This is a genomic window from Flavobacterium qiangtangense (assembly GCF_042658345.1).
In the GTDB taxonomy this organism is placed as follows: domain Bacteria; phylum Bacteroidota; class Bacteroidia; order Flavobacteriales; family Flavobacteriaceae; genus Flavobacterium; species Flavobacterium qiangtangense.
Window position 1 is genome coordinate 1 of sequence record NZ_JBHSQB010000005.1, and the last position, 56101, is coordinate 56101.

Sequence of the window (56101 nt, forward strand, 5' to 3'; positions counted from 1 at the left end):
GATGGGGATTTTTTTTGCAGTAAACAGAAATGATCTCGATTGTGAATGCATTGAATCAAGATACTTTAAAAGATATCCAGCCTTGATAAATTAAAAAGCCACGCAGATTATGTTCTGCGTGGCTTTTGCTTGTATCGCGATAAGAAAATATTATGTATTCACTTCCAAATCCTCAATATAATCTCTATATTCATAAAAAAAACGTTCTAAAGCGTCCATGTTCTCGTAGAAAAATTCAAAGATTTCTGGCCAAGTATTTCGGTTCATTAAGCTGATTCCGGTTTTTTCGACCCAAATTTTGCTTATTACTTTTCCAGTTTCCAGATGGAAGTTTCGCTCAAAAATAGCTTCCGGAATAAATTCATCCAGTAAAATCTGCTTCAGAGATTCAATCTTCTCGAAGTAGATTTTTCTTTTTTCTTCATCTCTCGGCTCAATGTCAATCATCACTTGGGCCTTTTTGTTATCGACATAAAACTTAAAAGAGAAATCCTTGATTTTGGTATCATACAAAAGCCATTTCCGTGGATATTCTTCTGCGAATTTTACCCAAAAATCTTTTTTTATGAAAAGGGCTTCCGATTTGCTATACATTTTTTGAACGTTTATTGTTTTGAAAGAATCTATTTTTAGAATATCTTTAAGAATCCAATAAAATAAATTTAATGAATTTCCAAGAGTTTTTAAAATACATCCCAAAAATACAAAAAGAACCGCTAATCGGCGAGGAAGCACACGAAAAAATGATGCCCGCCGAAAGAATTGCTATATTCAAAGATTTAGATTTAAATACTGTCAATGCTAGAAAATCGTGCGTGATGATGCTTTTTTATCCGAAAAATAACGAACCACGTTTGATTTTAATTTTACGGAATTCATACAAAGGTGTGCATTCATCACAAATTGGGTTTCCGGGTGGAAAAGTGGAAGATTTTGATATTTCGTTAGAAGACACGGCGTTGAGAGAAACCTTTGAAGAAATTGGAATTGAAAGAGAAAAAATAAATGTAGTTCGTCCTTTCACTGAGATTTACATTCCGCCGAGCAACTTTAAAGTATATCCATTTTTAGGATATTCTACAGAAGAATTGGCTTTTATTCCTGACGACAGGGAAGTTTTTGGATTAATCGAACTACCGCTTTCAGTCCTTCTAGACGATGATAATTTAGTGTCAAAAACATTGAGCACATCTTATATGGAAGAAGTTGGCGTTCCGGCTTTTAAATTTGAAGAACATTACATCTGGGGTGCTACTTCGCAGATGCTCAATGAACTTAAAGAAGTGATAAAAAGAGTGCTTTAATTGCGGGTATTTTGTATGTTTGCGCTCTGTAAAAAACGAAACATTGTTATGGGATTATTTAAAAGAAATCCTTTTGGTCATATACTTTTCCTAAAAAAGTGGTTAATTCGCGTTTTTGCGGTCTTGACTCACAGGCGTTATCGTGGCTTTAACGAACTGAAAATTGACGGTTCAGAAATCATCCGAGATTTACCAAATACCAACGTACTTTTTATTTCAAATCACCAAACTTATTTTGCCGATGTAGTGGCAATGTTTCACGTTTTCAACGCCAGCTTAAAAGGTCGCGAAGACAATATAAAAAACATTGGTTACATCTGGAATCCAAAGTTGAACATATATTATGTCGCCGCAAAAGAAACGATGAAAGAAGGTTGGCTTCCAAGAATTTTGTCTTATGCCGGAGCAATTACAGTTGAAAGAACCTGGCGTGCAAAGGGTCAAGACGTGCAAAGAGAAGTAAATCCGAATGATACCGAAAATATTAAAATTGCACTCCAAGACGGCTGGGTAATTACTTTTCCGCAAGGAACCACAAAGTCGTTTAAACCTGTCAGAAAAGGAACAGCGCATATTATTAAACAACACAAACCAATCGTTGTTCCCATTGTCATCGACGGCTTCAGACGTTCTTTCGACAAAAAAGGATTGCGCTTAAAGAAAAAAGGAATTTTGCAATCTTTCATCATAAAAGAACCTTTAAAAATCGATTATGAAAACGATACGATTGAAGAAATTGTTGAAAAAGTAGAATACGCCATAGAACAGCATCCGTCATTTTTAAAAGTGTTGCCACCAGAAATTCAAGAAGAAGTTTTAAAAACAGAAGAAGAATTAAACCAAAAAAGACGTTGGGAATATTAAACCAAAAAGCCTGCAATTGCGGGCTTTTTTTATAAATCGATTTTCTTTAATTCTTGATAATTTCTCTGAAGTTTTTTCATTAAAAAGCCATAAAGCAATTTGTAAAAAAGCCAAACAAGCGTAATTAAAATTGCCAAGATAAACAAGCTTCCGCCAATAAAACCTAGCGCCATTGCGGTTCCGCCGTGTTCAATTTTATCTCGCATCGGCGCAATTTCTGGATTGCAAAAATAGGCCAGCAAAATTCCTGTTATGAAACTTAAAAAGACCACAATCAAGTTGTACCAAACATACGTATTTACCGCTTTTCTAGTTTTTAATATGTTTTTCATCAAAGTTCTGGTAGAATCTGTTGTTGAAATTACCACATAATTTTTGTAAAACTGATAAATGAAAAAGATGATTATCGCAGAATTCACGTACCCAAATATTTTCATGTAAAGCAAAATATTTCCTGCTTCAAGATTTTTGAAATAATCATCAGAATTGGAAATCAAATTTATCCCAATCCAAAACAAAAACTCAATAATCCCAATAATCATAATCCATTTCACCACCGATGACGAATTTTCGTGAATCATCTTATAAATCTCATTTTCAGAAACTTGCCTAAAAGAATTTTCATTCTTTTTCCAGTCTTTCTTTAATAAATCTAACTCTTCCATATATTTTTTTCCTCCTTTTACGGATTTAATATTTTTCTCAATTTGCCTTTGATTCGGTTCATTTTCACCCTCGCATTCACCTCGCTAATTCCCAAAGTTTCCGAAATCTCCTCATAGTCCTTATCTTCCAGATACATAAAAATCAATGCCTTTTCAATGTCATTTAGTTGATAAACAGCTTTATACATTAATTTTAACTGTTCCTCTTCCTCATAATTATAATCTTCTTGCTTGATAAAATGCTTCGTGTTGTCAAATTCCATCGTAGAAATTGACCTCGTACTTTTTCGGTATAAAGTAATCGCCGTATTCAGCGCCACGCGGTACGCCCAAGTAGTAAATTTTGAATCGCCCCTAAATTTCGGGAACGCCTTCCAAAGCTGAATCGTGATTTCCTGAAACAAATCCTTGTGCGCGTCCTCGCCAGAAGTATACAATCTGCATATCTTATGGATAATGTTCTGATTTTCTTTCAGTTGCTTGACAAAAGATTGTTCTAAATCTTGATTCATAAATGATTAGTAACCCAAAAATTGAATTTGTTACAAGTTTACTCTAAATTTTTTCAGAAGCCAAGCGTCAGGCGTTTTTTAAACGAAATTCCTGCTGGTGGCACTCGCTTTGCGCCAGCTTTTTAGGCTGGCACAAGAGCTCAAACAGAGCCACCATCAGGGCTATTTTTCAAACTTTTAGGCTTCTTTTAAACTCCGTCCCAACATTGTCCTCAAAAAAACTTCGTATATTGCAGTAAACAAATTAACAAACCAAAACGCCTTAAATGACCTTATATTCCTTAAATGTTAATGAATAACTTTACGTTAACAAGAAACAGAAAACTATAAATCACACAAAGCCTTAACGAAACTTAATGTCTTAATGGTTCAAAGAAGCCAAAATTTTTAAATCGCTAAATCATTAAATTTTTCAATAAAAATAAATGAACATTCCAAAATCAAATCTTCCAAGAGTCATCATAATCGGAGGCGGTTTCGCAGGAATTGCCTTGGCCAAAAAATTAAAAAACAAGCCTGTTCAAGTCGTGCTTTTGGACAAACATAATTACCATACCTTTCAACCGCTTTTGTACCAAGTCGCAACCGGCGGATTAGAAGCGGGTTCCATCGCATATCCCATTAGAAAAGTGATTCACGAACATAACGATTTTTATTTCCGTCTTTGCCACGTAAACGAAATCGACACTAAAAACAATAAAATCATTGCAGATATCGGCGAACTTTCCTTTGATTATCTGGTCATCGCCACAGGTTCAAAAACCAATTATTTCGGCAACAAAGAAATCGAAAGAAACAGCATCGCGATGAAAACTATTCCGCAATCGCTGAACATTCGAAGTCTTATTCTGGAAAATTTCGAACAAGCACTTTTAACCAATGACGTTGCTGAAAGAAATTCGCTTATCAATTTTGTTTTAGTCGGTGGCGGACCAACAGGAGTGGAACTTGCCGGAGCATTGGCCGAAATGAAAAACGCAATTCTCCAAAAAGATTATCCCGATTTAGATGTAAGCAAAATGCAGATAAATTTGGTGCAAAGCGGTGACCGAATTTTAAATACGATGTCTGAAAAATCATCAGAATCGGCCGAAAAATACTTGAAAAAATTAGGCGTAAATGTTTTAAAAAACGTCCGAGTAACTAGTTATGACGGAAGAACAATCTCCACAAATACCGATTTAGTTCTTGAAACCGCCACATTAATTTGGACCGCCGGAGTTCAAGGCGCGATGGTAAACGGTTTGCCGGCTTCAGCGTTGGTAGAAAAAGTGGAAAGAATTAAAGTCAATGAATTCAACCAAGTTCTGGGTTTTGAAAATATTTTTGCCCTTGGCGATATCGCTTCCATGTTAACCGAAGAATATCCGCAAGGTCATCCGCAAGTCGCACAGCCAGCCATTCAACAAGGAAAATTATTAGGAGAAAATTTGGCAAAACTTCTCAAAAAAGAAAAAATGAAACCTTTTGAATACAATGATAAAGGTTCGATGGCCACAATCGGAAGAAATAAAGCCGTTGTCGATTTGCCAAAATACCATTTTCACGGCGTTTTTGCTTGGTTCGTCTGGATGTTTGTGCACCTTTTCTCCTTAATCGGATTTAAAAATAAAGCAGTTGTTTTCCTGAATTGGGTTTACAATTATATCCGTTTTGACCGCGAAGGAAGACTGATTATCAGACCTTACAAAAAGAAAAGTTTTACAAGTTTTACTTTTGATGAGTTTTGATATGGTAATTAGCCAAAAGGCAAAAGTGAAATCTTCGATTAACTTTTGCCTTTTTCAATTTAAGAACGTTGTGATTACTAATTGTTAGACAGTTACCGAAGTTTTAGTCCTTTTTCAACTCAAAATTCACCATCCATTCAATCCCAAACTTATCTCTAAACATTCCAAAATAAGAACCCCACGGACTGTCGTTCATTGGAACTTCAATGCTTCCTCCAGCGGAAAGTCCTTGAAACAAATGGTCTGCTTCTTCACGACTTTTGGCACTAATAGATATTTTCGACCTGCTTTCGTTTTCATTAACGCGCCCCATGAATTCAGGGACGTCATTCCCCATCAAAGTGTTTTCGCCAATAGACAGTGCAATGTGCATCACTTTCTCAGCTTCCTTTTCAGAAACTTGAAAGTCATCACTTGACAAGTCTTTAAAGCGGATAATCGTCGAAAAATCGCCACCAAATACCGACTTGTAAAATTGGAATGCTTCTTCGGCATTTCCATTGAAATTAATGTGTGGATTTATGATTGCCATAGTTTTGGTTTTTTAATTTTAAATAAAGATATTCAAAATTTTGGATGCAATCCACTGAGGTAAACTATTTTATTTATTGGATTTCCGTTTTGTCTTTATAATATCCAATCATCAATCCCACAAATTTACTATAACCTTCCAAGCCATCTTTTTGCTGATTTGCTTTCAAGAAATGGTCATAAAAATAATGGAAAAAAGTGTCAATCGGAGTTTGGTAACCGTCCCAAAAATCTTTTGATTCTTGAAAGTTTTTTAAAATTCCGGGATGAATTAATGGCAATAATTCTCGGCTTTTTCCTTCTTCAAATTTCTCGATACTTCCCAAGCAATATTTTAAAGCATACGAATATCCGGAATATTTAAAGTAGATATCATCGTTGTTTATCGAAGCCAAATAACCAATGAAATTAGCTTCGCTTTCAGAAGCATAGCCAATTTGGTGCGCCATTTCGTGGCAAACTGTCGTTGGGAAATTATATTTTGGAATTTTATAATTTACTTGTGCTTCATTCGTAAACGGATTCAAATAACCGCCAAATCCCATGTAAGTCAATGGCAAACTGACTAACGATTTTTTAATACTCGGATTTTCGTATTTGAAAGAGGAATATTGATTTCCTAATTGATCATAACCATTTTGAGTTTTATCATAAATCGTTTCAATGTCATACGGATTTATAATTTTCAAGCTGTCATTTTTTGCAATCTGGCTATGAATTTCATTGACTTTTAGAATTATCTTCTTCGTAAAAACAATCAATTCTTCCTTTGTATATTCTTTGTCCAAATTCATTTTTTCATACAACGGAATTCTGTGATAATTCAATCCCCAAAGAAAATTAAAACAGAAATAAAACACAGAAACAAAGCTTAAAACAGTCAAAAATTTTGATTTCCAATCTATTTTCCAAGATTTCCAAGAGAAAATCGTTTTTCTATTTTTGAAAATATAACGAATTAGAAATACGATTAAAATCGAATAAATTACATCGCCAATTGAAAAATTTAAGCTTCCAAAAATGATTCTGGAGATTTTTGAAATCCATAAATACAATCCGTTGCTGTAATATTCTTCAATAAATTCGGGGAAAGCCGAGAGAATTTTTATGACAATTATCTGAACGAGTAGAAATACGCTCAAGATAACTTTTGACTTTTTCATTGTTGCATCTTTTGTTTGAGTAAATATAATCAGAAACAAATTAAAGTCTATTTTTAGGACAAAATTTACATAAAAATTAATAGTTGCAAAGTCTGATTGTGCCATAATTAATCGTAAAATTGTACTGGATTTCTGCGTTTGAAATCCAATAGCTTACTTTGAGATATGAAAAAGAAAGACGAGAAGACGACAATTTTTTTCTGTAACGGAAAAAAATGCAGTAAGTATAATAAAGAGCCAAAAGACTATTTGAAAAGCCAAGTTATCGAATTTGGACTCGAAGACAAAGTCTGTTTTTCAAAAATGGATTGCCAAAAAATGTGCAAAAAAGCGCCTGTTCTTTGCATCGAGCCAAAAGACGTCTGGAAAAAAGAAGTTACGGTAAAAAAAGCCAAGAAAATATTTGAAAAACACATCCTTTAAAATCTTCTTTTCCGGCTTTTCAGGATATAACTTTGTAACTTTGCCACACTAAAAATTGAAACATAAAAATAATGAGTCAAGAAATAAGAAACCTTGAGCCAAAAGAACTTTGGAACAAATTCGCAGATTTAAATGCCGTGCCTCGTCCTTCAAAAAAAGAAGAAAGAGTGATTGCATTTATGAAAGATTTCGGAAAAAAATTAGGCTTTGAAACGATCGAAGACGAAGTTGGAAACGTGATCATCAAAAAACCGGCAACTGCTGGAATGGAAAACCGCAAAACCATCGTGATGCAATCGCATTTAGATATGGTTCACCAAAAAAATAACGATACTGATTTTGATTTCGACACGCAAGGAATCGAAATGTATGTTGACGGTGATTGGGTTCGTGCAAAAGGAACGACGCTTGGCGCTGATAACGGACTTGGAGTTGCCACGATTATGGCGATTTTAGAATCAAAAACAATTCCGCATCCTGCAATCGAAGCGTTGTTTACAATCGACGAAGAAACAGGAATGACAGGAGCAATGGGTTTAAAAGGAGGTTTGCTTGATGGTGAAATTCTTTTGAATTTGGATACTGAAGAAGACGATGAAATTGATATTGGTTGTGCCGGAGGAATTGACGTAACCGCGACTGCAGAATACGATGAAGAAGAAACTCCAGAAGGTTCTGTGGGTTATAAAATCACGGTAAAAGGCTTGAAAGGCGGCCATTCAGGAATGGATATTCACAAAGGTTTAGGCAACGCAAACAAGATTATGAACCGTCTGTTATTCGATGGATTTGACAATTTTGGACTGCAAATTTCTGAAATCAAAGGCGGAAGCTTGCGTAATGCAATTCCTCGTGAAAGTGTTGCAAAAGTAATTATTGCGTCAATTTATGACGAAGCTTTTGTTTTTGATATGCAAGAAATTGTAAATGAAATCAAGACGGAATTCAAAACAACGGAACCAAATCTTGAAATTGTTTTCGAAAAATTAGAGGAAACTCCAGCGAAAGTAATGCCGACAATCGCACAGTTTTATTTTGTAAGAGCAATGTACACCGCTCATAACGGCGTTTACAGGATGAGCGCTGACTTTGATGATTTGGTAGAAACTTCAAATAATATTGCAAAAGTAGTTTTGGGCGAAGGAAAACTTTCTGTTCAATGTTTGACGCGTTCTTCTGTGGAAACTTCAAAATTAGATTTGGCTAATGCGCTTCGTTCAGCATTTGAATTGATGGGTTGCGAAGTTGAATTTTCAGGTTCGTATCCAGGTTGGACGCCAAATGCAAAATCTGAAATTTTAGACGTTTTGACTGGTTTGTATGAAAAACAGAATAACGGAGAAAAACCAGCAGTTGTGGCTTGTCACGCTGGATTGGAATGTGGAATCTTAGGAACAAATTATCCTGATATGGATATGATTTCTTTTGGACCGACAATCAAAGGCGCGCACAGTCCAGATGAAAGAGCGAGTATTTCTTCTGCTCAAAAATACTGGAAATTCGTGTTGGAGATTTTAGAAAATATTCCGAGTAAGAACTAGAATACCACAAATTTTTAAACCGCAGATTCGCAGATTCGCAGATTTTTATCCGTGGATCTGCGGTTTTATTTTGGAACTAATTCAGATTATCAGAAGTTTTAATTTGAAATTAGGCCAAAAAAAAATCCCGAAATACATCGGGATTTTTTATAAAAGAAAAATAGTTGACTATCTTCTTCTGTCTTTAATTTTAGCTTTTTTACCAGTAAGTTCTCTGAAGTAGAAAATTCTTGCTCTACGAACTTTACCTGTTTTGTTGATTTCAACTTTTTGTAAAGCTGGCATATTCACTGGGAAGATACGCTCAACTCCAACAGCACCAGACATTTTACGGATTGTAAAAGTTTCTGTCGCTCCAGAACCTCTTCTTTGGATTACAACTCCTTTGAAGAACTGAGTTCTAGTTTTTTCACCCTCTTTAATTTCGTAGTAAACTGTGATTGTGTCTCCAGCTCCGAAAGTTGGGAAATCTTTTCTTGTTACAAATTCGTCATTAACGAATTTCATCAAATCTGCCATTTTGTTCGATTTAAATAGTTTAATTAGAGCAACATACGCGGTTTTCGCCAGAGGTTGGTCCAAAGTGGGTGCAAAGGTATAAAAAGTTATGAATTATGAGTTATGAATTAAAAGTTTTTTCTTTGAAGAAAGTAAAAAAGAGGCAAGATGAAAGAGGCAAGATTTTTGTAAATCGAAATTAACGGCTTATTTGTCATGTCTTCCTTCTTTTTTCTTTCTTCTATTTTCTAAAAAAAAAATTATTTGTCCAGCAAATCCGGTCTGCGATTTTTTGTATGTTCAAACGCCATATCTTCTCGCCATTGCTCAATTTTCTTGGCGTGACCGCTCAATAAAACTTCTGGAACTTTCCATCCTTTATAATCTGCCGGCCTTGTATAAATTGGAGGAGAAAGCAAATTGTCTTGAAAACTATCGGTCAATGCCGAAGTTTCATCGCTCAAAACCCCAGGAATCAGTCGAATTAAAGCATCTGATAAAACGATGGCGCCTAATTCTCCGCCGGACAAAACGTAATCTCCTATAGAAATTTCCTTTGTAATAAAATGGTCGCGAACGCGCTGGTCAACGCCTTTATAATGACCGCAAAGAATAATGATGTTTTCAAGTGACGACATTTGGTTGGCCATTCCTTGGTTCAATGTTTCTCCGTCAGGCGTCATATAAATGATTTCATCATACGAACGCTCACTTTTCAAAAATGCAATACAATCGTCAATTGGCTGAATATTCATTACCATTCCGGCGCCTCCGCCAAATTGATAATCGTCCACACTTTTCTGTTTGTTAGTCGTATAATCTCTTAAATTATGAAAATGAACTTCCACAAAGCCTTTGTCAATGGCTCTTTTCATAATAGAAGCTTCGAAAGGACTTTTTAATAATTCAGGAAGTAATGTGATGATATCGATTCTCATTTTTGGTCAGCAATTTTATGACGCAAATTTAAATGAAAAAATGCGATAAAATTTTGATAATCTGCTTGTCGTATCACTATTTTGTTATTTTTGTTATCTAATTTGTAAGAATTTTAATTTATGGAAACCAAACAGACCGTAAAATTTGGAGAAGGAAAAATAAGCGGAATCATTTCAATTTTTTTGGGTTTGATGTCTTTTTTGGGTGTTTTTTGTTTCAAATACCCAGAATGGCTGACCACGCCAGAGTTTAGAGAAATTTATACGGGCGAGTCGATGAAAATTTTGCTTACCGCGATCATTATTGCTTCCTTGTTTTTTGCGGTAGTCAGTTTTATGCTGAGCAAGAAAAAGAAGTTTGCATTAATCGGCATCGTATTTTGCATTGCCACAATTTTTCTAGGCGGTTTTGATGTGGACCCGCGAGCTGTAGGGGAAGTGAAATACCATTTGGGATTAGACTGGCTTTTGCTCGATTTGTTTCTGATGGCCGTTATTTTTGTTCCGATTGAAATGGTTTTCCCAAAACGGAAAGAGCAGAAAACCTTCCACGAAGAATGGCGAACGGATTTGGTTTATTTCGTTGTAAGTCATTTATTGGTTCAATTCTTTGGGGTAATTACACAAAAACCAGCCACTTTATTTTTCGGATGGATAGGTTTGTCGGGACTTCACGAAACGGTTCAAAGCTTGCCATTTATAGTTGAACTTTTATTTGCTTTTTTTATAACCGACTTATTTCAATATTGGACTCATCGTTTTTTCCACAATCATTCTTTTTTATGGCGTTTTCATTCGATCCATCATTCAACTGAAAATATGGATTGGTTGGCGGGTTCTAGAACGCATTTTGTAGATATTTTTGTGACAAGGTCAATGGCGTTCGTGCCTTTATATATCTTCGGATTTTCGACGATTACCTTCAATGTATATGTAATTTTCATGGCAATTCATGCTGTGTTGATACATTCAAATACTAGAATTAATTTCGGATTCATAAAATATATTTTTGCCACGCCACAATATCATCATTGGCACCATTGCAAAAATCCGAATCATTACGGAAAAAATTTCGCTACGATTTTTCCATTTATTGATAAAATCTTCGGAACCTATTATCTTCCAAAAAATGAATGGCCAGAAGATACAGGATTATTAGAAGCAGATTACCCAAAAGGTTATTTGAAACAAGCGATTTATCCGTTTACGAAAAGTCCGTTTGATAATGATTTAAAGATGGAAGAATACTCAAAAAGATAGAAATTATGAAGAAATTTTTAATGGTATTGTTTGTGATTAGTGGTCAGATATTGTTTTCTCAAGTAAAAAAGAAAAGCGTTCCTCCCGCGATAAAAAAGGAAGTATTATTACCTCCAAAAATTGTTAGGCCGGAAGATAGACCCGTCAGTAAAATCGTTTCTATTATAAGAAAGAATGAAATACCGATGGCTTTTAAGTTTGAAGTGAATAAAGACACGATTATTTTGCCAAAGGGGGAATTTGCAGAAGTCATTGAAATTAGCAACAGTTATACTTTTTCAGAAGAATTAGACGTGACAATTATTTCAAAAAGTGCTGTTGATACATTGAAGTTTGAATTTAACGATGGTTCGAAACCGGAAAGAATTCCTTATTCCTATTATGATAGTAGAAAATGGTGTGATGGAATTCTCACTAAAGAGACAATAAAAGCAACTGACAAAGAAACTAAATCTGTAGTAAGTTTTCGAGTAGTTTTGGATAAATCGAAAAAGAAAATCCTATATCTGCTTAATATTTCAAACGGCCGAAAATATTTGCCAACAGCTTATGAACCGCCAGCACCTTCAATTGGTTTTTAGTGATTTAAGATTTTAGAAATAATAAATCTAAAATCTTAAATTCAAAATTATAATTTTTAAGCACCAAATTGTTTTAAATGGTGGTCCAAGTGTTTCCAATGCAAATGTCCCCATTCGGCATCATTTAATTCTCCAAAATAAGGATGTTTTCTGTTTTTTATCGATGTTGGCCCTTCGTTTTCAAATTTTGAAATCATCAGTAATAAATTTGCTTTTGACTCTTCAAAATCAGGATGTCCTTTTACTACAAATTCCTTTGCAGTTGGCAAATCTCGTCTCAAAGGAGCGTCTCCGGTAAAGCTCTTTTTCATAAATTTTGCGAAGAAAGAAGTCAGAAATCCAGCTTTGATTTCCATTTCACCAAACGCTACTTTTATCGGCATTTGGCAATGAACAAGCATTTGGCTCACGTTCATCGTTCCCCATTCATTATGTGTAATCGGCGTCAAAGTGTTGATTCGCTCGATGATTTTTTTGTTTTCTTCTGGTTGAAAAATACTGTTCATAAGGTCAGGTCGTTAAAATTCTATAAACAGATAATTGGTTTTTCTGTGAAGCAAATTTAAGCAAATACTAAGTCTGTTTGTTTCACATAGGTCAGTATTTTGTATTTATTTTCACATTTTAATTCGTAATTTTGTGCTTTAAAAATAAAACAATTAAGATGGAAAACGGAATATACGCAAAATTCAACACTCCAAAAGGTGCAATTTTAGTGAAATTGACTCACGATAAAACGCCAGGAACTGTTGGAAACTTTGTTGCTTTAGCAGAAGGAAATTTAGAAAACAAATCAAGACCACAAGGAAAACCGTTTTATGACGGATTAAAATTTCACCGTGTAATTCCTGATTTCATGATTCAAGGTGGTTGCCCACAAGGAACAGGAACAGGCGGTCCTGGTTACCAATTTGACGATGAATTTCACCCAGAATTAAAGCACAACCGTCCGGGAGTTTTGTCTATGGCAAATTCTGGTCCGGGTTCAAACGGTTCTCAATTTTTCATCACGCACATTCCAACAGATTGGTTAGATAACAAGCACACTGTTTTTGGTCATGTTGTTGAAGGTCAGGATGTTGTTGATGCTGTTGCTCAAGGTGATGAAATCCAAAGCATTGAAATCATCCGTGAAGGTGAAGAAGCAAAAGCTTGGAATGCAGTGGAAGCTTTCAGAACTTTTGAAGGTTCTCGCGCAAAACGTGAAGCAAAAGTAAAAGAAGAAGCAGAAGCTAAAATGGAAAAATTGGCTGCTGGTTTTGATAAAACTGAAAGCGGACTTCGTTATAAAATGATTCAAAAAGGAAACGGTAAAAAAGCAGAAAACGGTAAAACAGTTTCTGTTCATTATACCGGACAATTGGAAGACGGAAAAGTTTTTGATTCTTCGTATCCAAGAAAAAAACCAATCGAATTTCCATTAGGAAAAGGAAATGTAATCGAAGGTTGGGATGAAGGAATCGCGTTGTTGCAAGTGGGTGACAAAGCGCGTTTCGTAATTCCATCACACTTGGGTTATGGTTCTCGTGGCGCTGGAGGAGCAATTCCACCAAACGCTACTTTGATTTTCGATGTAGAATTAATGGATGTGAAATAATCACTTTCTTATAAATTTTAAAAGCACTCTATTTCAGGGTGCTTTTTTATTGGGAATAGCTTTTGCTTTTGTATTTTTGTCCCAATAAATAAATCTGATGCGCTATTTAATTTTTCTTTTTTTATTGATTTCTGTTTCGGCTAAAGCTCAAATCCCGACGCATTGCGGTTATGATTTTACATCTTATTTTGTTTTAAATGTTCACGAATCTGGTAAAACGGAAGCTGTTCATGGCTTAAAAGTTTCTGTGATAAACGCTTTAGGAATGGAAATTATAAATTCTAAAAATGAATTTAGTTGGGTGGATGCTGAAAAGCCAATGCTATTTACTTCCAATTATAAAGTTGATGATAACGGAAAGAAAATTACGCCAGAATCAGTTGTTTCAAAAGAACGCTGGTATTTTCCGTTTGCAAAAGACAATTATTTACTTTCTATAAAAAGCACTTTTCCGGCGGATGAATATAGCGTGAAAATCGAAGATATCGACGGAGATTTGAACGGAGGAAATTTCAAAACGCAAATTGTGAAACTCGCTCCTTATAATATGTATGTTTTGTGTTCTAGCAAAGCCCGAGAAGTTCAATTCGGACCAAAAGCCAATCGACCGATTGACGTGGTTTTAGAGAAAAGATAATTATTTCCATTTGATATTGCAACCCAAACTTGGCTTCTGAAGTTCAGGCATTGTTCGGTTGTAAACCAAAGCGTCGATGGCATTTCTCAAATCGCTTCCGCTTAACGGAATGTTGTTTCCTGGTCGCGAATCATCTAATTGACCTCGATAAAATAATTTTTCTTGGGAATCAAAAAGACAAAAATCAGGAGTGCAAGCAGCGTCAAATTCTTTAGCAACTTCTTGAGTTTCGTCAAATAAATAAGGGAAGTCAAAACTATTTTTAAAAGCAAATTCAGTCATCATTTCTGGACTGTCTTGCGGATATTTTTCAATATCGTTACTGCTGATCGCAATAATTCCAATTCCTTGCACTTTATAATCTCCTGAAATCATTAAAATTTCTGGCAAAGCGTGAATTACAAACGGGCAATGATTGCATATAAAAATGACCAAAGTTCCCTTACTTCCTTTTAAATCTTGAAAGGAATAATGGAAATTTGAATTGGTGTCTTTTAAGCGAAATTGTGGCGCATTTGTTCCAAGTGGCAACATATTTGAAGGCGTTTTGACATAATTACCAGATAATTGCTTTTAATTTTTAAATATAATCAGAATTTCTCGAACTTTGAATTTATAAGTAATAAACTATAAAAATGGAATCTGAAAACAACTTAACTTGGGCGGAATTTGAAAGAGTCGAAATGCGAATCGGAACAATCCTGGAAGCAAATGATTTTCCCGAAGCTAGAAAGCCGGCGTATCAATTGACAATCGATTTTGGTTCTGAAATCGGAATAAGAAAAACTTCAGCACAAATTACGAAACGTTATGAAAAATCAAATTTGATTGGAAGGCAAATTGTTTCTGTCGTAAATTTTCCTAAAAAACAAATCGGCAAATTCATGAGCGAATGTCTGGTTTTAGGCGCAGTAGGTGAGGAAGGCGATGTGATTTTACTTTCTACGGATTTTAAAGTAGAAAATGGATTAAGAGTTGGGTAACTTATATTCCTCGACCTTTTTTATATCAGATTTTTTGAAGTTTTTCTCTATAAAATTGTAACCTAAATCGTAAGTAGTTGTTTTTTCTATGGACTTAAATTTAAAATAGCGTCCGTCAGAAGTTATCTTAATTGTTTGATTGGCTTCATTTTTTTGTCTGTAATTTTCAAAAGACAGATTATAAGTTTCTTTAAATTTTGTTTCTGTCTTAGCACTTTTCCATAATTCTGTCCAAAGGTAAAAACCTTCAGATTCTAATAGCTGTAATTTTTTTTCACCTAAAGAAAAATCTAATAATTTTACTTTAGGTAATTCTTCCTTTTCAGTAACTTTTAAAAGTTTATGGCTATCAAAAATATTTGCAATTGGTACATAAGCCCAAAGTAATTCTTTTGGAGCTTGTCTCGCATGATCAAAAATTGATTCGATAATTTTCCCTTCTTTTAAAAATGTTGTTGTAATTGTTTGGCTGTCAGTAATTGCTTCGCTGTAATGGCTTTTTAAAGATTTAACATTTGCTTTCTCAAATTTCTTGAAAATAAAAGCGGTATATTTTTGTTCAACTTTCCCCTTATAAAATCCGATTGATTTTACGTATGCTTCTCCATAAAATAGCACGTTTCCGTCTCTGTCTAATGAAACATTTAAAATAGGACAAGTTCCATAACAACCAGTACTTGAATAAATGATTTTGTCGAAATCCCCAAAGGAATCTTTGTGTTTTATGCGTTTTAGTTTGTTAGAATTACCGTCTTCTTCGACTATAAATAAAGTGTCATTTTTTATTTCTTTAATTGTCCAGAATTCTTGCCATTTACCATTCTCGCTATTTTTTATGAATAGTTTATTTTTGTCAAGTTTGTAATGCTTGAAATTGCCTAAATATTTGACTGTTTTTCCTCTTGGTGAAGTATCTCTTTTAAAGTCAAAAAGTCCTGTAAAGAAATCTATACTATCTTTTGAAAATGAATAGCCATAAGAAATTCCGACTGGCGGAACGATAATAAACTCGCTACTATCATTTGGGGTAAATGGAAGAGGTTCCCAATCTCCAATCAACGAATCGTTTAAAGGATTGTTGTTTTCAAGTTTTAAATTCTGGTTGCAACTTATTAAAGTGAAAACAACAAGTAAAGGAATTAATAAATTCTTCATATTAAAGCGATTAGTAGGTATAAATATAATAAAAAAGCCTGAAAATCTTTCGACTCTCAGGCTTTTATGCGTATTGCTTAAAGCTTAAAACTTACAGCAAAATATTAAATATCGTCAAAATCAATATCCGTAAAACTTGCTGTTCCCACAGATGCTACTGCCAATTCTGTTTCTGGTTTTTCTGAATAAAATTCTTTCTTAAAATCTTTTTGGTGTCTTTCAGAGATTACTTCTTCGCCTTTATGGTTTAAAACATACGAAGTCATTTCTTCTAAAATTTCTGAAAATGCACTAAAATCTTCTTTGTAAAGGTAGATTTTATGTTTTTTAAAGTGAAAAGATCCATCTTCTTCGGTGAATTTTTTGCTTTCAGTGATCGTGATATAGTAGTCGTCAGCCTTTGTAGCTCTAACATCGAAGAAATAAGTTCTTCTTCCCGCTCTTAATACTTTAGAAAAAATTTCTTCTTTTTCTAACATGTCATTTTCTCTCATAATCCTTCTTTCAATTTTAAGTGTGTGTGTTATTGTGGAAACCAAAAATCTAAAAAATAGCTGAATTAAACAACATTTTACTGTATTTCTTTTTCAGAAAGTTGTTTTAAATAAAGCTCTTTGTAATATCCTTCTTGGTTTACTAATTGATTATGAGAACCTTGTTGTATGATTTTTCCGTCTTCAAGAATGATGATTTTGTCAGCATTTTTTGCAGAAGAAACTCTGTGGCTAACCAAAATTGTCGTCTTGTCTTTGCAGAATTCTAAGAGATTATTCAAGATAGCTTCTTCCGTTTCAGTATCAACTGCTGAAAGACAGTCATCTAAAAGCAAAATCTTTGAATCTTTAATAATCGCTCTGGCAATGGAAACGCGCTGTTTTTGTCCGCCAGAAAGCGTGATTCCTCTTTCGCCGATAACCGTTTCATATTGATTGTTGAAGCCCATAATGTTATTGTGTACCACCGCTTTTTTGGCAGCTTCCATAACTTCTTCCTTGGTTGCATTTTCTTTCCCGAATTTGATATTGTTCAAAATTGAATCAGAAAATAAGAAAGCATCTTGTGGCACAAAAGCAATGCTGTTTCTCACATCGTGCAGATTTACGTCCTTAATATTATGGTCGTCGATGGTGACAACTCCGTCTTTAATGTCATAAAGTCGGCTGATCAAACTTAAGATTGTTGATTTTCCAGAACCTGTTTTTCCGAGAATTGCTAAAGTTTCTCCTTTATTAATAGTGAAACTTACATTATTTAAAGCTGTAATATTGGTGTCTTCGTAAGTAAAACTAACGTGATTAAACGTAATTTTTCCGTCGATGAAAGAACTTTCGTCTGTTTTATTTTTGATTTCTGGCTGAATTTTCAAAAACTCGTTGATTCTTTTTTGGGAAGCTTCGGCCTCTTGAATCATTGATGAAACCCAACCAAGGGAAGCAACAGGCCAAGTCAACATATTTACGTATAAAATAAATTCAGCGATAACTCCAATGCTGGCGATTGAGCCATTGATGTACATCATTCCTCCAACATAAATCACGACAAGATTACTTAAGCCGATCAATAAAATCATCAGCGGACCAAATAATGCGTTGGTTTTAGCCAAATCCATGCTTTTATCACGGCTTTCTTCAGACAATTGCGAGAATTCTTTATGCGATTTATTTTCTAAACTGTATGCTTTGATAACTCTGATTCCGGAGAAAACTTCTTGTGAATAACTTGAAAGTTGCGAAAGATTAGCTTGAAAAATTCCACTTCTCACATTGATTTCGTTACTTAGTTTGAAAATTAGGTAAGATAAAATCGGTAATGGAAGTACGGTATATAAGGTAAGCTTCGGAGAAATAATCGACATTTGAACGATTACGACTGCAAAACGGATGAATGTATTTAAGGAATACATCACCGCTGGGCCAACGTACATTCTGACCCTCCCAACATCTTCACTGATTCTATTCATCAAATCTCCGGTTCGATTTCTTTTGTAGAAATTCTGCGAAAGATTTTCATATTGGCGGAAGACTTCGTTTTTCAAATCAAATTCCACATAACGCGACATTACGATCAAAGTTTGGCGCATCACGAAGGTTAAAATGGCAGAAATTAAAGCGGTAATTCCAACCCAAATAATGTTTTCAGTGATTAATTGTCTTATTGAATCGTTAGAAAGAGCAGGGTTTTTAAGAGCAGTTATCGATTCTCCCACAAGTTTTGGCGTGTATAGCGAGAAAATTTGTGCAACAATGGTGGCAACAATTCCTAATAAAAAATGGTATTTATATTTGGTGAAATATTTGTTTAAATATTTAAGTTCTTTCATTGTATTCTGAAAAATTTAAGAAATAATATTATGTTATTGTTAATTTGATTCTAAAAATGCTTTTTTATTTAAACTGCCAAAAGCGACTTTTGATTATTGAATTGCTAATTAAAGTTAATTTGATTGCAAAGTTTTGATTTATATCTTAAATTTGCGCTATCTTTTTGATAAAATCATAATTAACCACTAATCAAAGATACTATGGTAACAGAAGTAGTAAAAGCAAGTGAGCTTCACAAAATCGACCCAGTTTTTGGACAATTATCATTTGACAACCACGAACAAATCGTATTTTGTAATGACAAAGATACTGGTTTGAAAGCAATAATTGGCATTCATAACACAGTTTTAGGACCAGCTTTGGGTGGAACAAGAATGTGGAAATATACTAACGAGTGGGAAGCTTTAAACGATGTTTTAAGACTTTCTCGCGGAATGACTTTTAAATCAGCGATTTCTGGATTAAACCTTGGCGGTGGAAAAGCAGTTATCATTGGTGATGCAAAAGTGGATAAAACTCCAGAATTGATTACTAAATTTGGTGAATACATCAATTCATTAAGCGGAAAATATATTACAGCAGAAGATGTTGGTACTACAACTCCAGATATGGATTTGATTAGAGATGTAACTCCTTATGTAACAGGAATTTCTGAAGCAAGAGGTGGTTCTGGAAATCCTTCTCCTGTAACAGCTTATGGTGTTTACATGGGAATGAAAGCAGCTGCAAAATACCAATTTGGTACAGATAACTTGAGTGGTAAAAAAGTTTTAGTTCAAGGAACTGGAAATGTTGGAGAAACTTTGATCAAACATTTGACTGCAGAAGGTGCTTTGGTTCAAATGACAGACATCAACGAAGCAAGATTACACGAAATCAATGCAAAATATGGTGCTCAAATTTTTACTGGAGATATCTATGCTGCTGACGTTGACATCTACGCGCCTTGTGCGCTTGGAGCTACAATCAACGACGAAACTGTAAATAAAATTCAAGCAAAAGTAATTGCTGGTGCTGCAAACAACCAATTGGCTGTTGAAGAAATCCACGGAAAAATCTTAAAAGATAGAGGTATTGCTTACGCTCCAGATTTCTTGATTAACGCTGGTGGAATTATCAATGTTTATGCTGAAATCGTTGGTTATGACAGCGCTGAAGCTCTAAGAAGAACAGAAAATATCTATAACACGACTTTAGAAATTTTCTCTTTTGCTGAACAAAACAATATTACAACGCATCAAGCGGCGTTGTCAATCGCTCAAAAACGTATTGACGACAGAAAAAAAGAAAACGCTAAATAATAATTTAGATTTTCAATATTATTCTTATTTTTGCAAAGCGAAAGAAAACCTCTTTCGCTTTGTTAATTTTTAAAAGTTCTTATAGGTGTTAAATAGAAGACATATCCGTGTGAAAGTAATGCAGTCGGTTTACGCAATGCATCAAAACAATTCTGATAATCTTGAAAAAGAAGAGAAATTCTTGTTTTATAGTATCGAAAATATTCAAGATTTATATCTTCTAATGTTGTCTTCTCTGATCGAAATCCAAAAAAGAGAGGAAGATTTTTTAGATAAATCAAGCAAAAAACATCTTGTTACCGCAGAAGAACGCAACCCAAACAACAAATTCATCAATAATTCAGTCTTAAAACTTTTGGTAGAAAGTAATGCAATGAGCATCGCTTTAGAAAACCGAAAAATAAACGATTGGCACCTGAATGATGAGTACATCAGAATTTTATTGGAAGAAATTAAAGCGAGCGAATTATATGCAAATTATATGAGCAATCGCGAGAATAATTTTGAGGAAGACAAACAATTCGTAGTTTCAATTTTTACGGATTTAATTGCTCCAAACGAAAAATTATACGAATATCTTGAAGATAATAAATTAACTTGGATTGATGATATTCCGTTGGTTAATACTTTAATTAATAAGCAATTAAAAGCGATTAAAGCTACAGACGAAGATTTTTCAATTCCAAGGGTTTACAAAGATTCTGAAGATAAAGACTTTACAAAAGATTTGTTCAGAAAAGTGGTTTTGAACGAAGCTGCATTGGCTAAAGAATTTATCGATAAAACCCCAAATTGGGATTCAGATAGAATTGCAGAAATCGATACCATCATTTTGAAAATGGCGATTTGCGAATTCTTGAAATTTCCGTCAATTCCTGTTAAAGTAACTATTAACGAATATTTAGAAATTGCAAAAGAATATTCAACACCAAAAAGTAGTATTTTTATCAACGGAATTTTAGATAATCTTGTCAAAGATTTCAAAGAAGCAAATAAATTAAATAAGACCGGAAGAGGTTTAATGTAACTAAATACTAATTATTATGATCAAAAAAACAGTTGGTTTATTGGCGATTGCATCGTTGGTAATGACGATTTCTTGTAAAGAAAGCGCTTCTTCAAAAGTAGCCGCTTCAAATGGTGAAACTGCAAATGTGGAAGCTACAAATGTTGAGGCAACTCCTGCAAATGAAGCTGTAAACGCGGGTCAAGCAACAGGAGAAATTCCAGTTATGACTTTTACAGAAAAAGAATTTGACTTTGGTACAATTAAAGAAGGCGATAAAGTAGAGCACGTTTTTACTTTTACAAATACTGGAAAAGCTGATTTGGTGATTGTTGATGCAAAAGGAAGCTGTGGATGTACAGTTCCAGTTTTCAAAAAAGAGCCAATTAAACCAGGAGAAACAAGCGAAATGAAAGTAACGTTTGATTCAAACGGAAAACCAGGAGCACAACAAAAATCTGTGAATATCACGGCAAACACAGCTTCAGGAAACGAATTATTAACAATCAGAGCTCAAGTAACGCCAAAAGCTGGTGGAATTGGAGTAACAAAATAATATAATGGAACAATACGGTAATATTTTCTTATTTGGAGCAATGTTCGTGGTGATGTATTTCTTCATGATTCGTCCACAACAGAAAAGAGCTAAGGCTGAAAAACAGTTTGAAACTGAATTAAAAGTTGGTGACAAAGTAATTACAAAAAGCGGTCTTCACGGAAAAATTGCTGAATTAGCTGAGAGAACAATTGTTCTTGAAACGATGTCAGGAAAATTAAAAATGGAGCGTTCTGCAATTTCTTTAGAACTAAGCAAGCAGTTGAATATGCCTGTAGTTGCTAAATAATCTTGATTAAATTCAATGAAAATGCCTCAAGAAATTGAGGCATTTTTTTTATCTGTATTTATCGTTCAAGCCAACTCCGGTTAAAATCATTGGTTTTATTTTTTCAAATCTTGTGACTTTTGTTTTTTCTTGTTTTGCAGTTTCAATGTATTCAAGAAATTCTTTTTGCTTGTAAGGAGAAAAACTTTCAAAAGCATTTTTCAAATCAGAATCAGAATTGAATTGTTTTTCTAAGAAATCAGATTTTGGCATTTCTTTCTTTTGAGGTTTTATCGCAAGACCTTTCTTTTCGTTTTCAATTGCTTCAAGAATATATTTCAAGACCAATTTTTCATCAATTTCTTTCTTTGAAGTAAATCGCCATTGCCTTAAACCGCGGGTATTTTCTTCATTCGCATTGATTAAAACTTTGGAATCATCTTTAAGGAAAACGCCATTGTAAAACCAAATCGTGAAGAAATTCTTGAAACCGCCGATTGCCAAGATATTTTTATTATTTAAAGTGTAAACTGGAGCGCCCCATTTTTGGGTTTCAATAAGTTCGGTCTTTACAATAATAGATTTTAAGAAATCTAATTCTTCGTCCCAATTGTGAACTTTATCCCAAGTATGTTTTTCTTTCATAATTAAAAATAAAAACCGCAAATCTGCATTTAAATTTAGAAATAAATCTGCAAATCTGCGGTAATTTTATGTAGAAAATACTATTTTTTTAAAGCAGTCAATTCGGCAATCTTCACGATAACTTCCACTGCTTTTTGCATACTTTCAACAGGAACATATTCATATTTTCCGTGGAAATTGTGGCCTCCGGCAAAGATATTTGGGCAAGGCAATCCCATATATGATAATTGGCAACCGTCAGTTCCGCCACGAATTGGCTTGATTAATGGCGTGATTCCAAGTTGTTTCATCGCTTCCTCTGCAATGTCAACAATGTGCATCACAGGTTCCACTTTTTCTTTCATATTATAATACTGATCATTGATTTCAGCAACTGCAATATCTTCTCCAAATTGTTTCGCGAATTTTTTATTGATTTTCTTCGTAATTTTTTCAATCAACTTTTTTCTCTTCTCGAATTTTTTCTTGTCGTGATCACGAATGATTAGTTCCAAAACAGTTTCTTCGATCGAACCATTTAAATGATGAACGTGGAAAAATCCGTCATAACCTTTCGTTCTTTCCGGAACTTCGTCTTTTGGTAATTTCGAGATAAATTTATTGGCAATCAACATTGAATTGATCATTTTTCCTTTTGCATAACCTGGATGAACGCTTTTCCCTTTAAAAGTGATTTTCGCTCCGGCTGCGTTGAAATTCTCGTATTCTAATTCACCAATTTGGCTTCCGTCCATTGTGTAAGCCCAATCAGCACCAAATTTGGCTACGTCAAATTTATGCGCGCCACGACCAATTTCTTCATCAGGTGTAAACCCGATTCTAATTTTTCCGTGTTTGATTTCAGGATTCGCAATTAAAAATTCCATCGCTGTAACGATTTCCGTGATTCCCGCTTTGTCGTCAGCGCCAAGAAGCGTTGTTCCGTCAGTGGTGATGATCGTTTGACCTTTGTATTGCAATAAATCTTCGAAATATTTTGGAGAAAGAACGATATTTTGAGCTGCGTTCAAAATAATATCGCCACCGTCATAATTTTTTACAATCTGTGGTTTGATGTTAGCGCCAGTAAAATCAGGCGTTGTGTCAAAGTGAGAAACAAATCCAATCGTTGGAACTTCGTGATCCACATTGCTCGGAAGCGTTGCCATGATATACGCATTTTCATCGATTGTCACATCGTCCAAACCGATTTGCTTTAATTCTTCTACCAATTTATTGGCCAAATCCCATTGTTTTTCAGTACTTGGTGTTGTATTTGAACTTGCGTCAGATTCTGTGTCAATCGTTACGTAACCGATGAAACGGTCAATAATATGTTGCATAATTTATGTTTAAAAATAAGATGTAAAGTTACGATTTATTTGACTTTTCTCTAATTTTGAAACCAATCTTTAACGATTTTAAAAGTAATTTTTCTATTTTTTTGGAGCGAATCACTGGGCATTTTCAGTAATTGCATTTCCCGCTGGTTGGCAGTATTTTTTATTTTTTAAAGAAAAAAATAAAAGGATACTCTCCACCATCGGGGCTATGGGAGAAACTATCCGCATTTTTTTAAAATTCCGTCCCAATCTTTGTCAGAAAAAAGCTCTTAAATTTTTCTAATCCGTGTCATCTGTGTCCCAAAATGTCATGCTTTAAAAGAAAATTCTACACATTTAAAAAAGTGAAAATTAAAACCAAATAACTATTTTTGCAAAACACAACACAACCACCATGTACAAATCCATAATTCGTCCGATTCTTTTTAAATTTGATCCAGAAGAAATTCACTATTTCACTTTTTCGGCGCTTCGATTTTTGAATAGGGTTCCAGGATTTCCTGCACTTTTTAGATCACTTTACGAAGTAAAAGACAGCCGATTGGAAACCGAAGTTTTTGGCTTAAAATTTAAAAATCAGGTGGGATTGGCAGCAGGTTTTGACAAAGATGCAAAACTGTATAAGGAACTTTCAAATCTTGGTTTTGGATTTATTGAAATCGGAACACTTACGCCAAAAGGCCAAGAAGGAAATCCTAAGAAAAGACTTTTTAGGCTGAAAGAAGACGCTGCGATTATCAATAGAATGGGTTTTAATAATGGCGGAGTTCTAGAAGCTGTTGAAAGATTGAAGAAAAACAACGGCGTTTTAATCGGTGGAAATATTGGAAAAAATAAGCTGACATCTAACGAGGAAGCGACTTCAGATTATGAAATTTGTTTTGATGCGTTGTATGATCACGTAGATTATTTTGTGGTAAATGTGAGTTCACCAAACACGCCAAATCTTCGCGCTTTGCAGGATAAAGAGCCATTAACGCAATTGTTGCAAACACTTCAAAATAAAAATTTGGCAAAACCAAAGCAAAAACCAATCTTGTTAAAAATTGCTCCAGATTTGACAGACGAACAGCTTTTAGACATCATCGATATCGTAAACGAAACTAAAATTGCGGGCGTAATTGCAACAAATACTACGATTTCAAGAGAAGGTTTACAATCTGAAAACAAAGCCGAAATGGGCGGATTGTCAGGAAAACCGTTGACAAAGCGTTCCACAGAAGTTATTCGGTTTTTGTCAGAAAAAAGCAATAAATCATTCCCAATCGTTGGAGTAGGAGGAATTCACACTGCTGAAGACGCGATTGAAAAATTGGAAGCAGGAGCAAGCTTGATTCAATTGTACACCGGATTTATTTATGAAGGTCCGAGTTTAATCAAGAAAATAAACCGAAAAATTCTGGATAAGAAATTGAGCTAAAAGTCCAATTCCAATAGCGATTCCGAAACTTATCAAAGTTCCAATCAATACATATTCTGTAAGTTTTCTGTCGCGCGCCATTCTCAAATCGCCAAATCTGAAGATTGATTTTGCGCCCAAAAGAAATCCGATGGCTTCAAAATGTCCGATTAAAATGAAGCAGAGAATAAACAATCGTTCCAAAATTCCGATGTAATTTCCAGCATTTTGTAAGGAATGATCAGCATTGCTATTTTCATCTGGTGTCCAGATTGAGATGATGTTTTTGATCAAAATGGATGTTGGTTTTGTCAAGAAAATAACAGATGTTCCAAGAATCCACAAATGATTTTTAATTTCTGGAAAGAAAATAATCGACGTATTTTGATACCAAATAACAACGATTCCCAAAACTAAAAGATGTAAAATTTGATCGAAAATGAACCAACTTCTTTTTGATCGCTCGGTTTGAAAGCGCAATTTCATCAAATCGATTAATCCGTGAGAAACGGTGATTGCTAATGCAAAAATCCAAAATTCTTTTTCAAAGACGAAAAGCCAAGCCAATAATCCGTGTAAAATCGAATGAATGTAAAGAAAGATGCTGTTTTGTTTTTTCTCAATTTTGTGCGAAACCCAAGAATTTGGCTGTAAAAGAAAATCTCCTAATAAATGCGCCAAAAGCAGTTTTATAAATAAAATCATAGACTTAGATTTTTAATTTTTTCTCTGTAAAAAGTATCAAATTCCAGTATCAAATCAAGCTGTGATCTTGATTTTCTTCTGCTAACCGCTGCTTGGTTTATATTCAAGATTTCCCCGATTTGCTCTTGTGAAAAAGATTGGTTTTTAATGGCAACTGAAACAAATTCAGATGATTGCGGAAGCCAATTGTCCATTGTTAATAATGCCAGGCGAAGCATTAAATTGATTTCATAATCGAAAATAGCATTTCCAGATTTTATAGCAAGCGTATTTTTTTCCTTCTTTAAATTTTCAAATAGTTCACCAGAATTAATAAACGCAGAACCATTGCTTTCAGAAATTTTCTTTGCATTATGTGTTTTATCGCCCAAGCCGATGCTCATTCTTGCGTCTAATTTTATGCTTTTCATCAACGCTTTTATTTGAATAGCAATCAGCAAAGCTTCCTCTGGATTTTTTACTTCCAGCTGAAATTGATCGCCTCTAAAAATTTCCCAATCCTTTGGGCTTTTTCCCTGATTAGCAAGAAATTGCTTTAACGGAACAAGCCACTTTTTTGTGGATAATTTTCGGGAATTGATAATATCTCCAATAATGATACTTGTCATAATTCAAATATAAATTAAAAAATTGAAAGGTTTAGAAATTAAATTATTACCAAATTACGTAATAATTTTCAATATTACCAAATTATGTAATAATTTAATTTATTACGTAAATATGTAATATTCATTAAAATTACGCAATTTGGTAATAACTTGAAAAATAAAAAAAGAAAAACGATTTCGTAAAATATATTTCTTTGCATATCTTTGGACTTCTATGGAACACGTAAAAATTATCGAATGCCCAAGGGATGCGATGCAAGGAATCAAATCCTTTATCCCGACGCAAACAAAAGTTGATTACATTCAATCGCTATTGCGAGTGGGTTTTGATACTATTGATTTTGGTAGTTTTGTTTCTCCAAAGGCGATTCCGCAGATGGTTGATACCGCAGAAGTGCTTTCTAAATTAGATTTATCAAAAACAAGAAGCAAGCTTTTGGCGATTATTGCAAATACTCAAGGCGCAGAATCGGCATCAAAACACAAAGAAATTCAATATTTAGGTTATCCTTTTTCTATTTCTGAAAACTTTCAGATGCGAAATACGCACAAGACAATTGCAGAATCTTTGGTGACTTTGCAAGAAATTTTAGATATTGCAAATGCTTCTGATAAAGAGGTAGTTGCTTATCTTTCAATGGGTTTTGGGAATCCGTATGGCGATCCTTGGAATGTGGAAATCGTGGGCGAATGGACAGAAAAATTGTCGAATATGGGAGTGAAAATTTTGTCGCTTTCAGATACTGTGGGTTCTTCAACGCCAGAAGTTATTGATTATTTATTCTCAAATTTAATCCCGAAATATAAGCATATTGAATTTGGAGCGCATCTTCACACGACTCCGGATAAATGGTTTGAAAAAGTGGACGCTGCTTACAAAGCTGGCTGTCGCCGATTTGACGGTGCAATTCAAGGTTTTGGAGGTTGTCCGATGGCAAAAGATGACTTAACCGGAAATATGCCAACTGAAAAAATGCTCTCGTATTTTACTTCAGAAAAAGCTTCAACAGAAACCAGTCCGATGAGTTTTGAGAGCGCTTACAACGAAGCAACAAAAATATTTACTTTTTATCATTAATTTTTTTATTTTTGCTGTCCCATAAAAATATTTTTTATTTTTGTAATTCATTAATTAACAAAGTAATATAGTTGCCCCACGCTATAATTCGTATTATTTTTCTGTTGGTGTTTTCCGTTTTCTTCAAGACGGAAGTATTTTCTTTTGCTCCAAAAGATTCTGTTCAATATTATTTAAACGAATCGAAAAAATTGGCTTACAGTGATTTTCCGAAAGCTGAATTTTATTTGAAAAAAGCTGAAAATATCGCCCAAAAATCCCAAAATGAAATTTTAATTGCTGATGTGGCGCACAATTATGGCGCGACTTATTATATCGTAGGTTCTTATGAAATCGCTTTGCAAAAATTTATGGAAGCGCTTTTTTTGTACGAAAAAAACAATAATAAAGAAGGAGTTCTAAAATGTTATATTGGTCAAGGCCTTATTCAGCAAGGAATCGGAAGAAATGAAGAAGCGATAAAGTTGTTTGAAAAAGCAATTGCGTTAAATAAGGAAGTCAATAATGATGTTTTGTTGAGTCGTGGTTATTTCAATATCGGAATTTCTGAAAGCGAATTGAATCAGTTTGAAAATGCATATTTAAACTTTCATAAAACTTACAAATTAGCAAAGAAAACGAAAAGTGCCGAAATGATTCATTTGTCGTTAAATAGGCTAGGAGATATTCATCTTTTGAGAAATCAACTTGATTCTTCAGAATATTATTTCAAGAAAATAATTGATGATAAGGCGGCTAATTTGTGGGAGAAATCGTTTGCATTTTCTGGTCTTTCTGAAAATTTTTTAAAGCGTAAAAATTACAAAACCGCTGAAGAATTTGGTTTAAAAGGATATCAGTCTGCAATTGATGTTGAGGCAAAATGGGACATCGCAAGATCTTCTGAAATTTTATCCCGAGTTTATAAAGAAAACAAAAAGTTTGATTTGGCCTATAAATTTCTTGAGATCAGCAAGACTTATAATGATTCATTATTCACTGAGTCAAAATTGAAGGAAATAAATTTGCTTCAGCTAAAACGGAAAGAAGCTGAAAACGAGAAACTTGTGGCTCAAAATGAAGTGGCAAGACACAAATTGAATAATACTCGATTGTTCGCCATTTCGATTGCTCTTTTTATGCTTTTTCTATTGATTATTTTGTACCAATCTAGAAAAAATAGCAAGATTAAGGAAGAATTATATCATCGTTTGGAGCAAAAAAATCTGGATATAAAAAATAGGAAAGCGCTAATTAAAGAACAAAATCAAGTTCTTAGCGATATAAATAAGACAAAAAACAAGCTTTTCTCAATACTTTCTCACGATCTAAAGGCGCCCATAAATTCAATACAGCAGGTTTTGGCGATGCTTAAAGACGGTGAAATCAGTGACGAAGAATTAAAAACGCTGACAGAACATTTGGTTACTCAAGTGGACGGAACTTCTATGATGCTGAACACAATTTTGCAGTGGTCCATGACGCAGTTAGACGGTTCGAAGCTTCATTTAGAAAACTTAAACGTAAATGCAATCGTTAAAGAATCAATTGGTGCTTTACATTTGACAGCAAAATCTAAAGATATTGAAGTCATATTCAACGAGAATAATCACAATTTAATTTTGGCCGATAAAGGAAATGCGCACATTATTATAAATAATTTATTGTCAAATGCGATAAAATATACTCCGAAAAGTGGTGCTATCGAAATTAAGTTTTCTGAGCAAAATTCGCTCCTGAATGTTCATATTATTAATTCAGGAACTGGAATTTCTTCGTCGAAAATTGATGAAATTTTAAATTTTAATCAAAGAATGATTTCTGAAAAAGGAACAAGTTCTGAGGAAGGAACTGGTTTAGGACTGCTTTTGGTAAAACAATTTTTAATTGAAAATGATGGAAAATTAAACATTATCCACCACGCAGAAAGTGGAACCGAATTCATTGCTTCCTTTCAAAAAGCTAAATAAATGTAAAATAAGCTATTGATTTTATTTATTGCTTAAAATTGATTACATTTGCACGCAATTTAACTACAAATTGCAACATGAAAGCACACTCAACTAAAGTTATCGGAGAAGGTCTTACTTACGATGACGTTCTGCTAATCCCCAACTACTCAGAAATTTTACCGCGCGAAGTAAGCATTCAATCAAAATTTTCTCGAAATATTACATTAAACGTTCCAATTGTTTCTGCTGCGATGGACACAGTTACTGAAAGCGCGATGGCAATTGCTATGGCTCAAGAAGGAGGAATCGGAGTTTTACATAAAAATATGACTATCGAACAGCAAGCTGCAGAAGTCAGAAAAGTAAAAAGAGCAGAATCAGGAATGATCATAGATCCTGTAACTTTGCCTTTAACAGCAACGGTTGGCGATGCAAAACAGGTGATGAGAGAATACAGTATTGGTGGAATTCCGGTTGTAGATGAAAATCAAACCTTAAAAGGGATCGTAACCAATCGTGATTTACGTTTTGAAAAAAATAATTCACGTTCTATTTTAGAAGTGATGACAACCGAAAATCTGGTAACTGCCGGAGAAGGAACAACGCTTGAAGTAGCTGAAGGAATTCTACAAAAAAATAAAATCGAAAAACTTCCTGTGGTAAACGCTGACTATAAATTGGTCGGATTAATTACTTTCAGAGATATAACAAAATTGACTCAAAAACCAATTGCAAACAAAGACAGATTCGGTCGTCTTCGCGTTGCCGCTGCTTTGGGAGTTACTGCTGACGCTGTTGATCGCGCTGCCGCTTTGGTTGCTGCCGGAGTTGACGCTGTAATTATCGACACCGCTCACGGTCACACAAAAGGCGTGGTTGATGTTTTGAAATTGGTAAAAAACAAATTCCCAGATTTAGATGTAATTGTTGGAAACATCGCTACTCCAGAAGCTGCTCAATATTTGGTTGAAAACGGAGCCGATGGAGTTAAAGTTGGAATCGGACCAGGTTCAATTTGTACAACGAGAGTTGTGGCAGGTGTTGGTTTTCCTCAATTTTCGGCTGTTCTTGAAGTTGCTGCGGCGATTAAAGGTTCAGGCGTTCCTGTTATTGCTGACGGTGGAATTCGTTACACAGGCGATATTCCGAAGGCGATTGCTGCCGGAGCTGACTGCGTGATGTTAGGCTCGCTTTTAGCAGGAACTAAAGAATCTCCAGGCGAAACAATTATTTTTGAAGGAAGAAAATTCAAATCTTACAGAGGAATGGGCTCTGTGGAAGCAATGCAGGAAGGTTCAAAAGACCGTTATTTCCAAGATGTAGAAGACGATATCAAGAAATTGGTTCCAGAAGGAATCGTGGGCAGAGTTCCTTACAAAGGAGAACTTTTCGAAAGTATGCTTCAGTTTATCGGAGGTTTAAGAGCCGGAATGGGTTACTGCGGTTCAAAAAATATCGAAACTTTACAAGAAACAGGACGTTTTGTGAGGATCACCGCAAGCGGAATTGGCGAAAGTCATCCTCATAATGTGACGATTACAAAAGAAGCTCCGAATTATTCTAGATAATAATTTCAAGTTATACAAAAGCCGAAGTCCAATCTAGATTTCGGCTTTTCTTTTTTATTCCAAATTGTCTTTTTTCAAATTATCGCTTTCCCAAGCGTGATCGTCCGGACCAACAGGATTGAATAAATCCGTTTTGAGAAGCTGTTCTTGCATTTCAATTTCTTCCATCGCAGAAATCATAAACGCCTTTTTATCGTGACGTTTTTTTGCTAACCTGAAAATCGCTTCCTCATCATGTTTGATAAAATGCTGTCCTTGTCGCGTGGCAGAATAACGGCGATGGCCCATAAAAACCAAGGCATCGACGCCAAGATGAACCGCGCTGTAAAGATTTTCACGATAAATACTGTCCAATCCCATATCAACCAGTTCAAAAGCATCGTTCCTATTTCTGGCTCTGGCTAAAATTTTTAAATGCGGAAAATGCTTCTTCAATAATTCAATTACAATTAAATTCGCCGTGGGATTATCAATCGCGGCAATAAATAATTTGGCATTTTCACAACCGGCAGCTTTCAATAATTCCAATCGGGTTGCGTCTCCATAATATACTTTGAAGCCCATTTTTCGAAGTAAATCCACGCGATCAGAATCCATATCAAGAATTGTGGCGGGAATTCCGTTATTTTTTAAAAGTCGTCCAATCGTACTTCCAAAGTTCCCAAAACCTGCAATAATTACGTCATTATTTTCATTGATTTCATCATAATTGTCTGATTTTTTTTCTTTTACTCCAAAATAAGGATCGATCAAACGCTCATTAATCAACAGTAAAAACGGCGTGGAAATCATACTAATCGCGATAATCGCCATAATTTGATTCGCCAGCATATTCGGGATAATATTCAACTGCATCGAAAAACTCATGATGACAAAACCAAATTCTCCGGCTTGGCTCAGTCCAATCGCAAACAAAAAGTTCTGGTCAATGCGTTTTTTATATAATTTTCCAATTCCAAGGAAAACAAAAAACTTAATCATCGTCAGAATAAACCCAAAAATTAAGATAAACGCCGGATTATCAATGATCAATTGAAAGTTGATCGAGGCGCCAACGCCTATGAAAAATAATCCCAAAAGTAATCCTTTAAACGGAGCAATATCGCCTTCCAACTCGTGTCGAAACTCGGAATTCGCCAAAACGACTCCAGCCATAAATGCCCCCAAAGCCGGACTCAAACCCACCAATTGCATCAAATAAGAAACCGACAAAACCAATAACAACGCTGAAGCCGTAAACAATTCCTGCAATCTGGTTTTCGCCACAACGTGAAGCAACGGCACAATCAGAAATCGTCCGCCAATATAAATTGCCAGAATTGTTCCAATTACAATCAATGTCTGCAACCAACCGTCTAAATTAGAAATCAAAGAATGGTGCAAATCATCATCGGGAATCACATTGGAACTAGAAACAAGCAAGGGAATTATCGCCAAAATCGGAATTACGGCAATATCTTGAAACAGCAAAACCGCAAAAGAAGAGCGTCCAACAGAAGTCTGCGACAAGCCTTTTTCCTTTAAAGTCTGCAAAACAATTGCTGTGGAAGAAAGTGCCAACGCCAATGAAATCGTTAGCGCCGTCTGCCAATTCCAATCAAAAATTATAGAACAGCACACAAAAATCACAAGCGAAGTAATCACAACTTGAAGCGAACCCATCCCTAAAATGAAGCGTCGCATTTTCCAAAATTTATAAGGGTCGAGTTCCAATCCAATCAAAAACAGCATCATAACAACACCAAATTCTGCGAAATGCATCAAATCTTGACCTTCCGAACCAATAAATCCCAAGACAAACGGCCCAATAATTATTCCGGAAAACAAATAGCCCAAAATAGAACTCAATCCAATTTTCTTCGCAATCGGAACGCAAATCACGGCCGCCGCAAGGTAAATTATCGCTTGAAGAAAAAAGTTATTTTCCATTGGTTTCCACGGTTTTCATCCAGTCGTTTAGATATTTAAACTCCCGAATCTGCTTGATATTCAGTTCAGTATTTTCAAGATAATTCAACAGTTTTCCATATAAAATTCCGTTTTCCTCATATTTTTCCTCGTCCATTTTATGCGTTCCGTGAACCACAAACGGAGGCAAATATTCCATTTTACAAACCTTTGAAGTTTGCTTAAAAGGTTCTAAAAGTTCCAAAATCGTGTGATTTTCCCGACCCTCTGCACAATAATTTTCCTGATTTCCGCCTGTTGTAATCGCTTGAAAAATCAACTTATCCTGCAACGCCAGCCCATATTTTCCATACGCCCAGCCATATTCCAAAACCATGTCAATCCACTGCTTCAGCAACGGCGGACAGCTGTACCAATACATCGGATGATGCCAAATCACCACATCGTGCAAGTTCAATAATTCTTGCTCGCGCTTCACATCAATGTCAAATTCTGGATACGTTTCATATAAATCGTGGAACGTAATATTCTCTGAATCAGGAACATGTTTAACTAAGGCCTTATTTGCAGAAGACTTTTCATATAAAGGATGCGCAAATAAAATTAGAATTTTGTTAGACATTTTTTATTTTTTAAAAGCTATTTCCCGCTTTTCGCTACAATCTTTTTTCAAAACCGCTTTTTTTTCTAAATTAAAAACGAGCTTCCTTTGGTCGCTGTTTTAAATTTGAAAAAAATAGCGCTTTCATAAAAAAGGATTTCCGCTTCAATCGGGGCTATTGAATCAGTTTGTCGATACACGTTATGGTTACACGGTAGTTAAATATCCGAAAAAAAAGTAACATTCTCAAAAAAAAATCCCGAGATGAAATGAAAACATTCCAGTCTCGGGATTTAATAATTTATTTTTGGTTCTTAAACGCCCAAATAATTACTAGGGGTAATTACCAAAAGTTCATTTTTGATTTCGTCAGAAACATTTAAAGTTCCAATGAATTCGTGAATCGATTCTTTGTTCATCACAGAATTCGTTCTGGTCAAGCCTTTCAAAGCTTCGTAAGGATTTGGATAACCTTCTCTTCTCAAAATCGTTTGAATTGCTTCGGCAACAACCGCCCAGTTTTTCTCTAAATCTTCTGCGAATTTTGGAGCGTTTAAAAGCAATTTGTTTAAACCTTTAAGCGTCGCTTCAAAACCGATAATCGTGTGGCCAATTGGCACACCAATATTTCTTAAAACTGTAGAATCTGTCAAATCACGTTGCAATCTTGATAAAGGCAATTTTGCTGAAAGATGTTCGAAAACCGCATTTGCAATACCCAAATTTCCTTCAGAATTTTCAAAATCAATTGGGTTTACTTTGTGTGGCATTGCAGAAGAACCCACTTCTCCGGCTTTAATTTTTTGCTTGAAATAATCCATTGAAACATACGTCCAAATATCTCTGTCTAAGTCAATTATTATGGTGTTTATTCTTTTTAAAGCATCAAAAAATGCTGCAAAATGGTCGTAATGTTCAATCTGCGTTGTTGGAAAAGAATGTTGCAATCCTAAATTTCCTTCCACAAATTTTTTCCCGAATTCTTTCCAGTCAATATTTTTATACGCTACATGATGTGCGTTAAAATTTCCTGTTGCGCCGCCAAATTTAGCTGCAAACGGAATATTGAAAAGCAAGCGCATTTGTTCTTCCAAGCGTTCCACAAAAACCGCGATTTCTTTTCCTAAACGAGTAGGAGAGGCCGGTTGTCCGTGGGTTCTTGCTAACATCGGAATGTCCTTCCATTCCACGCTCAATTCTTTTAATTTTGAAGTCAATTCGATTAATGACTTCAAATAAACTTCCTGAAAAGCTTCTTTTGTCGATAACGGAATTGCGGTATTATTGATGTCTTGGGAAGTTAATCCGAAGTGGATGAACTCTTTATATTCTGATAAATTTAAGTTGTCAAAAGCAGTTTTGATGAAATATTCCACCGCTTTTACGTCGTGGTTTGTCGTTTTTTCAATGTCTTTAATCGCCTGAGCATCTTCTGTCGAGAAATTTTTATAGATATTTCTCAAGCTTTCAAATAACGAAGCGTCCACGTTTTTCAATTGTGGCAACGGAATTTCGCACAATGAAATGAAATATTCGATTTCCACCAAAACACGATATTTGATCAATGCTTCTTCTGAAAAATAATTTGAAAGTGATTTTGTTTTGCTTCTATATCTTCCGTCGATTGGCGATATAGCGTTTAATTCTGTTAAAGTTGTCATTTTGTGTTGTTATTCAGGTAAGCGCAAATATACTTTATATGAGCGAAGTATGAAAGTCAATTGCCAAATGGATTTTGAAATATTGCAGTTTTTTTGATTATTTTCTCAGTAATTTTTCTTTTAAGATTCTCATTCCCTCGGAAGCCGTTTCAGCAATAATTTCCAACGGATTTTTCAAATTTGAAATCCTTGCCGGTTTTAAATCAATGTAGAACAGTTCAGCTTCCGGTTTTGCAAAATCGATCAATCCTGCAGCGGGATAAACTTGCAATGAAGTTCCAATTACGATCAAATAATCAGCTTGCATTACTAATGGAATTGCTTGTTCCAAAGCAGGAACAGCTTCTCCAAACCAAACGATATGCGGACGTAATTGGTTTCCGTTATCATCAAAATCTCCAATATTTATGTCTTCCGTCCAATCTAAAATATACTTTTCATTATGAACGCTTCTAACTTTTAACAATTCTCCATGAAGATGAAGGACATTTTTGCTTCCGGCGCGTTCGTGCAAATCATCCACATTTTGGGTGATGATATTTACGTCAAAATCGTCTTGCAATTCTGCCAAAATCTCGTGAGCGCGATTTGGTTTTACTTCTTTAAGTTGCTGTCTTCTTTTGTTATAAAAATCCAAAACCAATTCTTGATTTTTTCTCCAGCCTTCTGGTGACGCCACTTCCATTACATCGTGACCTTCCCAGAGTCCGTCAGAATCTCTAAAAGTTTTGATTCCGCTTTCGGCGCTGATTCCGGCTCCTGATAAAACGACTAATTTCTTCTTCATTTTTTTAAATCTGCTAAAATTAAAAACGCCTTATCTGAAAAAATCAAACAAGGCGTTTTAAAGGTATAAATTTATTGCGAATTATGCTTTTCCTAAAGTATAAAGTTGTTCTAATGTTGGAGAAGCGCTTCCGCCAGCTGGTTCTAATGTGATTCCAAAAGCTTCGGCTTCGTTAGCATTTTCTACGTTGAAAATACGTTTTGAATTTCCTTTGAAATTATCCAAAAGACCGATGCTTGTTGGCGTTAAAGGATTTAATTTCAGCGCCCAAACTTGGTAAACCATTCCTTCAGGAGGTTCTGGCAAACCTGCGGCATCGATATGAACCGCTTTTGTGTCTTTGTTCCAATATACTTTTGCGAAAGACGTTGGCGAAACTTCTTGTCCGGCCAAAGCAATTACCGCATTATTATTGTCACGAACAACAGAAAGTGCCGTTTCAGATTCTTTGTTTTGCAACGTCAAATCAACAACCGATTTTTGCAAATCGCTTCTTTCTTTTTCAACATTGACAATCTGAGCATCTTTTTCCTCTAGTTTTTGATATTGATACCCAACGCCAATCAACAGTAAAATTGATGCGGCATAACCGAGATATAAAAAGAGATTCGATTTCTTTGGAGCAATGTCCACAACTCCGTGTTTCAGCATCAATGCCTCACGGATTTTTTCGTAATTTTCTGAAGAAAGGAAAGGTGAGACACTTTCTGAGAAATTAATTATCGCTTTTTCAATCGAGATAATTTCTGCTTTGATGTCTGCGTCGCTTTCGGCCATCTTTGTGACTTCACTGAATTCGGGTTCGTCTAAACGTCCGAAAACATAAAGTTCTAAAATACCTGAATCTATATATTCTTGCTTATCCATTATACTTTTAAAAAGTTTCTTAAATCATTAATACAGTTTCTGTTCTGGGTTTTGACAGTGCCAAGCGGAATTTGTAATTCCTCTGAAGCTTCTTGCTGCGTGTAACCTTTAAAGAACAAAAGATCAATAATCTGAATACATTTTGGTTTTAATTTTTTTACAAATTCGCGAATTCCAATCGTATCAATTTTATTGGTCAGCTTGTTACTGTCGTCTAATAGATGTACGAAATTATCAGAACTAAGGTTTTTTTGCTTGTTGTTAAATCCTTTAGAACGAAGTTTATCAATAGTTGTATTTCGAGCAATATTAAGGATCCAAGTATAAAAACGTCCTTTGCTTTCGTTATAACTATCGATGTTTTTCCAGATTTTCACGAAGGTTTCTTGAAGCACATCTTCGGCTTCTTCCTGGTCGCGAACTAAATTGTAAATAACACTGTAAAGACTTTTTGAGTACATATCATACATTAATGTGAACGCTCTGTCGTCTTTTTTGTAAATTTGTGGTAGTAATTCTTCTTGAGTCATGTCAATTTTTTAGCATAGCCAATTTAAGAAAACTATTTTAGAAATCAATGAATTTATGAAAGAAAACACATCAGAAGTTGAATATTTAGCTTACTTAGAAGAATTTATTACCGAAAATCGAAAAAGCAAGTTCCTGAAAGTTTTAGAAAAACGTACCAATCATTTTACTGTGGCGGTTGAAGATGTCTTTCAATTGCACAATACAAGCGCGGTGATGCGAAGCTGTGAAGTGTTCGGAATCCAGAATTTGCACGTAATCGAGGAGAAATTCGGGAAAAGTATTGATAAAGAAATTGCGATGGGCGCTCAAAAATGGGTTGATGTGAACCGTTATGATTCTAATATTTCTTGCGTAAAAACTTTAAAGGAAAAGGGATACCAAATTATTGCCACAACGCCACACGAGAACGATTGTCTGTTGGATGATTTTGATATTACAAAACCTTCGGCGATATTTTTTGGTACAGAACGCGACGGACTTTCAGAAGAAGTGATGAATGAAGCCGACGGATTTATGAAAATTCCGATGGCTGGTTTTACAGAAAGTCTGAATATTTCTGTTTCGGCGGCAATTATTATTCAAAACATCATGAGCCGACTTCATAAGTCTGATTTAGATTGGCATCTTTCTGAAGAAGAAATGATTACGCTCAGATTAGCGTGGACAAAAAACTCGATAAAAGATATCAAAAGAATAGAAAAGCGCTATAAGGAAATCAATAATCTTGTGTAGTTTTTGAAGCGAAAGGTTTGAGATTCATTGGTAAAAATTTGCTTAATGAAAGATGAAGCCGTCTTATTCAACAGTAAAGACTGTTATATTGTTTTTATCGACTTCAATATATCCTTTACTGGTGGTGTAATCGCTGAAATACATTTTAGAGGAATTATCTGAATTTAAAATTCTTGGAGGAAGAAAGATTGACTTGTTGTAGAGTGATTGTATCTTTTTAAATGCTCCATTTTCAATCTCGCTGATGAAAGTCTCTGAAGAATTGGAAACGATATGAAATAATCGATTATTGTATTCGAATGTAAGCAATGTTGTCATTCCAAATTTATTAACAAGTATCTTTGCTCCTTTATTTCCAATTTTTTGGGAATTAATTTTTTCTCCTCTGTTTATTTTTTTTAGCAATAATGGATTTGTTATTTCATATATTTTTGTAAATCCTCCCATATGGTTTAGTGTTCCAGTGACAATGTATTTTCCTTTGAATTTGTTTACCATTAGTGTACAAGTAGACTCACATATATACTCAAATTTAGTTTTTCTATCTTTGAATTTTACCCATCCTCCAAATTCGCCACGGCAAGAATCTCTAACAGAATATCTATCGTCATCATATAATGTTTTAAATTCGTTTGTGGAATCGATTTCCTTTCTAATTTTTTCTAGCTCTTCATTTTTTATTGTCTTGGACTTGATATTGAATATTTGACCATTTTGAGCACAGACTTTAGAGATACAAAATAGGCAGATGAATGATAGTATAACATTTTTCATAATTGGAGCCTTGATCTTTTAGAAGGACAAAATAACTTCACGCTAAAATTCTGTAAACACTTACATTACCTCTTTCCTTTCAAAATCTTATATTCCTCATAACAATCATTAATTGCGTCCATAATTTGAAGATCGTTTGCGGTTTTAATGAATGATTCAGAGTAATTGCATCTTTCCAAGATTTCGGAAATTTCTTTTGGAGAAACGCCCAAAAGCGCGCCGAGAGTTTCTCTGTCAAATTTAGAGGCAAGAAGATTTTTAACGTTGTCGTCTTTTTTCATTTCCTTCAAACGCTTTAGTTCCGTAGGTTTTTTTCCAAAGAAATTATAAAGCATATCGGCTGGATTGAAAATAGATCCCATTACTTTTGAGAATGCATTTGGAGACGTGCTTCCCACTTCATAACCAGCATTTAAGCCGGAAATACTATAACGGTAATTTTCTCTGATCGGAATAATCTTGTAGTCAATTTCAAGATATCCGGTCAAATTATATTGATTGATGGTAACCTCCGGAAGCGCATACGCTCTTTCGGTCATTTTGATTTTGGTATTTTGGTCTCTGATCCAGTCATTGGTAACTCTGACTTTAATGGATTTATAACCAAGCGAAGAAATATGCAAAGTGTCATTTACCGAAGCCACTATTTTAAAACCGCCACTTCCGTCAGAAATTGTACCTTTTACTTTGTTGATATTGATGATGCTAACCTCGGGAATTACTAATAAAGTTTTGTCATTGACAATTGTACCCGAAATCTTTTCTTGTGAAAAAGCGAATGTTTGGAGGAGTAAAAAAAAGAAAACTGCAAAATATCTCATAGCCGTGTTGAATGGCGTTAAAAGTAATAAAACTCTTTAAGATATTTTGCAGTCTGTCTATAATTATAAGAAAATTAACTAAATAAATTAGTCTTTTCTTGGTCTTCTTGCTCTTGGAGCGTCAGATGATCTCGGAGCGTCAGAACGTCTTGGTGCTCTTTCAGAAAATCCGCCTTCTCTTCTTGGTCTGTCAGAAGAAAAACCACCTTCTCTTCTTGCAGGTCTGTCTGATGGAGCTGAACTTCCACGATCACTTCTGAATCCGCCTTCACGTCTTGGAGCTGAACCTCTGTCGCTTCTGAAACCGCCGCTTCTTTCGCCACCAGATCTTCCGCCGCCAAATCCGCCACCACTTCTTCCGTTGTGGTCTCTTCTTGAGCTGCTTCTTCCGCCACCGTCGTTTTTAGAAATTTCAACGTTGATTCTTCTTCCTTCTAATTCAAATCCGTTAAGAACTTCCATTACTTTGTCAGTATGCTCAGGATCAGTGTTAAAGAATGAGAATCCTTCTTTTACGTCAACTTTGAAAACGTCATCACGACCAAGGTCTAATGTTTCTTTCAAGAAATCTTTCAATGACATCCAGTCAAAATTATCTCTTGAACCAATGTTTACAAAATAACGAGTGGCACCACTGTTGTTTTCTCTTGGAGCACCGTCGTTTTCACGTCTTTCGTTTCCAGAAGATTGAGAAGAAATATCTCTGTTTTTCTTGTAATAGTTGATGAATCTGTTGAATTCTACTGAAACTATTTTCTTGATTAATTCTTCTTTTGATAAATCTTCAAGAACGTTGTTAATTGCAGGTAAGTAGTTGTCAATTTCGTGATCAACTTCAGTATCCTTAATTTTAGTTACCAAATGCAATAATTGGATTTCACAGATTTCGATTCCAGATGGAATTGTTTTCTCCTCAAACTTTTGTTTGATAATTCTTTCGATTGAAGAAATTTTACGCAATTCGCTTTTAGTCACGATTACAATAGAAGTACCCAATTTTCCGGCACGACCAGTTCTTCCAGAACGGTGATTGTACGTTTCAATTTCGTCAGGAAGTTGGTAATTTACAACGTGTGTAATGTTATCAACGTCAATTCCACGCGCCGCAACGTCAGTCGCAACAAGCATTTGAATTTGTCTTCCTCTAAAAGATTTCATTACGCCATCTCTTTGTGCTTGAGATAAATCTCCGTGCAAAGCAGCAGCGCTATAACCGTCTTCAACCAATTTTTCAGCAACCGCTTGCGTGTCTCTTTTTGTACGACAGAAAACTACAGAGAAGATATCTGGATTTGCATCCGCCAATCTTTTCAAAGCTTCATAACGGTCACGAGCATTTACTAAGTAAAATTCGTGAGAAACAGTCGCAGAACCTGAATTTTTAGTTCCAACAGTGATTTCTAATGGATCGCTCATGAATTGTTTTGCAATTCGAGCCACTTCTGCAGGCATTGTAGCCGAGAATAACCATGTGTTTTTTTCTTCTGGAGTATCTGATAAAATAGATACGATATCCTCATAGAATCCCATGTTCAACATTTCGTCAGCCTCATCAAGAATACAGTAATCTATATTTTTAATGTTAACCAAACCTCTGTTGATCATATCTTGCATTCTTCCTGGAGTTGCAACGATAATTTGCGCACCTCTTTTGATGTCTCTAGCTTGCTCTGTAATACTAGCTCCGCCGTAAACTGCTACCACATTAATACCTTTTTCGTATTTTGAGTAGTTTTTAAGTTCGTTAGTAATCTGTAAACATAACTCGCGTGTTGGCGATAAAACTAATGCTTGTGTATTTCTGTTGTCAGCATCAATTTTTTGGATAAGTGGAAAACCGAAAGCTGCCGTTTTCCCTGTCCCTGTCTGAGCCAACGCAACCATATCTGTGTCTTTTTCCAATAATAGGGGAATCGCTTTCTCCTGTACTTCTGACGGATTCTCAAATCCTAGATCTAAAATCGCCTTCAGTAACGATTCATTCAATCCTAATTGTTCAAATTTATTCATATATGTATTTAAAATAGGCTGCAAAGGTACGTTTAATAAATCATTAAAACTAATGAGAAATAGAAGTTTATTTATTTATTAAATATTGAAAATCAGAAAGTTACTTTTTTAAGTAAGCAATGAGTTGTGCCGTAGCTTTCGCTCGATGGCTTATCTGGCCTTTTTCTTCGAACGAAAGTTGTGCAAATGTGTCAGAAAATCCATCAGGTTGAAAGATCGGATCATACCCAAAACCATTGGCTCCTTTCTTTTCAAAAGTGATTTCTCCAAAGATTTTTCCGGTAAATAATTCCTGTTTTCCGTTAAGGTTGAGTGCGATAACGGTTTTGAAGTTTGCGTTTCTCTCAGATTTAGTTTCTAATTCAGAAAGCAATTTGTTCATATTATCTTGATCATTTTTCTGCTCGCCAGCGTATCTTGCGGAAATTACTCCCGGCGCACCGTTCAAAGCATTTACTTCCAAGCCAGAATCATCTGCAAAACAATCATAACCATAATTTTTTGTGACATAATCTGCTTTCAAAATAGCGTTTCCTTCAATCGTATCGGCAGTTTCAGCAATATCTTCAAAACAGCCGATGTCTTCCAGACTTAATATTTGAATGTCACTTGGCAAAAGACTTTGAATTTCCTTGATTTTATTTTTGTTGTTGGAAGCGAAAACAAGTTGCATATTTTTTGAAGGTTTAAGGGTTGGGGTACAAGTTTTAAGGACTCTACTTTGAGCAAAGATACCATTCTTAAACCAAAAGTTTTAGTCACAATTTATTCCCTTGAACCTTTCACCTAAATCCCAGAACCCTTTTAAAGCTCATTTACCTCTTTTTTATAAAAATTCACATAAAAAAAATCATCCGGATTTAATCCCTGCTCTAAGATTGCCGCATTTATCAATCCAATTTTTTCTTTCGTAATTTCTTCTGAACTTGAATAATTTAGGAAATTGATAAAGTCGTCGCTGTTCAAAAACTTGAAGCTCGAATCAGTATTCAAGGAATATTGCGTTATTTTGAAATCTAATTTATTGCCCAAATCCTTTACGTTTTCTTCTGATTCGATGAAGCCGTTCTTTATTAAGGAATCGGTTATATTTTTGAAATTATCGTTCATGCTGATTAGTTTTTGTGTTTGTTTCTTCTAAAATTACGATTTTAAATCCAAAATTTTGTTAGAGAAAAGCCAAAGAAGAAAGGCGGCGAAAATATTTAAGAATACTTTTTGAAGTCGGATTTGTTTTATCGATAGATTTGGTAAAAATTTAATTCCAAATGAGTTTCACCATCATATTATTGATTCTTTTATCAATTTCTATTTTCTTATTTTTCAACCAACCAAAATTTGGAAGAAGACCTTCGGGCAACCGACTTGACAACATAAAACATACTTCGAATTTTAAAAATGGACAATTCCAAAATGTTTCAATTACGCCTGATTTAGCCGAAGGAGCGAATTATTACACAGTTTTAAAAGAATTTTTCTTCGGAAAAAGTAAAAGAAATGTACCAAAAGGAATAATTCCTTCGGTGAAAACCAATTTAAAAAATTTAGATCCAAATCGAGATATTTTGGTCTGGTTTGGACATTCGTCTTATTTTATGCAATTGAGCGGAAAGACTTTTTTGGTCGATCCGGTTTTTAGCAATCACGCATCGCCGTTGTCATTTACGGTAAACGCGTTTAAAGGAAGCAATGTATATCGCGCCGAAGATTTTCCAGAAATTGATTTTTTAATCGTCACTCACGATCATTGGGATCACTTAGATTATGATACTGTTTTAAAATTGAAACCAAAAGTAAAACGAATCGTCACAAGCTTGGGAACAGGCGAACATTTTGAACGTTGGAATTTTGACATGGAAAAAGTTTCAGAAATGAATTGGCACGAAGAATTGATTTTCGGAGATTTTAAATTTAACGCAGTTCCGGCAAGGCATTTTTCTGGAAGAGGTTTAAAAAGAAATCAAGCGATCTGGATTTCAATAGTTTTAAATACGCCAACGCGCAACATATATATAGGAGGAGATTCTGGATACGACACTTTTTTTAAAACCATAGGAGATTTATTTGGGCCGTTTGACTTGGCGATTTTAGAATGTGGGCAATACAATAAAAACTGGAAATATATTCACATGATGCCTGAAGAAACCGTTCAGGCTTCAAAAGATTTGAAAGCAAAGGTCTTGATGCCAGTGCATTGGGCAAAATTTCCGTTGGCGTTACATGATTGGGACGACCCAATAATAAGAGCAGACAAAGCAGCTTCAATTGAAAATGTGAATTTGACGCACCCAATGATTGGCGAAATTCTGGATTTTGATAATTTAGGAACTACGAAAAAATGGTGGGAAGGAATAGAATAGTGTTCAGTAATTAGTTTGCAGATTTCAGTACCTTGAATCCAAAACAGTAACTCCTAAAAAGTGCAAAAGCCGATCTGGAGCGATCGGCTTAAGCGGTAAGAGCGTAACCCTGTTTCCAGGTCTCTTGCTGCAAAAGTACTCTAATTTGTCAATATTGCAACATTTATTTTATTTTTTTTCTAGGCAAAAGCAAATAGGAAAAAATATATAGCCGGCTAGGTAAGCTAAAAGTATTATTTTTTACTGCTAAAACTTCTGCCACTTGGCTAAATTCTCTTGCCTGAAAAAATCTCATTACAACATTTCCCCATCTCATTACAAATACTATTAAAGTTATATTAAATGCGGTCTGCCATTGGTTTTTTAATCGTAATTTCATAATCAAATGGAATGATAAAAACCACTATAACTTTAAAAACGCATTGAAATGAACACAAAGAATCTTTTACTTTTCGGAATCGTTAGCCTTGCTTTAGCGACCATTATAAAAACGGTTATCAACAGGATGGAAATCTTCGATAATGAAGAGGAAGATCACGAGTTAGACGGTCACGAAGAAGAATATGGCTTTCCATTATTTATTTAAAAACATTAATAATCTATATAAAAACAACGCTATGAAGAACCAAAAATTAATTTTAGGGATTGCAGCCGGAGTTGCAGCCTTAGCAGTAGTAGGAATTATTTGCAACAAAAAAGGATACATCAATTTTAATTCGATCCTTGACAAAGCTGGCGACATCGCCGGAAAAGTCAAAGATTCTGTAGGGAAAATTAAAGATTCTGCCGTTTCTGCTTCAGAAAGCGCGATCGCAGAGGGAAAAAATATTGCGGGAAAAGCAATTGACACCGCTTCAAGTTTAAACGATAAAGCTGCAAATGCTGTAAGTTAGGTTGAGGGTTATTGTTAGAAAAACGGCTTACTCATTTTTAGTAAGCCGTTTTTTTATGGTTTTATTCTAAGGAATTAGCCGTAAATTAGCACAAAGAAATTTTTATGAAAACAAAATTCTACCTTTTTGCGCTGGTTTTGGCATTTGCATCTTGCAAATCAACCAAAGTCGATAAAAATACCGTTGTTTCTGAATCGGAAACAGTAATTGTAGGGCAGTTTAAAATCTTAAACAAAGAGAAAGATATTACCAAAAATTCTAAGATTTATTTCGATGAAAATAAAAGCGGAGCAATTTCATATAAATTAGACGAAAGCGGATTGATGGCTATGAAAGTTCCAAAAGGAAGTCATTTTATCAAGTTGATTTACACGCCTTATGGTTCGGCCAACCTTCCGATTGGTTATGCAAACATCTCGGTTCCAGAGCATTCAAAAGTGTATTATATCGGAAAAATTGAAATTCAAACAGACGGAAATTTGGCCAAGAAATTTCAAGGCGCCATTTATGACAGATCTCCGAGATGGGAAATGGAGAAAAAACTTTCAATAAAAGTGGAAAGTGATTCAGAAAAAGTGAAGAATTTCTATGAAAATCAATTTGGAAATACGACAAAATTTGTTGAATCTTTACTTACGATAGAAAAATAATAAATCAAAAATAAAATTAAGAATGGGATTATTTTCAGCATTATTGGGCAACGCAGGAGCGGTTAGTCTTGACGAATTAAAAAAGAAATACGACACGCTTTTAACTGACGGAGAAGAAATTGAATTGGGTTTCAAGTTGATTCGCGACACGTTTATTTTTACAACCAAAAGATTGATTTTAGTTGACAAACAAGGAATCACCGGAAGCAAAACCGAATATAAATCAATTGCTTACAAAGCAATCAGCCGTTTTAGCGTGGAAACTGCAGGAACTTTTGAATTAGATGCAGAATTGAAAATTTGGGTTTCCAGCGAAACAGTTCCAAGTATTAAAAAGCAATTTAATAAGTCAGTGAACGTTTATGAAGTGCAAAAAGTTTTGGCACATCACGTCTTGAAATAAAATTAAAAAGTAACGACATTATTTTTAATGTCATGGTAAAATAAAACCGTCCAATGTTTTTCTTTGGCGGTTTTTTCCCAAATTTCCCGAAGCTCCATCGCTTTTTTTCCGTCATCATCGGTTTTATAAGCCAAATGAAATTTTAAGTAACCCTTTTGAGGTAAATTATCGGCGCCATAAAAAACAGTTTCCGTTTCATCGCCTACCCAAAACGCCTGATGAAACGGCGAGTGACCTCCAGTTCGCAAATATGTTATGTTTTCGCTAATTTGTCCTTCTTCCGCCGCAAGCCATTCGATATTTGGTAAATCTTTAATTTGTTCCAAAACTTCTTGATTGAACGAAGGATTTTCTTTTTGGCTTAAAGCAAATTCCAACTCTTTTTCTTGGATATAAAGTGTAGCGTTTGCAAAGTTTTGAATAAATTTTCCGTCCTTAAAATAACCCAAACCGTCTGCGTGATCTTTATGCAAATGCGAAAGTAAAACTTTGGTAATCTGCTCTGGTTCGTATCCGTTTTTTTGGAGCAAAAGTTTGATATTTTGAATTCCGTCGGTTTCAAATCCGAGGCCAGCATCTAGTAAAATCAAATCATTTTCCAATACAATTAAAAACGGACAAACAGCCATTTTTAATGTATTTTGAACCGAATCTTCTGAATCAATGGAAACAAAATTTTTCTGTTTGTCAACGGCAAAAGCGCCTTCATTTAAAGGAATAATCTTCATCGGGGAATTTTTTAGATGCTTTACAAATTTAAGTTTTAAAAAGTGAACGACTAAATAATCTTTGAATTATAGCCAGAAATTCTTCCAATGAATTAATTGTCAATCATTCGTAAATTAACGCAAATACTGAAATTTCTCATTTCTTCATTTCGCAAACGTTTTCTTTTTGCCTACTTTAGTAAAATCAAACAAACAATATGGATACAAACTATAAAGTTACCGTAAATAACACAACATCCTTTGATAGCAAGGCTTCGGAAGCTGAGGCAATCGACGCAATCGCAATTAATTCTTCCCAATTTCACATTTTAAAAGACAATCAACCCTACACCGCAGAAATTATAAATTCTGATTTTTTTGCAAAAACCTACAGCATAAAAGTAAACGGAAACCTTTATAATGTGGCAATTGCAAATCCTTTGGACCAACTTATAAAAGATATGGGATTCGAAGTGGGCGCTTCCAAGCAAGTCAACGTCATCAAAGCACCAATGCCGGGCTTAATATTGGAAATGAGCGTTTCAGTAGGACAGGAAGTCAAACAAAATGACTGCCTTCTTATTTTAGAAGCCATGAAAATGGAGAACAGTTTCCTTTCGCCAAGAGCCGGAATCATCAAATCGATTTCAGCCAGCAAGGGCGATGCCGTAGAGAAAGGACAGTTGTTAATTGAATTCGAGTAAATTATGAAGAAAATATTAGTAGCCAATAGAGGCGAAATAGCCATCAGAGTGATGAAAACCGCTCAAAAGATGGGCATCAAAACAGTTGCGGTTTACTCAACAGCCGATAGAAATGCACCACACGTAAAGTTTGCCGATGAAGCCGTTTGGATAGGAGAGTCCCCTTCGAACCAATCGTATTTATTGGGAAGTAAAATTATAGAAGTAGCGAAAGAATTAGGCGTTGACGGAATTCATCCCGGTTATGGATTTTTAAGTGAAAATGCCACTTTCGCTGAAGAAGCGATTGCAAACGGCATCACGTTTATCGGTCCAGAATCAAAGGCGATTCACATGATGGGAAGTAAATTGGCTGCAAAAGAAGCTGTAAAAGCCTACGATATTCCGATGGTTCCCGGTATTGACGAAGCCATCACGGATATTGCAAAAGCAAAGAAAATTGCAACAGAAATTGGTTTCCCAATCTTAATCAAAGCTTCTGCCGGAGGTGGAGGAAAAGGAATGCGTGTTGTAGAAAAAGAAGAAGATTTAGAGTCCCAAATGACACGTGCCATCAGCGAGGCGACTTCTGCTTTTGGTGACGGTTCGGTCTTTATAGAGAAATATGTGGCCTCGCCAAGGCATATCGAAATCCAAGTAATGGCCGACAGTCATGGCAATATCTTGTACTTATTTGAAAGAGAATGCAGTATCCAGCGTCGTCATCAGAAGGTTGTAGAAGAAGCTCCGTCTTCGGTTTTAACTCCAGAATTAAGAAAGCAAATGGGCGAAGCGGCTGTAAAAGTGGCCAAAGCCTGTGATTATCTTGGAGCTGGAACCGTAGAATTTTTATTGGATGAAAATCTGAATTTCTATTTCCTTGAAATGAATACGCGTCTGCAAGTAGAACATCCGGTAACGGAAATGATTACGGGTCTAGATTTGGTCGAAATGCAAATTCGGGTGGCAAGAGGCGAAGCACTTTCTATTAGACAGGAAGATTTGCACATTAAAGGCCATGCGATGGAACTCCGTGTTTATGCCGAAGACCCATTGAATGATTTCTTGCCTAGTGTTGGAAATTTAGAGGTTTATAGTTTGCCTGTCGGCGACGGCATCCGAGTGGACAATGGTTTTGAACAAGGAATGGACGTACCGATTTATTACGACCCGATGCTGGCGAAATTGATAACCTACGGAAAAACAAGGGAAGAATCCATCCAATTGATGATCAAAGCAATCGAAAGCTATCAAGTGGAAGGTGTGAGTACGACTTTGCCTTTCGGAAAGTTTGTAATGGAACACGAAGCTTTCCGTTCGGGTGATTTTGATACGCATTTCGTAAAGAAATATTACGATGCTGAGCATTTGAAAGCCCAACAAGATAAGGAAGCGGAAGTGGCTGCAATGATTGCACTTCAACAGTATTTAAAAGACCAAAACATCCTTCGTTTGCCAATACAATAAGTCATTAATCTAATTTTTACGGAATCTTATTTTAATTGAGGTTGGAAATTTTATCAAAAATCGATATGGACTTTTTTTTACCATTCATAATAGCCATAATTGGGTTTCTTTTTGTCATTATTTTTATTTCAAGACTTAGGAATAACAAGGCGAAAATAATTTTATCTACTTTACAGATGAACAAATTGAATGAAGTAGAGATTAAATTTTCGCAAACTTCTTATATCAATTTTAATCAATTTGGAGGAATGTTTACAAATGCAAACTTGTACTTTGACGAAGAAAGAAAAATATTAGTTTTTACGACTAAAAAAAATGCCATCTCTAGTGTTTTTAATAATAATCTGCCAATTGTTTTGGTAAATGGTAGTTTAGAGTCGCTGCCAAAATATGTTAATTATAGAGTTGTGTATGAGACTATAATAAGGAGTGACGAATATATCTTAGTTATAAAAGATCGTTTCTCTAAAATGAAATATGAAGAAATTACGCTGTTTTCGGAGAAAAATGAAATGGCATTAAAAAATATAATAGCTGCATTTAAAAGCTAAAAGTCAGTTGCAAATATGAAAGACAAAATAAAAATATTAGAAGATAAGATTGCCTTGGCACATTTAGGCGGAGGTCAACACAGAATAGAAAAACAGCACGAAAAGAAAAAACTAACGGCCAGAGAAAGGGTAGAATACCTGATGGACGAAGGTTCTTTTGAAGAAATCGGGATGCTTGTAACCCACAGAACGACTGACTTCGGAATGGAGAAAGAAGTCTATTTGGGAGATGGTGTTATCACAGGTTACGGAACTATCAACGGTAGAATGGTCTATCTTTTTGCACAAGATTTCACTGTTTTTGGAGGAGCCTTATCAGAAACACATGCGGAGAAAATCTGCAAGGTGATGGACATGGCCTTGAAAACCGGAACTCCGATGATTGGTTTGAACGATTCGGGTGGAGCAAGAATCCAAGAAGGGGTTCGTTCTTTGGGAGGATATGCTGATATTTTCTTTAGAAATGTAAAAGCTTCGGGGATCATCCCGCAAATTTCAGCAATCATGGGACCTTGTGCTGGTGGAGCTGTTTATTCTCCAGCCATGACCGACTTTACGATGATGGTGGAAAACACCAGTTATATGTTTGTTACCGGTCCGAATGTCGTGAAAACCGTAACGAATGAAACCGTAACTTCCGAAGAATTAGGAGGAGCGAGTACGCATTCTACAAAATCTGGTGTCGCTCATATCACTTCAGCCAACGATGTAGAATGTTTGGAAGATCTAAAAAAACTGTTGAGTTATTTACCTCAAAGCAATTTGGAAACAGCACCAAAAATTCCGTTTGAATTGGGTGATGAAATCCGTGAGCAACTAAACGGCATCATTCCAGAAAATGCGAATAAACCTTATGACATGCATGACGTCATCAAAGGAATCATCGACGAAGATTCTTTTTATGAAGTACATAAGAATTTTGCCGAAAATATACTAGTAGGTTTCGCAAGAATAGGAGGAAGGAGCATCGGAATTGTAGCGAATCAGCCTATGTTTCTAGCGGGCGTTTTAGATGTAAACAGTTCTGTAAAAGCTGCCCGTTTCACCAGATTCTGCGATTGTTTCAATATTCCGTTATTGGTTTTGGTGGATGTTCCAGGTTTCTTGCCAGGAACCGACCAAGAATGGAACGGAATCATTGTTCATGGTGCCAAATTGTTATACGCTTTAAGCGAAGCAACGGTTCCGAGAGTTACTGTAATTACCCGAAAAGCTTACGGTGGCGCTTATGACGTGATGAACTCCAAGCACATCGGTTCCGACATGAATTTTGCTTGGCCATCGGCAGAAATTGCCGTTATGGGAGCCAAAGGTGCGAGTGAGATTATTTTCAAAAAAGAAATTTCATCAGCGGAAGATCCGGCTGCAAAGCTATTGGAAAAGGAAGCAGAATATGCGGAGAAATTCGCAACGCCTTATCGTGCCGCAGAACGCGGTTTTATCGATGAGGTGATTTTGCCACAAGATACCAGACGAAAATTAATCAAGGCGTTCAGCATGTTGGAAAACAAAGTAAGCGAATTGCCGAAAAGGAAACACGGAAATATTCCTTTGTAGATTTAGAGAAATCGATTTATATGAAATTCTTTCTTTTAATTATAGCGTTTATATTTTTTTCTTCTTGTAAACAAAAAGAAAATATGCAATTGGAAACAGATTTATCGATGGTTCAAGTTGCGGTTTTTCCTTCATTTTATGGGGAAAAGAAGTTTGTATTTAACGTTGCTAATCGACAATTGCTCTTTAAGAATTTCAGTAGCGCTTTAAATGATAAGGACGAAAATCCGATTTTTGAGGCGTCAGAAAATAAATTATTTGAATTAAGTAGGCACGAAACCGATTCATTATTGGCGCTTTGCAAAAATATGAAATCATCTTCAGAGCAAATGCCAATTGCACCAGATCAGTGGGGATGTTATACAATTGCGGTAAAGAAAAATGGAGAATTGATTGAAATTGTCGATTGCATTGGTATGTCAAATTTTATAGATGCGATGGTTTTTTTAATACGTAAAAAGTGTAAAGACGAAAAAGTAATATTCGACCTTAAAAGATTCAGATAAATGACAAAGAAATTTTTGTTTTTGATTTCGGTTTTACTTCTCACATCTTGCAAAAGAAACAATTCATCTGAAATTACCAATTTATATGTACAGTTTCTTCCAAAGGATGATTTCATAGTAGACATTTCCATCGATATAAATGAAAACTATTTATTATATGAAAGTGGAGTGGGTTTTGTAGCTCCAATCGGTTGGAAAGAAAAAAAAACTTGTGGTGTAGAGATTTTAAAATTGCAACCTAATGAAACAAAACGGCTTTTGACGTTGTATAAAGCGATCGATTTTCAGACAAACAAAGATTCAATTTTAGGGATGAAAACTTCAATAGAAAGTATTTCTGGAAATAAGATGAAGCAAAATAGGCAATTTGGATCTTGGAGCGTTTCTGAAAAAAAATTTTTAAAAGAGATTTTAATATTGTTGCAACAAAAAGGAAGCGACTGCTTAAAAGACAAGACAACTGATTTGGATGTGTTTTGAGTGCTTAAATTAAATGCAAATAGTTAAAAATATAATTATGCTTGGTGGAGCTGGGTTTTAGTTGATTTCAAAATTTAATGTAGAAAATTTATGATATTGCCTATATTTTTCCTACGTTTACGCGCCCCGATTTAAAATCCATAAACTACCACCTATGAAAAAGGATACTAAATCCTATCGCATTCTCATTGTTGAGAGTAGCGCAAAGATTTTATTATCGTTAAAAAGAATGCTTCTTAAAAGAATTACCGATCCGGTTATTGTGAACGCCGTTGACTTCAAGAGTTCGCAAATGATTCTTAAGCAGGAGAGTTTTGATATTATTCTTTTAGACCTAAACCTTTCTGACATAACAGGAAAAGATTTGCTTGATTCTTTAGGGAAAGAAAACTACTCAAAGACCATTTTATTGAGCGATCTCGAAGACGCAGATTTGACACTTTCGGCTGTTTCAAAAGGAGTTTGTGATTATATTTTAAAAAGTGAAATTAGTTCGAGGTTGCTGTATAAAAGCATTGTTTATGCAATTGAGCGACGAAAAAATATTGCAAAATACGAAGAATCAGAAAAACGGTACAGTGATTTATTTTACTTAAATCCACAACCAATGTATCTTTTTGATTTTGAAACCTTCAAATTTTTGCGCGTAAATGATGCAATGCTTCGCCAGTATGGTTATTCAATTCCAGAGTTCTTAGAATTGACGCTTTTTGATATCAGACCGCAAAATGAAATCAATTCTTTTAAAGAAGCCTACAAACATTTTGACTATCACGATTGGCTCGTTACCACAAAAGAATACCAACATAAAAGAAAAAACGGAGAAAGCTTTTTTGTAGAAATTTCTTGTAACATTATTTATATCGACGGACGAAAATGTGGACTTGCCATTGCTTCAGATGTTACTGAAAAACGAAATTATCTAAAAGCAATTGAAGAAAGAAACCAGCGTTTGCAGGAAATCGCCTTTACTCAATCGCACATTGTTAGAGCACCGTTGGCCAACATGATGGGCATTTTATATTTGATTAGAGACTTTGATTTAAGGGCAGAAGAAGGCGAAGAATTACTACAACATTTCATCAATTGCGGTGAAGAATTAGACAAAAGCATTAAGGAAATTGTTTTAAAGAGTAATTTTTTTGAGGTTAAAGTGTCAAAATAATTTTTGGAAAGTGACACGAAGTTAGGTGTTGCTTTATATAATTATGCTGTTATTAACAACTTTAGATTAAAAATGCATAAAAATAAATAGGTAATCCACGCTATTAATAATATATAAATATTTATTTTTGCAGCATATTACAATTACGATTCCAAAATAATAACTATATCAAAATGGTAAAAGATTTATTCGAAAGAATACAAAACAATAAAGGTCCATTAGGAAAATGGGCTTCACAGGCAGAAGGATATTATGTTTTTCCAAAATTAGACGGACCGCTTTCAAACAGAATGATGTTCCACGGAAATGAGGTTATTAACTGGAGTATTAATGATTATTTAGGTCTTGCAAACCACCCAGAAGTACGTCAAGTTGACGCTGATGCGGCTGCAGAATTTGGTGCAGCTCATCCGATGGGTGCTCGAATGATGTCTGGTCACACAACGCTTCACGAGCAATTGCAAGATGAATTGGCAGCTTTTGTACAAAAAGAAGCAGCTTATTTATTGAACTTTGGTTACCAAGGAATGGTTTCTACAATCGATGCCTTGGTTACAAAAAATGATATTATTGTTTATGACGTTGATTCTCACGCGTGTATCATCGATGGTGTGCGCCTTCACATGGGGAAACGTTTTACATACAAACACAACGATATTGAAAGTATCGAGAAAAACCTTGGTCGTGCTACAAAAATGGCCGAAGAAACTGGCGGAGGAATCTTATTGATCACTGAAGGTGTTTTTGGGATGCGCGGTCAGCAAGGTAAATTGAAAGAAATTGTGGCTTTGAAAGAAAAATACAATTTCCGTCTTTTGGTGGATGATGCGCACGGTTTTGGAACACTTGGAAAAACAGGTGCCGGAGCAGGTGAAGAGCAGGGAGTTCAAGACCAAATTGACGTTTATTTCTCAACTTTTGCGAAATCAATGGCAAGTATCGGTGCATTTATTGCTGCTGATAAAGACATTATCGATTTCTTGAAATACAATTTACGTTCTCAAATGTTTGCAAAAGCATTACCTTCTTTATTGGTAAAAGGTGCTTTGAAACGTTTGGATTTACTGCGTTCAAATCCAGGTTTGAAAGACAAACTTTGGGAAAATGTTGACGCGTTGCAAAACGGATTAAAATCGAGAGGTTTCAACATTGGCGATACAAACACTTGCGTAACTCCAGTTTATTTGGAAGGAAGCGTTCCTGTGGCGATGATGTTGGTAAATGACTTGAGAGAAAACTATAAAATTTTCTTGTCTATCGTAATTTATCCGGTGATCCCAAAAGGGATTATCTTGTTGAGAATGATTCCAACGGCTACACATACTTTGGATGATATCAACCAAACTTTAGCTGCTTTTGAAGCAATTAGAGAAAAATTAGAAAACGGAACTTACGCAAAATTAGCAGAAATCCACACTGTGGACGTGAGCGACGAGCGTTAAGATTTTAAATATTTTACAACAAAGCCATTCTGAAAAGAGTGGCTTTTTCTTTGTATGGAATTTAACAAAATCTCGATTTTAATTTTTTACCTTTAACTATAAAGCAAAAACAAAATTTTATGAAAAAGTTATTTATAGTCGCAATTGGAATGATTGCATTCGCATCTTGCGGAAAAAAAGAAGAAGAAAAAACGGTTGTAACCGAACAAGAGATGGAACAGCCAGAAATCACGATCCAAGATAAAGAATGTTATTTGTGGACAAGTAAAGGAAAAGACACCATCAAAATGTCAATTACAACAGCCAACGGCGGAAACGTTGTGGGTGATTTGCAATACAATTTCTTTGAAAAAGACGGAAGTTTTGGCAAAGTTTCAGGAATGACAAAAGGCGACACGATTTATGTAACCTATGATTTTGAATCTGAAGGAATGAAATCTACCAGAGAAAGCGCGTTCTTGAAAAAAGGAAATACTTTGGTTGAAGGTTTTGGAGAAATTGAAACTAAAGGCAATGCTCAGACTTTCAAAGATAAAAAGACGTTGAAATTTGACGGAAGCGTGACTTTAAACAAAGTAGATTGTTCTAAATAGTTTTAAAGTAACAAGCAAAAAAGTCCCAAAGTAAAATTTTACTTTGGGACTTTTTTATAGATAATAAAAGAAAATTTTGCTACTCTAAAACTTTGTTACTTTCCAACTCTTTTCGAAACGTACTTCTCTTCTTATGAATCACAGGATCAAAGTGTTTCCATAAATTGGCAATGTTCACATTGTCAGCTAATTCTGGAGTTCTGTAACACATTTTTATTCCTTTTTCGGTGAATGTTTTGTAATATTCGTTGAAAATAATTGCCGTCACGCCTTTGCTTTGATAATCTGGATGAACTCCGATGAGGTAAAAAAGCATTTCTTTACTATGTTTTCTCGCTTTCAAAATCTTTAAAAATCCAAATGGAAATAATTTTCCCTTAATTTCTCTCAAAGCTTCTGAAAAAGAAGGCATTACAATGCTAAAAGCCACAATATTATGGTCTTTATCTTCCACAAATTTAATATATTCTGGATTGATAAAACTGATGTATTTTTTTTTGAAATATTCTTTTTGAATGTCGGTTATCGCAACAAATGAAGACAATTTTTCGTAGCTTGTATTAAATAAATCGAACATTTTATCAACGTGTGGCATCACTTCCTTCGTGCTCGAAAAATTCAAAGCTTTCAGTTGATAGCGCTTTAAAACGATGTCATTTACTTTTAAGAAAAATTCTGGCTTTACATTAGCAAAAGGAAATTTACTTTCGTTGTATGTTTTTTCAATTACGTAGCCCAACTTTTCGAAATGTTCCACATAATAAGGGAAATTGTACCAAGTAACCATCGTGCTCATCTCGTCAAAACCAAAAGTCAGCAGTCCCACTTTATCCAAATTTGAAAATCCCATCGGACCTTCCAC

Annotated in this window: 63 protein-coding genes (1 of these 63 cut by a window edge); 33 read left to right on the forward strand and 30 right to left on the reverse strand. The window is 35.0% G+C overall.

All coding sequences use genetic code 11. The features are described 5' to 3' along the window. Positions 1-150: 150 nt before the first annotated feature. Positions 151-594, reverse strand: coding sequence for a DUF4268 domain-containing protein (locus ACFPVY_RS05575; protein ID WP_379790980.1), 444 nt, complete (start codon positions 592-594; stop codon positions 151-153). 71 nt (positions 595-665) lie between these two features. Here ACFPVY_RS05575 and ACFPVY_RS05580 point away from each other — a divergent pair, with 71 nt between their 5' ends. Then, positions 666-1304 (forward strand): NUDIX hydrolase, encoded by a 639-nt coding sequence (locus tag ACFPVY_RS05580; protein ID WP_379790981.1) that lies wholly within the window; start codon positions 666-668, stop codon positions 1302-1304. A gap of 48 nt (positions 1305-1352) precedes the next feature. Continuing rightward, positions 1353-2168 (forward strand): lysophospholipid acyltransferase family protein, encoded by an 816-nt coding sequence (locus tag ACFPVY_RS05585; RefSeq protein WP_379790982.1) that lies wholly within the window; start codon positions 1353-1355, stop codon positions 2166-2168. Positions 2169-2197: 29 nt separating this feature from the next. Here ACFPVY_RS05585 and ACFPVY_RS05590 read toward each other — a convergent pair whose 3' ends face one another. Then, positions 2198-2833, reverse strand: a complete 636-nt coding sequence (locus ACFPVY_RS05590; protein ID WP_379790983.1) for a hypothetical protein — start codon at positions 2831-2833, stop codon at positions 2198-2200. Between the two features lie 17 nt (positions 2834-2850). Continuing rightward, the gene (locus tag ACFPVY_RS05595) at positions 2851-3345 is read right to left on the reverse strand and encodes an RNA polymerase sigma factor (protein WP_379790984.1); all 495 of its coding nucleotides are present in this window, start codon (positions 3343-3345) and stop codon (positions 2851-2853) included. A 425-nt stretch (positions 3346-3770) separates the two neighbouring features. On the opposite strand from ACFPVY_RS05595, the gene ACFPVY_RS05600 reads away from it, so the two are divergent. Continuing rightward, the gene (locus tag ACFPVY_RS05600; protein ID WP_379790985.1) at positions 3771-5075 is read left to right on the forward strand and encodes an NAD(P)/FAD-dependent oxidoreductase; all 1305 of its coding nucleotides are present in this window, start codon (positions 3771-3773) and stop codon (positions 5073-5075) included. Between the two features lie 103 nt (positions 5076-5178). On the opposite strand, the gene ACFPVY_RS05605 is transcribed toward ACFPVY_RS05600, so the two are convergent. Further along, positions 5179-5607, reverse strand: a complete 429-nt coding sequence (locus ACFPVY_RS05605; RefSeq protein ID WP_379790986.1) for a VOC family protein — start codon at positions 5605-5607, stop codon at positions 5179-5181. Positions 5608-5680: 73 nt separating this feature from the next. Continuing rightward, complete coding sequence (locus ACFPVY_RS05610) at positions 5681-6769, reverse strand: DUF3810 domain-containing protein (protein WP_379790987.1); 1089 nt, start codon at positions 6767-6769, stop codon at positions 5681-5683. A 165-nt stretch (positions 6770-6934) separates the two neighbouring features. On the opposite strand from ACFPVY_RS05610, the gene ACFPVY_RS05615 reads away from it, so the two are divergent. Then, positions 6935-7192, forward strand: a complete 258-nt coding sequence (locus ACFPVY_RS05615; protein ID WP_379790988.1) for a (2Fe-2S) ferredoxin domain-containing protein — start codon at positions 6935-6937, stop codon at positions 7190-7192. Positions 7193-7263: 71 nt separating this feature from the next. Next, the gene (locus tag ACFPVY_RS05620) at positions 7264-8733 is read left to right on the forward strand and encodes an aminoacyl-histidine dipeptidase (RefSeq protein WP_379790989.1); all 1470 of its coding nucleotides are present in this window, start codon (positions 7264-7266) and stop codon (positions 8731-8733) included. 168 nt (positions 8734-8901) lie between these two features. On the opposite strand, the gene rplS is transcribed toward ACFPVY_RS05620, so the two are convergent. Both rplS and trmD read right to left on the reverse strand, forming a co-directional pair. Continuing rightward, positions 8902-9252 carry a 50S ribosomal protein L19 gene (rplS, locus tag ACFPVY_RS05625; RefSeq protein WP_379790990.1) on the reverse strand — a complete coding sequence of 117 codons (351 nt, stop codon included), beginning with the start codon at positions 9250-9252 and terminating at the stop codon, positions 8902-8904. A gap of 239 nt (positions 9253-9491) precedes the next feature. Beyond that, positions 9492-10169 carry a tRNA (guanosine(37)-N1)-methyltransferase TrmD gene (trmD, locus tag ACFPVY_RS05630; RefSeq protein ID WP_379790991.1) on the reverse strand — a complete coding sequence of 226 codons (678 nt, stop codon included), beginning with the start codon at positions 10167-10169 and terminating at the stop codon, positions 9492-9494. A gap of 120 nt (positions 10170-10289) precedes the next feature. Here trmD and ACFPVY_RS05635 point away from each other — a divergent pair, with 120 nt between their 5' ends. Beyond that, on the forward strand, positions 10290-11429 hold the full coding sequence (locus ACFPVY_RS05635) for a sterol desaturase family protein (RefSeq protein WP_379790992.1): 1140 nt from the start codon (positions 10290-10292) through the stop codon (positions 11427-11429). A 5-nt stretch (positions 11430-11434) separates the two neighbouring features. After that, positions 11435-12010: a hypothetical protein gene (locus ACFPVY_RS05640; protein ID WP_379790993.1), complete on the forward strand. Its 576-nt coding sequence runs from the start codon at positions 11435-11437 to the stop codon at positions 12008-12010. A gap of 56 nt (positions 12011-12066) precedes the next feature. Here ACFPVY_RS05640 and ACFPVY_RS05645 read toward each other — a convergent pair whose 3' ends face one another. After that, positions 12067-12516, reverse strand: coding sequence for a DUF1569 domain-containing protein (locus ACFPVY_RS05645; protein ID WP_379790994.1), 450 nt, complete (start codon positions 12514-12516; stop codon positions 12067-12069). Positions 12517-12674: 158 nt separating this feature from the next. Between ACFPVY_RS05645 and ACFPVY_RS05650 the strand changes: the two genes are divergently transcribed. Together ACFPVY_RS05650 and ACFPVY_RS05655 are read left to right on the forward strand one after the other, a co-directional pair. After that, on the forward strand, positions 12675-13607 hold the full coding sequence (locus ACFPVY_RS05650; protein WP_379790995.1) for a peptidylprolyl isomerase: 933 nt from the start codon (positions 12675-12677) through the stop codon (positions 13605-13607). Positions 13608-13704: 97 nt separating this feature from the next. After that, positions 13705-14244 (forward strand): hypothetical protein, encoded by a 540-nt coding sequence (locus ACFPVY_RS05655; RefSeq protein ID WP_379790996.1) that lies wholly within the window; start codon positions 13705-13707, stop codon positions 14242-14244. Here ACFPVY_RS05655 and ACFPVY_RS05660 read toward each other — a convergent pair whose 3' ends face one another. Continuing rightward, the gene (locus ACFPVY_RS05660) at positions 14245-14778 is read right to left on the reverse strand and encodes a thioredoxin family protein (RefSeq protein ID WP_379790997.1); all 534 of its coding nucleotides are present in this window, start codon (positions 14776-14778) and stop codon (positions 14245-14247) included. A 101-nt stretch (positions 14779-14879) separates the two neighbouring features. On the opposite strand from ACFPVY_RS05660, the gene ACFPVY_RS05665 reads away from it, so the two are divergent. Continuing rightward, entirely contained in the window at positions 14880-15227 is a 348-nt protein-coding gene (locus tag ACFPVY_RS05665; protein ID WP_379790998.1) for a tRNA-binding protein, read from the forward strand. Here the strand turns inward: ACFPVY_RS05665 and ACFPVY_RS05670 are convergent. From ACFPVY_RS05670 to ACFPVY_RS05680, 3 genes are all read right to left on the reverse strand, one after another. Further along, positions 15213-16382 carry a DUF6438 domain-containing protein gene (locus ACFPVY_RS05670; protein ID WP_379790999.1) on the reverse strand — a complete coding sequence of 390 codons (1170 nt, stop codon included), beginning with the start codon at positions 16380-16382 and terminating at the stop codon, positions 15213-15215. The genes ACFPVY_RS05665 and ACFPVY_RS05670 overlap by 15 nt on opposite strands. 104 nt (positions 16383-16486) lie before the next feature. Further along, the gene (locus ACFPVY_RS05675) at positions 16487-16876 is read right to left on the reverse strand and encodes a PUR family DNA/RNA-binding protein (protein WP_379791000.1); all 390 of its coding nucleotides are present in this window, start codon (positions 16874-16876) and stop codon (positions 16487-16489) included. 77 nt (positions 16877-16953) lie between these two features. Continuing rightward, complete coding sequence (locus tag ACFPVY_RS05680) at positions 16954-18702, reverse strand: ABC transporter ATP-binding protein (RefSeq protein WP_379791001.1); 1749 nt, start codon at positions 18700-18702, stop codon at positions 16954-16956. A 201-nt stretch (positions 18703-18903) separates the two neighbouring features. Here ACFPVY_RS05680 and ACFPVY_RS05685 point away from each other — a divergent pair, with 201 nt between their 5' ends. The 4 genes from ACFPVY_RS05685 to yajC all read left to right on the forward strand — a co-directional run bounded on the left by ACFPVY_RS05685 (position 18904) and on the right by yajC (position 21855). Continuing rightward, positions 18904-20004 (forward strand): Glu/Leu/Phe/Val family dehydrogenase, encoded by a 1101-nt coding sequence (locus ACFPVY_RS05685; protein ID WP_379791002.1) that lies wholly within the window; start codon positions 18904-18906, stop codon positions 20002-20004. A 118-nt stretch (positions 20005-20122) separates the two neighbouring features. Further along, the gene (gene nusB, locus ACFPVY_RS05690; protein WP_379791314.1) at positions 20123-21031 is read left to right on the forward strand and encodes a transcription antitermination factor NusB; all 909 of its coding nucleotides are present in this window, start codon (positions 20123-20125) and stop codon (positions 21029-21031) included. 16 nt (positions 21032-21047) lie between these two features. Further along, positions 21048-21566 carry a DUF1573 domain-containing protein gene (locus tag ACFPVY_RS05695; protein ID WP_379791003.1) on the forward strand — a complete coding sequence of 173 codons (519 nt, stop codon included), beginning with the start codon at positions 21048-21050 and terminating at the stop codon, positions 21564-21566. 4 nt (positions 21567-21570) lie between these two features. Continuing rightward, on the forward strand, positions 21571-21855 hold the full coding sequence (yajC, locus tag ACFPVY_RS05700) for a preprotein translocase subunit YajC (RefSeq protein WP_379791004.1): 285 nt from the start codon (positions 21571-21573) through the stop codon (positions 21853-21855). Between the two features lie 48 nt (positions 21856-21903). Here yajC and ACFPVY_RS05705 read toward each other — a convergent pair whose 3' ends face one another. Both ACFPVY_RS05705 and pepT read right to left on the reverse strand, forming a co-directional pair. After that, positions 21904-22479: a YdeI/OmpD-associated family protein gene (locus tag ACFPVY_RS05705; RefSeq protein ID WP_379791005.1), complete on the reverse strand. Its 576-nt coding sequence runs from the start codon at positions 22477-22479 to the stop codon at positions 21904-21906. 80 nt (positions 22480-22559) lie between these two features. Further along, the gene (gene pepT / locus ACFPVY_RS05710) at positions 22560-23801 is read right to left on the reverse strand and encodes a peptidase T (protein WP_379791006.1); all 1242 of its coding nucleotides are present in this window, start codon (positions 23799-23801) and stop codon (positions 22560-22562) included. Between the two features lie 394 nt (positions 23802-24195). On the opposite strand from pepT, the gene ACFPVY_RS05715 reads away from it, so the two are divergent. Next, positions 24196-25221 carry a quinone-dependent dihydroorotate dehydrogenase gene (locus ACFPVY_RS05715; protein ID WP_379791007.1) on the forward strand — a complete coding sequence of 342 codons (1026 nt, stop codon included), beginning with the start codon at positions 24196-24198 and terminating at the stop codon, positions 25219-25221. Here the strand turns inward: ACFPVY_RS05715 and ACFPVY_RS05720 are convergent. Next, a complete protein-coding gene (locus ACFPVY_RS05720) occupies positions 25174-25905 on the reverse strand; it encodes a DUF3307 domain-containing protein (protein ID WP_379791008.1) in 732 nt (243 codons plus the stop codon). The genes ACFPVY_RS05715 and ACFPVY_RS05720 overlap by 48 nt on opposite strands. Then, positions 25902-26513: a SatD family protein gene (locus ACFPVY_RS05725; protein WP_379791009.1), complete on the reverse strand. Its 612-nt coding sequence runs from the start codon at positions 26511-26513 to the stop codon at positions 25902-25904. Before ACFPVY_RS05725 ends, ACFPVY_RS05720 begins: the two co-directional genes overlap by 4 nt. A gap of 214 nt (positions 26514-26727) precedes the next feature. Here ACFPVY_RS05725 and ACFPVY_RS05730 point away from each other — a divergent pair, with 214 nt between their 5' ends. From ACFPVY_RS05730 to guaB, 3 genes are all read left to right on the forward strand, one after another. Then, positions 26728-27591, forward strand: coding sequence for a hydroxymethylglutaryl-CoA lyase (locus tag ACFPVY_RS05730; RefSeq protein WP_379791010.1), 864 nt, complete (start codon positions 26728-26730; stop codon positions 27589-27591). 71 nt (positions 27592-27662) lie between these two features. Continuing rightward, positions 27663-29540: a tetratricopeptide repeat-containing sensor histidine kinase gene (locus tag ACFPVY_RS05735; RefSeq protein ID WP_379791011.1), complete on the forward strand. Its 1878-nt coding sequence runs from the start codon at positions 27663-27665 to the stop codon at positions 29538-29540. 77 nt (positions 29541-29617) lie between these two features. Beyond that, a complete protein-coding gene (guaB, locus tag ACFPVY_RS05740) occupies positions 29618-31090 on the forward strand; it encodes an IMP dehydrogenase (protein WP_379791012.1) in 1473 nt (490 codons plus the stop codon). A 54-nt stretch (positions 31091-31144) separates the two neighbouring features. On the opposite strand, the gene ACFPVY_RS05745 is transcribed toward guaB, so the two are convergent. The 6 genes from ACFPVY_RS05745 to ACFPVY_RS05770 all read right to left on the reverse strand — a co-directional run bounded on the left by ACFPVY_RS05745 (position 31145) and on the right by ACFPVY_RS05770 (position 37444). After that, positions 31145-33019: a monovalent cation:proton antiporter-2 (CPA2) family protein gene (locus ACFPVY_RS05745; RefSeq protein WP_379791013.1), complete on the reverse strand. Its 1875-nt coding sequence runs from the start codon at positions 33017-33019 to the stop codon at positions 31145-31147. Continuing rightward, positions 33009-33620, reverse strand: coding sequence for an NAD(P)H-dependent oxidoreductase (locus ACFPVY_RS05750; RefSeq protein WP_379791014.1), 612 nt, complete (start codon positions 33618-33620; stop codon positions 33009-33011). The genes ACFPVY_RS05745 and ACFPVY_RS05750 overlap by 11 nt, the downstream gene beginning before the upstream one ends. A 293-nt stretch (positions 33621-33913) precedes the next feature. Continuing rightward, positions 33914-35260: an adenylosuccinate lyase gene (gene purB, locus ACFPVY_RS05755; RefSeq protein ID WP_379791015.1), complete on the reverse strand. Its 1347-nt coding sequence runs from the start codon at positions 35258-35260 to the stop codon at positions 33914-33916. Between the two features lie 97 nt (positions 35261-35357). Continuing rightward, complete coding sequence (locus tag ACFPVY_RS05760; RefSeq protein WP_379791016.1) at positions 35358-36047, reverse strand: SIR2 family NAD-dependent protein deacylase; 690 nt, start codon at positions 36045-36047, stop codon at positions 35358-35360. 81 nt (positions 36048-36128) lie between these two features. Then, on the reverse strand, positions 36129-36914 hold the full coding sequence (locus ACFPVY_RS05765; RefSeq protein ID WP_379791017.1) for an anti-sigma factor: 786 nt from the start codon (positions 36912-36914) through the stop codon (positions 36129-36131). Further along, positions 36914-37444 carry an RNA polymerase sigma factor gene (locus tag ACFPVY_RS05770; protein WP_379791018.1) on the reverse strand — a complete coding sequence of 177 codons (531 nt, stop codon included), beginning with the start codon at positions 37442-37444 and terminating at the stop codon, positions 36914-36916. The genes ACFPVY_RS05765 and ACFPVY_RS05770 overlap by 1 nt, the downstream gene beginning before the upstream one ends. 55 nt (positions 37445-37499) lie before the next feature. Here ACFPVY_RS05770 and ACFPVY_RS05775 point away from each other — a divergent pair, with 55 nt between their 5' ends. Next, positions 37500-38177 (forward strand): TrmH family RNA methyltransferase, encoded by a 678-nt coding sequence (locus ACFPVY_RS05775; protein WP_379791019.1) that lies wholly within the window; start codon positions 37500-37502, stop codon positions 38175-38177. Between the two features lie 63 nt (positions 38178-38240). Here ACFPVY_RS05775 and ACFPVY_RS05780 read toward each other — a convergent pair whose 3' ends face one another. The 5 genes from ACFPVY_RS05780 to ACFPVY_RS05800 all read right to left on the reverse strand — a co-directional run bounded on the left by ACFPVY_RS05780 (position 38241) and on the right by ACFPVY_RS05800 (position 42892). Continuing rightward, positions 38241-38951 carry a hypothetical protein gene (locus ACFPVY_RS05780; protein WP_379791020.1) on the reverse strand — a complete coding sequence of 237 codons (711 nt, stop codon included), beginning with the start codon at positions 38949-38951 and terminating at the stop codon, positions 38241-38243. Between the two features lie 65 nt (positions 38952-39016). After that, positions 39017-39772: a carboxypeptidase-like regulatory domain-containing protein gene (locus ACFPVY_RS05785; RefSeq protein ID WP_379791021.1), complete on the reverse strand. Its 756-nt coding sequence runs from the start codon at positions 39770-39772 to the stop codon at positions 39017-39019. Between the two features lie 87 nt (positions 39773-39859). Then, positions 39860-41782, reverse strand: coding sequence for a DEAD/DEAH box helicase (locus ACFPVY_RS05790; RefSeq protein ID WP_379791022.1), 1923 nt, complete (start codon positions 41780-41782; stop codon positions 39860-39862). Between the two features lie 100 nt (positions 41783-41882). Then, on the reverse strand, positions 41883-42455 hold the full coding sequence (locus ACFPVY_RS05795) for a non-canonical purine NTP diphosphatase (protein WP_379791023.1): 573 nt from the start codon (positions 42453-42455) through the stop codon (positions 41883-41885). A 131-nt stretch (positions 42456-42586) separates the two neighbouring features. Beyond that, a complete protein-coding gene (locus ACFPVY_RS05800; RefSeq protein WP_379791024.1) occupies positions 42587-42892 on the reverse strand; it encodes a hypothetical protein in 306 nt (101 codons plus the stop codon). Positions 42893-43050: 158 nt separating this feature from the next. Here ACFPVY_RS05800 and ACFPVY_RS05805 point away from each other — a divergent pair, with 158 nt between their 5' ends. Beyond that, entirely contained in the window at positions 43051-44142 is a 1092-nt protein-coding gene (locus tag ACFPVY_RS05805) for an MBL fold metallo-hydrolase (protein ID WP_379791025.1), read from the forward strand. Positions 44143-44305: 163 nt separating this feature from the next. Here the strand turns inward: ACFPVY_RS05805 and ACFPVY_RS05810 are convergent, their stop codons facing one another. Beyond that, positions 44306-44521: a hypothetical protein gene (locus ACFPVY_RS05810; protein ID WP_379791026.1), complete on the reverse strand. Its 216-nt coding sequence runs from the start codon at positions 44519-44521 to the stop codon at positions 44306-44308. A 48-nt stretch (positions 44522-44569) separates the two neighbouring features. On the opposite strand from ACFPVY_RS05810, the gene ACFPVY_RS05815 reads away from it, so the two are divergent. The 4 genes from ACFPVY_RS05815 (at position 44570) to ACFPVY_RS05830 (ending at position 46088) form a co-directional block, all read left to right on the forward strand. Beyond that, on the forward strand, positions 44570-44728 hold the full coding sequence (locus tag ACFPVY_RS05815) for a hypothetical protein (RefSeq protein ID WP_379791027.1): 159 nt from the start codon (positions 44570-44572) through the stop codon (positions 44726-44728). Between the two features lie 31 nt (positions 44729-44759). Beyond that, positions 44760-45035, forward strand: coding sequence for a hypothetical protein (locus ACFPVY_RS05820; protein ID WP_379791028.1), 276 nt, complete (start codon positions 44760-44762; stop codon positions 45033-45035). A gap of 104 nt (positions 45036-45139) precedes the next feature. Beyond that, positions 45140-45685 carry a hypothetical protein gene (locus ACFPVY_RS05825; protein ID WP_379791029.1) on the forward strand — a complete coding sequence of 182 codons (546 nt, stop codon included), beginning with the start codon at positions 45140-45142 and terminating at the stop codon, positions 45683-45685. Between the two features lie 22 nt (positions 45686-45707). Further along, a complete protein-coding gene (locus tag ACFPVY_RS05830; RefSeq protein ID WP_379791030.1) occupies positions 45708-46088 on the forward strand; it encodes a PH domain-containing protein in 381 nt (126 codons plus the stop codon). A gap of 2 nt (positions 46089-46090) precedes the next feature. Here ACFPVY_RS05830 and ACFPVY_RS05835 read toward each other — a convergent pair whose 3' ends face one another. Further along, entirely contained in the window at positions 46091-46816 is a 726-nt protein-coding gene (locus ACFPVY_RS05835) for an MBL fold metallo-hydrolase (protein ID WP_379791031.1), read from the reverse strand. 197 nt (positions 46817-47013) lie between these two features. Between ACFPVY_RS05835 and ACFPVY_RS05840 the strand changes: the two genes are divergently transcribed. The 9 genes from ACFPVY_RS05840 to ACFPVY_RS05880 all read left to right on the forward strand — a co-directional run bounded on the left by ACFPVY_RS05840 (position 47014) and on the right by ACFPVY_RS05880 (position 55239). Further along, positions 47014-47499, forward strand: a complete 486-nt coding sequence (locus ACFPVY_RS05840; RefSeq protein ID WP_379791032.1) for an acyl-CoA carboxylase biotin carboxyl carrier protein subunit — start codon at positions 47014-47016, stop codon at positions 47497-47499. Positions 47500-47502: 3 nt separating this feature from the next. Beyond that, complete coding sequence (gene accC, locus ACFPVY_RS05845) at positions 47503-48945, forward strand: acetyl-CoA carboxylase biotin carboxylase subunit (protein ID WP_379791033.1); 1443 nt, start codon at positions 47503-47505, stop codon at positions 48943-48945. 65 nt (positions 48946-49010) lie between these two features. Next, positions 49011-49496, forward strand: coding sequence for a hypothetical protein (locus tag ACFPVY_RS05850; RefSeq protein WP_379791034.1), 486 nt, complete (start codon positions 49011-49013; stop codon positions 49494-49496). Between the two features lie 15 nt (positions 49497-49511). Continuing rightward, complete coding sequence (locus ACFPVY_RS05855) at positions 49512-51053, forward strand: acyl-CoA carboxylase subunit beta (protein WP_379791035.1); 1542 nt, start codon at positions 49512-49514, stop codon at positions 51051-51053. An 89-nt stretch (positions 51054-51142) separates the two neighbouring features. Further along, positions 51143-51559 carry a hypothetical protein gene (locus tag ACFPVY_RS05860; RefSeq protein ID WP_379791036.1) on the forward strand — a complete coding sequence of 139 codons (417 nt, stop codon included), beginning with the start codon at positions 51143-51145 and terminating at the stop codon, positions 51557-51559. After that, positions 51560-52039: a hypothetical protein gene (locus ACFPVY_RS05865; protein WP_379791037.1), complete on the forward strand. Its 480-nt coding sequence runs from the start codon at positions 51560-51562 to the stop codon at positions 52037-52039. A gap of 154 nt (positions 52040-52193) precedes the next feature. Next, positions 52194-53204 carry a PAS domain S-box protein gene (locus ACFPVY_RS05870; protein ID WP_379791038.1) on the forward strand — a complete coding sequence of 337 codons (1011 nt, stop codon included), beginning with the start codon at positions 52194-52196 and terminating at the stop codon, positions 53202-53204. Between the two features lie 173 nt (positions 53205-53377). Then, entirely contained in the window at positions 53378-54646 is a 1269-nt protein-coding gene (locus ACFPVY_RS05875) for an aminotransferase class I/II-fold pyridoxal phosphate-dependent enzyme (RefSeq protein WP_296150091.1), read from the forward strand. Between the two features lie 119 nt (positions 54647-54765). Next, positions 54766-55239, forward strand: coding sequence for a hypothetical protein (locus tag ACFPVY_RS05880; RefSeq protein WP_379791039.1), 474 nt, complete (start codon positions 54766-54768; stop codon positions 55237-55239). Positions 55240-55318: 79 nt separating this feature from the next. Here ACFPVY_RS05880 and ACFPVY_RS05885 read toward each other — a convergent pair whose 3' ends face one another. Next, positions 55319-56101: the 3' portion of a GTP cyclohydrolase gene (locus tag ACFPVY_RS05885; RefSeq protein ID WP_379791040.1), read on the reverse strand. Its footprint extends 357 nt past the window's final position; 783 of the gene's 1140 nt are visible here — the last part of the coding sequence; the start codon falls outside the window, past its right edge; the stop codon is at positions 55319-55321.

Bases quoted from the DNA above. Each gene is read 5' to 3' on its own strand.
- trmD (WP_379790991.1), bottom strand. From the start codon at position 10,169: ATGAGAATCGATATCATCACATTACTTCCTGAATTATTAAAAAGTCCT.
- purB (WP_379791015.1), bottom strand. From the start codon at position 35,260: ATGACAACTTTAACAGAATTAAACGCTATATCGCCAATCGACGGAAGA.
- accC (WP_379791033.1), top strand. From the start codon at position 47,503: ATGAAGAAAATATTAGTAGCCAATAGAGGCGAAATAGCCATCAGAGTG.
- ACFPVY_RS05875 (WP_296150091.1), top strand. From the start codon at position 53,378: ATGGTAAAAGATTTATTCGAAAGAATACAAAACAATAAAGGTCCATTA.
- ACFPVY_RS05820 (WP_379791028.1), top strand. From the start codon at position 44,760: ATGAAGAACCAAAAATTAATTTTAGGGATTGCAGCCGGAGTTGCAGCC.
- ACFPVY_RS05775 (WP_379791019.1), top strand. From the start codon at position 37,500: ATGAAAGAAAACACATCAGAAGTTGAATATTTAGCTTACTTAGAAGAA.
- ACFPVY_RS05830 (WP_379791030.1), top strand. From the start codon at position 45,708: ATGGGATTATTTTCAGCATTATTGGGCAACGCAGGAGCGGTTAGTCTT.
- ACFPVY_RS05730 (WP_379791010.1), top strand. From the start codon at position 26,728: ATGGAACACGTAAAAATTATCGAATGCCCAAGGGATGCGATGCAAGGA.
- ACFPVY_RS05640 (WP_379790993.1), top strand. From the start codon at position 11,435: ATGAAGAAATTTTTAATGGTATTGTTTGTGATTAGTGGTCAGATATTG.
- ACFPVY_RS05800 (WP_379791024.1), bottom strand. From the start codon at position 42,892: ATGAACGATAATTTCAAAAATATAACCGATTCCTTAATAAAGAACGGC.
- ACFPVY_RS05790 (WP_379791022.1), bottom strand. From the start codon at position 41,782: ATGAATAAATTTGAACAATTAGGATTGAATGAATCGTTACTGAAGGCG.
- ACFPVY_RS05575 (WP_379790980.1), bottom strand. From the start codon at position 594: ATGTATAGCAAATCGGAAGCCCTTTTCATAAAAAAAGATTTTTGGGTA.
- ACFPVY_RS05645 (WP_379790994.1), bottom strand. From the start codon at position 12,516: ATGAACAGTATTTTTCAACCAGAAGAAAACAAAAAAATCATCGAGCGA.
- ACFPVY_RS05720 (WP_379791008.1), bottom strand. From the start codon at position 25,905: ATGATTTTATTTATAAAACTGCTTTTGGCGCATTTATTAGGAGATTTT.
- guaB (WP_379791012.1), top strand. From the start codon at position 29,618: ATGAAAGCACACTCAACTAAAGTTATCGGAGAAGGTCTTACTTACGAT.
- ACFPVY_RS05855 (WP_379791035.1), top strand. From the start codon at position 49,512: ATGAAAGACAAAATAAAAATATTAGAAGATAAGATTGCCTTGGCACAT.
- ACFPVY_RS05765 (WP_379791017.1), bottom strand. From the start codon at position 36,914: ATGGATAAGCAAGAATATATAGATTCAGGTATTTTAGAACTTTATGTT.
- ACFPVY_RS05835 (WP_379791031.1), bottom strand. From the start codon at position 46,816: ATGAAGATTATTCCTTTAAATGAAGGCGCTTTTGCCGTTGACAAACAG.
- ACFPVY_RS05815 (WP_379791027.1), top strand. From the start codon at position 44,570: ATGAACACAAAGAATCTTTTACTTTTCGGAATCGTTAGCCTTGCTTTA.
- ACFPVY_RS05685 (WP_379791002.1), top strand. From the start codon at position 18,904: ATGGTAACAGAAGTAGTAAAAGCAAGTGAGCTTCACAAAATCGACCCA.
- ACFPVY_RS05665 (WP_379790998.1), top strand. From the start codon at position 14,880: ATGGAATCTGAAAACAACTTAACTTGGGCGGAATTTGAAAGAGTCGAA.
- ACFPVY_RS05655 (WP_379790996.1), top strand. From the start codon at position 13,705: ATGCGCTATTTAATTTTTCTTTTTTTATTGATTTCTGTTTCGGCTAAA.
- nusB (WP_379791314.1), top strand. From the start codon at position 20,123: ATGCAGTCGGTTTACGCAATGCATCAAAACAATTCTGATAATCTTGAA.
- ACFPVY_RS05635 (WP_379790992.1), top strand. From the start codon at position 10,290: ATGGAAACCAAACAGACCGTAAAATTTGGAGAAGGAAAAATAAGCGGA.
- ACFPVY_RS05880 (WP_379791039.1), top strand. From the start codon at position 54,766: ATGAAAAAGTTATTTATAGTCGCAATTGGAATGATTGCATTCGCATCT.
- ACFPVY_RS05870 (WP_379791038.1), top strand. From the start codon at position 52,194: ATGAAAAAGGATACTAAATCCTATCGCATTCTCATTGTTGAGAGTAGC.
- ACFPVY_RS05770 (WP_379791018.1), bottom strand. From the start codon at position 37,444: ATGACTCAAGAAGAATTACTACCACAAATTTACAAAAAAGACGACAGA.
- ACFPVY_RS05580 (WP_379790981.1), top strand. From the start codon at position 666: ATGAATTTCCAAGAGTTTTTAAAATACATCCCAAAAATACAAAAAGAA.
- ACFPVY_RS05595 (WP_379790984.1), bottom strand. From the start codon at position 3,345: ATGAATCAAGATTTAGAACAATCTTTTGTCAAGCAACTGAAAGAAAAT.
- pepT (WP_379791006.1), bottom strand. From the start codon at position 23,801: ATGCAACATATTATTGACCGTTTCATCGGTTACGTAACGATTGACACA.
- ACFPVY_RS05600 (WP_379790985.1), top strand. From the start codon at position 3,771: ATGAACATTCCAAAATCAAATCTTCCAAGAGTCATCATAATCGGAGGC.
- ACFPVY_RS05705 (WP_379791005.1), bottom strand. From the start codon at position 22,479: ATGAAAGAAAAACATACTTGGGATAAAGTTCACAATTGGGACGAAGAA.
- ACFPVY_RS05810 (WP_379791026.1), bottom strand. From the start codon at position 44,521: ATGAAATTACGATTAAAAAACCAATGGCAGACCGCATTTAATATAACT.
- ACFPVY_RS05750 (WP_379791014.1), bottom strand. From the start codon at position 33,620: ATGTCTAACAAAATTCTAATTTTATTTGCGCATCCTTTATATGAAAAG.
- yajC (WP_379791004.1), top strand. From the start codon at position 21,571: ATGGAACAATACGGTAATATTTTCTTATTTGGAGCAATGTTCGTGGTG.
- ACFPVY_RS05695 (WP_379791003.1), top strand. From the start codon at position 21,048: ATGATCAAAAAAACAGTTGGTTTATTGGCGATTGCATCGTTGGTAATG.
- ACFPVY_RS05675 (WP_379791000.1), bottom strand. From the start codon at position 16,876: ATGAGAGAAAATGACATGTTAGAAAAAGAAGAAATTTTTTCTAAAGTA.
- ACFPVY_RS05585 (WP_379790982.1), top strand. From the start codon at position 1,353: ATGGGATTATTTAAAAGAAATCCTTTTGGTCATATACTTTTCCTAAAA.
- ACFPVY_RS05660 (WP_379790997.1), bottom strand. From the start codon at position 14,778: ATGTTGCCACTTGGAACAAATGCGCCACAATTTCGCTTAAAAGACACC.
- ACFPVY_RS05825 (WP_379791029.1), top strand. From the start codon at position 45,140: ATGAAAACAAAATTCTACCTTTTTGCGCTGGTTTTGGCATTTGCATCT.
- ACFPVY_RS05795 (WP_379791023.1), bottom strand. From the start codon at position 42,455: ATGCAACTTGTTTTCGCTTCCAACAACAAAAATAAAATCAAGGAAATT.
- ACFPVY_RS05850 (WP_379791034.1), top strand. From the start codon at position 49,011: ATGGACTTTTTTTTACCATTCATAATAGCCATAATTGGGTTTCTTTTT.
- ACFPVY_RS05745 (WP_379791013.1), bottom strand. From the start codon at position 33,019: ATGGAAAATAACTTTTTTCTTCAAGCGATAATTTACCTTGCGGCGGCC.
- ACFPVY_RS05715 (WP_379791007.1), top strand. From the start codon at position 24,196: ATGTACAAATCCATAATTCGTCCGATTCTTTTTAAATTTGATCCAGAA.
- ACFPVY_RS05840 (WP_379791032.1), top strand. From the start codon at position 47,014: ATGGATACAAACTATAAAGTTACCGTAAATAACACAACATCCTTTGAT.
- ACFPVY_RS05670 (WP_379790999.1), bottom strand. From the start codon at position 16,382: ATGAAGAATTTATTAATTCCTTTACTTGTTGTTTTCACTTTAATAAGT.
- ACFPVY_RS05615 (WP_379790988.1), top strand. From the start codon at position 6,935: ATGAAAAAGAAAGACGAGAAGACGACAATTTTTTTCTGTAACGGAAAA.
- ACFPVY_RS05650 (WP_379790995.1), top strand. From the start codon at position 12,675: ATGGAAAACGGAATATACGCAAAATTCAACACTCCAAAAGGTGCAATT.
- ACFPVY_RS05680 (WP_379791001.1), bottom strand. From the start codon at position 18,702: ATGAAAGAACTTAAATATTTAAACAAATATTTCACCAAATATAAATAC.
- ACFPVY_RS05610 (WP_379790987.1), bottom strand. From the start codon at position 6,769: ATGAAAAAGTCAAAAGTTATCTTGAGCGTATTTCTACTCGTTCAGATA.
- ACFPVY_RS05590 (WP_379790983.1), bottom strand. From the start codon at position 2,833: ATGGAAGAGTTAGATTTATTAAAGAAAGACTGGAAAAAGAATGAAAAT.
- ACFPVY_RS05725 (WP_379791009.1), bottom strand. From the start codon at position 26,513: ATGACAAGTATCATTATTGGAGATATTATCAATTCCCGAAAATTATCC.
- ACFPVY_RS05785 (WP_379791021.1), bottom strand. From the start codon at position 39,772: ATGAGATATTTTGCAGTTTTCTTTTTTTTACTCCTCCAAACATTCGCT.
- ACFPVY_RS05805 (WP_379791025.1), top strand. From the start codon at position 43,051: ATGAGTTTCACCATCATATTATTGATTCTTTTATCAATTTCTATTTTC.
- rplS (WP_379790990.1), bottom strand. From the start codon at position 9,252: ATGGCAGATTTGATGAAATTCGTTAATGACGAATTTGTAACAAGAAAA.
- ACFPVY_RS05780 (WP_379791020.1), bottom strand. From the start codon at position 38,951: ATGAAAAATGTTATACTATCATTCATCTGCCTATTTTGTATCTCTAAA.
- ACFPVY_RS05760 (WP_379791016.1), bottom strand. From the start codon at position 36,047: ATGAAGAAGAAATTAGTCGTTTTATCAGGAGCCGGAATCAGCGCCGAA.
- ACFPVY_RS05620 (WP_379790989.1), top strand. From the start codon at position 7,264: ATGAGTCAAGAAATAAGAAACCTTGAGCCAAAAGAACTTTGGAACAAA.
- ACFPVY_RS05605 (WP_379790986.1), bottom strand. From the start codon at position 5,607: ATGGCAATCATAAATCCACACATTAATTTCAATGGAAATGCCGAAGAA.
- ACFPVY_RS05865 (WP_379791037.1), top strand. From the start codon at position 51,560: ATGACAAAGAAATTTTTGTTTTTGATTTCGGTTTTACTTCTCACATCT.